The sequence below is a fragment of the Terriglobales bacterium genome, from assembly GCA_035487355.1.
In the GTDB taxonomy this organism is placed as follows: Bacteria; Acidobacteriota; Terriglobia; order Terriglobales; family Acidobacteriaceae; genus QIAW01.
Window position 1 is genome coordinate 1 of sequence record DATHMF010000025.1, and the last position, 57,671, is coordinate 57,671.

Genomic DNA, 57,671 nt, shown 5'->3' on the forward strand with positions numbered 1-57,671 from the left:
AGGCGGGTCCATGCGAACCCGCGTCCTTGTTCGCGCTAATGATGTGTGCACCGGGAAGTGGTGGAAAGCGCCGGCGGTCGTGGTGGATTTGACCCTGACGATCAACCCGGCCCAACAGCCGCTCGCCCGCATCGAGGATCGGCCCAATCGGATATACCGGCACTGACTTGCGTGATGGCGTCGAGTGCTGGTCTTTGGGAAACTGAGGCCCGGGAAACGTGAACATAGGCTGCAGAGTCCCGCCGGCGATACCCGGCGCTTTCGCAAGGTGATAGCCCCAGATTGCGCCATTGATCCCGGAGAATGACGTCGCGGTCAGTCCATTGGTCTGTCCGAGGTAAGCCCCATCTACCTCACATCGGTCGTAGGAATAGATTTCGGAATAGATCTGTTCCATATCTGCATGCAGCAGTGAAGCATCCATCTTTGCGACGGAGAGCTTCATCACATTGATGTAGCCGTGGCCACTTGCTCCTGGATTCATATAGCCCATGCAGTGTCTTGGCAACGGGCCCACAGCGCCGTTCACCACTGATTCCAGCGAAAACTCGCGGTTGCCATTCGTCGCCAACCTCTGGTTCAGAACCGGGTTTCTTGTCTTTACTGATTTCATGAACACCCCTGAGCAACAGTGTGTCTCCCAACTGGCATTACGTGGCGTTTGAGCCAGTCCAGCACAATTGAGCAAAGCTCAATCCGGCAACTGGAAAAAGAGTGGTCGGCCTCCAGCACAACATCATCAACGGAGGACGATCCAGCTTCCAGCAAAGCGGCAGCGAGCGGATGCTGGTGTTCTTCTACCGGCAACTCCCAATCGTGCGTGGCGCCCACCATCAAAACAGGACGATCACGAAGCGCGTCGATTTGAGCAAGCAGGTCAAATTGGTCCGCGTGCTCCAGCAACTCCTCCAAAAGAAACTCCGCGCTCTTGGCGCGAATCGGCCGGCCCTCCCCAACAGTGGCTTGCAGGTACTTGAGCCAGGCAACGCGCTCCTGTGTGTCGGTCTTGTAGAGTTTGGCGTCCGCGCCCATGTTCTCAAGGCCCATCGCCACCGCAGCGCACACCCCCGGCTCACTCGCTGCCACGTAAATCGAAAGCCAGGCGCCAAGGCTGTGGCCAGCAAGCACGATGCGTTCAGGGTCCACGCGGTAGCCCGCTCTTGCTGAAGACGACCTCAAAAATCGGATTGCCGCCAGCACATCTTCAACCGAATTCTTCCAGGAGAACAAACCGCCACTGCCCCATGCGCCCCGATAGTGAAAGAAGAGAACGTTCATTCCATCGCGCCGCAGAAACTGAGCGAGATCGAGGCCACGCTCGTTGCCCGGATAACCATGGAGGAGTATTACGGTCGGATGAGGCCCCTCGCCGGCGGCAAGATAAATGTGGCCATTCATCTGCGTACCTGCGACCGGGATAGCCAGCTCCACCATGGCGGCTGGATGTTGACTGTCCGTATCCGGCAAGTTTGCGATTGCCGGACCATCCGCGTTGACTGGTTCGTGGCGAATGCTTTGCATCTGTTCTTGTCTCTTGCTTCTGGTCTGTACACCTCTTGGCGCGGTATCGATATACGGCGATCAAGGGCGCACTTGTCAGAGATCTCCTGGTCGAGCATGACTTCCATTTCCATTCACGTTTCCACTCTCATCCGAAGGGACCGCAAAAACCGCGGCGACCAGCAACGGAAATGCGATGCTCGCTTCACAGTTCACCTTGACGTGTTCGGCATCTGGTTTGATCTTCGCCCAGGAGATGGCCTCTTCCGGATTTCCGCCGCTATCCGAGGCGTCGTATTCCACGGCGGTTGAGATATAGACTGCGTAATGCAGGCCATCCCTGAAAATATTGGCATTCATCACGAAGTGCTTCGCCGGACCGCCGCCCAGGATGATTGCGCCCGTCTTCTGCTGGGCGATGACGAATTTAAAAATGCGATGGCTGTCCCCCACGATATCCAGATAAAAGTCCGGATGTCGCATTCTGGCGAACATCAGCAGGTCGCCGATGGCTCCATCCGTAATGGCTGGACAGAAGACTGGAATATCGTTCTTGCTTGCCCAGTAGAGCATTGAACTGGGATGGTTTGCCTCTTTGCCCAACTCACAAATAAATTCCGATACGGAAAAGGGCGTTCCCCGGGCTTTTGATTCCTGGTAGATGCGTTCCAGGAATGGCTGCATGAAGCCTTCAAAATCCATGTAGCGGTCATAGGGTGCAAAGATGTTTCCAATTCGGCCAAAACCTTCTTCGCGCAAGGTCTTACCTAATGCGGCAAAATCACCCAGTACGAAAGGTTGCAGCGTCTTAATGACGTCTTCTTCCACCGCGCCTGCTGACATGCACAACGCATGAACATGCTTGTGCTGCACCAGATATCGAATGATGTCCCGCACCCCGGAACTGCCCATATTCGAAGTGCACGTCAGGAATATGGTGGCCTTGTCTGCCACCATATGTTTCACGATCTCAATAGCTTTGGCCAGTTTGCTGGCCTGAATGCCGGTGCTTCCCAGGCTGGCGAAGAATTCCTTGAGATCAAATCTACGGTTAAAATCGTAGCCCCTGACTTCCGGAAGGATCTTCACCTCTCGCTCGCGTTCTGTGACCTTTTTGTCAAACTTCGCGTAATCTGAGTTCTGTAGCTGAATGGGAACCTCCCTGAAACGGCAGCAATCAATCTCTTCGCCTGTTTTGGTTCATTGAGAATTCGCCGATGATCGAACGACGGCAGGCTCATCTCTCCGTGTACTAAACGCTAATTCCAATGAAATTCCTTCGTCGATGAAATGAAATTGATTGAAGCAGACCCTAGGTAGTGGGTCAGTCTGGAAGCCCAGTCCGGGATCACTTCCGGATGGCCGACGATCTGGGAGTCGATCCGTCAATGACCACAAGCCCGTTTGTGGATAGCTTCCGGCTTGCCGATAAACCGGGTGTTACCGCGTAGTGGCTTGAAATCGAATTATGATGGCGGCCACTTCTGCGGAGGGGCTTATTCGCTCGATTTTGAGAGACCTGGCGTGGGCTGGGGCCGTCGCTATTAGTGCAGCGCTCAGGAGCCCTTCCGCTCGATGCCTAAGTAGCCCAGAAATGAGCGCAGGAGCTCGCTCTTAAGCCGCTGGTCGTCTCTTGGAATCACAGCCTGCCAGTTCCGCATATCATGATCCACGAAAATCAGTTCTATCAAAGCGCTAATCAGCATCATAAGGGCAAAAGACGTTGCCATTTGCGGGTCGGGATGTTTGATCTCCTTGCGATGCAACAAAAACAAGTCGACCAGGTATTGGTGTGTGCGCATCTCCAGCCTAGTCACTTTCCTGTAAAACGAGGTGTGATCGCGGCCCTGCGCGAACTGGCGGAGGGCACGCATCAGTCCGGCGTTGGCGCGGTAGCTGACCAGCATGTTATTGATGAGCTGCTCGGCAAACACGGCCAGCGGAATCTGGCGCGCCATGGCGGGAGTGAGCATCATGCGCAGCCTCTCGTCATTACGCTCCATGATGCCGACGATCACCGTTTCGAGCAGCGCGTCCTTGTCAGGGAAACGGCGATAGATGGCCCCGGGCGTCAATCCCGCGTGCTGGGCAATACGCGGAATAGTGGCGCCCTCTAGTCCGTGCTGTCCCAGGACTTCCGCCGCTGCCTTCAACAGCTTACGCACTGATTCCCGGCTGCGGGTTTGTTGGGGAGCGAGTGTCTTGTTGGCCATGGCCGTCCTTTATATCTATATCAGCTCGGCTAAATAATACTTGACACGAATGTAAATGTAAATATACATTTACATTACGCGAAGCAAACACGTACCGCGCGCACTTTTTCGGGGCCTTGTCCCACCGGTAAACGCATTGAGGAGATTTTTATGATGCAGCACCCGCTTTTCTTGTTTCTCCTGGTCGTTGCTCCTATTTGGGATTTGTACGCCATCCCGAAGTTGAAGCGTAATCCCAGTTCCGAACATAAAATTCGCTACTATAAGATGCTTTGCGCCTGGATGTGGATTGCCACTGCGCTTGCCGTTGTTGCCATTGGCTTCCGCCCGTTGTTCACCATCAGCCCTTCGCCCGGTGAAATCTCCTGGCTATTACTGCACCCTTGGGTTCGCTACCTGGTAGAAGCGCTTATCGCGATCGCTGTTATTATTATCGTGGTGCTTCCGGTCGGCGTTGTGATCTGGAAAAAGCTCACGAAGCGGCCACTGAAGTATTCCGCTGCTGCCGCCTTAAAATCGTTCAGCTACTTCTTGCCCGCAACCTGGACCGAGCGCCACTGGTGGGTGTTCGTTAGCATCACAGCGGGAGTCTGCGAAGAAACTCTCTTCCGCGGCTTCATACTGCACTACTTACACGTTTTCCCCTGGGCGCTGAATCTTACGCCGGCGCTGCTGATTTCCTCAGTCATCTTCGGAGTTCACCACCTCTATCAGGGTGCTGGCGGAGTCGCAGGGACTGCGATCGTCGGCATTCTTTTTGGCCTATTGTTTCTGCTGACCGGAAATCTTCTGCTTCCGATTATGTTCCATGGCATGATGGATCTGCGCATGCTGGCCATATTGCGGCCTCCGGCTGATACACCATCCTAAGAATCGACGGGCAACACCGAAACAAATCCATTCACACTCATGCGACTATGCTTTTCCAAAATGACCCCACTACCAGACCCTGCCCCAGGTAGTAATTCTCAGGAGATTGTGGTATCCAACGGAGTACCGAAGGAGTTTCACCGCATCTGCATGTATGCTCCTTCAGTGCACGCAGATGTTGTGCTTGCCTGAGTTCAGTTGCCTGATGCTGCAAGCTTTGCCTGATCTCATCTTTGATTCTCCCTCTGCCGACACGTTGGCAGATGACGCTGCCTTCTGGCAGCTCTACGGTTCTTCGTTTCCTTCCTCGGAACGCGAACCTCGCAACGTAATTTTGGAAAGCCTTCGCAACGGCGTCGGACTTGCGGTTCGCGCCCGCGATGGCGCCAGCACGGTTGGTTTTGCTACCAGCCATTTACTGCGGAAACCTCCCGTTCTTTTCCTTGTTTATCTCGCGGTTGCTCCAGAGCTGCGCTCCCGTCACATGGGTAGAGACTTATTCGAAAGAATCTGGTCTACGGGCACACAGCGGTACCTGGAAAGGGGATTAAGGCCCGCAGGCATGGTCTGGGAAGTTGCAATCCCTGACCCTGCCTCAGGCCGGCAGGAGCTCGAACAACATCATCGCCGCGTTGCTTTCTTCACACGCCTTGGCGCGCATGTTCTATTGGGAACCTACGTTCAGCCCCCGGTGGATGGTGTTGCTTCGGTGCCTATGCACCTGATGTTTCGGTGCTCCCCCGGCGGATCGGTACCTGACGACTCAGCCCTTACCTCCCTTGTGCGAGCCATCTACTTTGAGAAATATCACGAGGCAAACAGGATTCCACGGCCGCTACTTGAAGAACTGCTTCTACTGAATCACTAACAGAAACATTGGCGGACTTCGCCATCGCCAAAGGTTCACGCCTTCAAAACTGGGGTAAGTCGTGTATTTTTTAGTGGTTGCCATTTCGAAACTAGTTCCATTTTGGGACGGATATTTATTAGAACCCCGCTGGATTTTTGACTTCACACTTGACCGCACGAAAAAGACGCGAAGCAATCCGATCAAAAGCCTCAACCGGCACAGCATGGCTAATCTTAGTTTTGGCGAACACAGTATTTTCGTTGTAAAATCGGCAACCGCCACTTGACCAACTACGGCAAACTTAATTCCAGTGACCTGATCGCGGAGTGCATTGCTACCAGGACCTCAGCAGCCTGGGAGGAGTTTGTGCGTCGGTTCCAGCCTCTGATTGCAGGGGTAGTAGCGCGCACCGCGAGTCGGTGGCAGCTCGTTTCCCCCGCCCTGGTTGACGACTTGGTTCAGGAAACCTACCTGAAACTCTGTACTCAGGAATTCCGGCGACTGCGCGAGTTCGAAAGCCGTCACAACGACGCCATTTATGGGTTCCTGAAGGCAGTTGCCTACAATGTTACCCTCGACTACTTTAAGGGCCACAACGCAGCCAAACGAGGCTCGAAGCTTCTGAATAATACGGATTTCGATGTTTCACTAAGAGTGGAGGGACAGGAGAGCCCCACAGAGGATACGGTGTTGCTGCGGGAGATCGAAGATCTGATTGGCGAAGTCGCTGAAAAAGAAAGGGATAAGGTCGTATTCCTACTTTACTATCGGCAAGGCTTCACGGCCAAGACAATTGCAGAAATCCCAAGCATCGAGCTCACCGAGAAGGGCGTCGAAAGCTGCCTGCACAGGTTAACCGAGCGCTTAAGAAAGCGTGTAGTCGGACGGATTTCGTAAGCGGCTTGTTTTAAAGGTAAAGATATCAAAGATATATGAAAGGGATAATGCCAGAATTGTCGTCAATAGTAGGAGGTTGGAATTGAGAGAGGCCAATGAGCATCCGGCGCCAGAAGAGATTTGGCGCGTTCTGCTCTCCAGTGCCGGTGCAGAGAAACCCGGCCTTGAGAAGGAGTTGCAGGAACACATTGACCATTGTCCCCAGTGTGCCCAGATTAAAGAAGATTACATAACAATCAGGTCCAGACTTTATGAACTTGGCAGAGCGCCCGGCCATGAAGCTCAAAATGAATGCTCGGCTTCTGCTACCTGGGTCGAGCTTGCCACTGGATTATTGCCCCGTGATGAGACTCTCGAACGTCTCAAGCATGCATCATCATGTCCAGCGTGCGCTGAAGAATTGATGTACGCGCTGCAAGCTACCGCATCCAGTGAGCCGGCGCCCCCGGATATTCTGCAACATCTTGAATCTGGAACCGAGGGGTGGCAGCATGCCCTTGCAGCGCAAATGGCTTCGCGGGCCGTTTTTCCCCCGGCCGATATGACCCCCAAGGTTAGTTCCAGCCGCAAAAAAATCTGGCTGTTCGCCCCGCGCCAATGGGCCTATGCCGGGCTGGCTGCCGCGCTTGCACTAGCCGTAGGTATAGGACTCTTCTCGTATCTGCGCCCCAGCTCTCCGCAAAAGCTGATTGCCATCGCTTACTCGCAGCAAAGAACAGTTGACCTACGCATTCCCGGCGCTGGCTATGGCCCCATTAAGGTGGAACGGGCCAACGGGCAATCGCAACTCAACAGCCCGCAAGCACTGCTGGAAGCTGAAGCCCTTATTAAACAAGGGTTGGAGAAAACTCCAGATGATCCCAACCTTCTTCGCGAGAAAGCGGAGGCGGACCTGCTCAACCGGGACTACCAGCCGGCCATTGAAACCCTGAATCATGCCTTGCGTCTCCAGCCAAATTCGTTTTACTTGCTGGTCGACCTGGCGACCGCTCAGTTTGAACGAGCGGAAGCCACTTCCAGCCCGGCTGACTATGAAGCCGGCCTGCAGTACCTCGGCGACGCGATCCGCATGGAACCGAACAATCCTGTCGGCCTTTTTAATCGCGCCATCATTTACGAGCGTCTTTATCTTTACGATCGCGCCATTGCCGATTGGGAGCAGTTTCTGAAAGTCGAAACCGATCCCGGTTGGAAGAAAGAAGGCGAGCAACGTCTGCAACAGCTTCGTCAACGGGAGCAGAAGCGCAGTTCAAGGCACGTACCCGAGCGCTTGACACTTGCCCAGTTCAAGGAAGATCTGAAGACCAGGCAGGCCACAGGGATCGAAGAATACCTGGAAGTTGCCGAGCGCCAGATACTGCCCAAGATTTCCGCAGCCACGGATCGCGACGAGAATTACCAGACGGCGCTGGCGCTGGCGAATGAACTGAAGTTCAGGCATTCGGATCAATTTCTCACAGATATGCTGCTCCAGGCCGGCCAGCCAGATTCTCAACGCGCCATGAAACTTTTAGGCCAGAGTTCTTCCGCCAACCATAGCGGCCATCACGACGAAGCCTATACGGCGGCCGCACAGGCGGCAGCGATCTTCCAGAAGTCAGGCAACGTGGCCGGCGCGCTGGCATCACGATTTGAGCAAACTTACGCGCTGCAGTTCGAGTCCAAGGCCGATTTATGCCAGGCGCTCGCGGGTGAGAACCTTGGGGCCGCCCAGCAACACAGCTATGCTGTGCTCGAAGTGCAGTTGCTTCTGGAACAGGCCATTTGTTCCAACATGAATCGCCAGGTTGGGCCGGCGAAAGAACTCACGCAGCGTGTGCTGAGAACAGCCAAGAGCCACGATTACCAAAGTTTGTATCTGCGGGGAATGATGTTGCTGGCAACCTTGGAATCCGACGCTGGGAACGAATCCAGCGCCTGGTCCGCAATTCACGAAGGTCTTGGCCTCTATTGGAATTCAAACTTGCCGGCCGTGCGCGCCTACTCTTTCTATGTAGCGCTGGATTTCATGGCGGAACGGCTGGGCCATCCCAACGTTCGCTTTGCTGCTGCCTTTGAGGCGCTGGGGTTCCGCTCTGAAAGTTCGAACCGTCTGGTTGAAGCCTCGGAGCGTATGCGTCTTGCCGATGCCGCTCTGCGACTCGGCGAGGTGCAGGTGGCGGAGTCGCAGTTCCGCGAAGCCCAGCAGATTTTTGCAAATGCGCCGCAAGCTGAATCGGTGCGCTGGCACGAATTGGAGGCGCGCATCAGCCTTGCCCAGGTAGAAGCATTGCGCGGCGCCAACACGGCTGAAATTACAGCAAACCTGTTGGCTTCATTGCCTGAGGTTGAGCAATTATCGAATCGCTACGTGGAATTTCAGTACTACGACACTCTGGCCGACCTGGAAATTCGCTCGGGGGACGCGCAATCGGGCCAACAGTTCCTTGGTCAGGCTATCCGCATTGCCGAAGGTGGTCTTCGTTCGTTGCCAACCTGGCGAGAACGCCTGGCTTGGATCGAACAGCACCGGCAGCCCTATATCATGTTGACCCAGCTTCAGCTCCGCGCGGGAAACCAGCAGTCAGCGCTGAATACCTGGGAGCATTTTCGCACCACAACCACAGGTGCCTTGCTTGATCATGCTTCCGTACCTCCGAAACTCGTTACCGCCTCCGAGGTCCAGCTAGCTTCGCAAAAACAGATATTCTCTGAAACCAGGACCCTCACCTACGCTTTCACCCCTGATGGCCTCATGATCTGGGTTCGCCGTCCCAGCGAAATCCATTCTGTTTATCTGTCCGTATCACCGAAGGATTTGCGCCGCACTGCCGAAAATTTTATCGGCGAATGCGCGCGACCCGATTCAGACATGTCCAACCTCCGGGCAGACGCTCAATACCTGTACACCTGGCTGATTCAACCGGTCAGGCAGTGGCTCCCGGCATCCGGCCATATGATCATCGAACCGGATGGGATCCTGGGAGTTGTGCCGATGGAAGCCCTCATCGATCCGGCAGGAGCTTATTTTGGAACAAGCTATACAGTCACAGTGGCCTCCTCCGTACAAGCCAGCGATTCGGCGAGCGACACCCCCAACATTCGCGCTTCCGACCACGCGCTCATCGCCTCCGCTCCCACTAGTACGGATGGCTCTCTTGACCCACCGCCGGGTGCAATGGAAGAGGCCGACCGAGTGGCCGAAAAATTCATCAAGCCCACCGTACTGGCTGGCGGCGAGGCAAAGATTTCCCGCGTAGGTGGAGAGCTGGGCCGTAGCGTGATTTTTCACTTTGCAGGTCATTCTGGCTTGAGCCACGATGGCGCAGCCATGCTCATGGCGGATGGCCCTCTTGGCCCCAACCAGGCCCGTGTATTTGACGCGCACCAATTGAGCACGCTGAAGTTAGCGGTGTTTTCGGCGTGCGGAACTGCCAAACCGAGTGAGACGTCAGAATCCGATAGCCTGGTCAGTGAGTTTCTGCAGGCTGGCGCCCATAACGTTCTCGCCAGCCGCTGGAACGTGGATTCCATGGCCACCGCGGACTTTGTGGAGCTTTTTTACAGTTCTCTCTTGTCCGGTGGCAGCGTTGCTGACGCCGTGCAGACTGCTGCCGACTCCTTCCGAAGGAAGCCGGAGAGAGCGCATCCATATTATTGGGCGGCATTCTCGGCTTTTGGCAGAGCCTGATTCAGTTGAAGGGATCTCAAGAAAGGCTTCGTTTTTTAATCTGTTTCCAAAAAACAATCGAGGGAGAACATCAATGAAACGACGTGACCTTCTCAAAGCAACAGGAGCCCTGATGCTAGGAGCCCCAGCTCTTCGCGCCTCTGCCCTGAGCTGCCCCACTCAACCACCCCTGGACCTGGTCGTCACATTTGACGGGCCGTTTTGCTTCTGGCAGGAAACCCAGGATATCAAGGTAATGGTCCCGCCCGTGGGACCTGACTGTCACGGTGCAGAGCACCAACCCTGGTTTGGCACAACCACTAATCAGATCGCCGTCAATGTTGATCCTGGAACGAACCTTACGCTGGCGATCAATGGATACGTACCTCCAACCGATGGCCCCTGTCGCTCAGGCACATCGTCATTCGACTACGAGCAGGGTGCAGGCAAGGGATCTGATCCTCTGTTTAATCTGTTCGTGCCTATTCCCGACATTATCATCGGGGTTCGCCCCACGGCGGCAAAGATGATCTGCGCCCCTGGCGTCACCGACCCTTACTGCACGCAGTTCGCTATTTATTGCAGCGGTTGGTCATTTGTCTACCAGAATGTGAACCTGAATGGCGTAGCCATCACTGGTCCTGACCCGAGCAAGCCCCCTTTCTTCACGCCCTGTTTCACGAATGACGCCAGCCTGAAAGAAGCCACACTTGGAGTCCATCTCACTCCCCTGGACCGTCATCCTGATCCAGAGCACAAGCATGCAAAAAAAGTTTGGAGCCAGATGCTCTCCATGTATCCGTGGATGCAGACTGAAATCAATGGCATTGACTTTTGTGCCAACTTTGATCCGGGTTCTTGTAATTTTGATCCCGCAAAATGCATTTCGACCCCAAAACCCGGTCACAAACATCCCTTGATGGTGGGGCCGGGAAGCGATTGTGAAGCTCCAATCATGGGTCTGAATCCGCCTGGATCAAACCCCAGGCGCAGAAAACGCTAGGGCAAAGCGATCTACTTAAGACGAGGTGTCGGGATCAGAAAACAACTGTAGCGCTAGTTCCGGTTGCGGCAAAGACGTTTGCCACCTCGAGGCTGGCAATCGAAATGAAGCATTTCACGACCACGGGATCAAACTGGGTTCCGCTGTCGCAATCCAGCCGCCGCATAGCTTCTTCGTGCCCTAAGCCCTTACGGTAGCAGCGGTTGGAGATCATGGCATCGAAGGCGTCAATCACCGAGACGATGCGCGAGCCGATAGGGATCTCTTCGCCTTTCAAGCCCCCGGGGTAGCCGCTGCCATCGTAGTTTTCGTGGTGATGCAGGGCGAACAAGCTGGCCTCTTCCAAGTCAGGGAACATCCGTAAGATGGACCAGCTATATTCGGGATGCTTATCCATCAGTGCCTTCTCTTCCGGGGTGAGGCGCCCGGGCTTTTTCAAGATGGCGTCGGGCACACCAATCTTCCCAACGTCGTGCAGGAGCGCGGCGACCTCGAATTGATAGAGATCTTTTTCCGGAATATTCAACTCCCGTGCAACGCGAACCGCCCACTCCGCCAGTCGGGTGCTGTGAACTCCGGTGTTGAGGTCCTTAAGATCAAGCAGTTGGTTGAATGCGCAAATCACCGAGTTGCGCAGAGCAATATTCCGCTCTTCAAGCTCCTTCACCCGCAGCAAAACCGGGGTGAATTGGTGGAATTGATTGGCGCAATCCGAGATCATGATGGACCTTAATGCAACGATAACGATAACGATAAGGTGTTCGATCTATAGTTAACGCTATTGACAGGGCACAAGAGGCTGCATTGGGCTACGGCCAACCACCAATTCTGTACTGCCTGGTAGGTATCCAACCGTCCATAGTGCAGTCCGGGATCATTCACGCTTTTGGCATGTGAGATCGCGGACTGAGCTATGGACGCATTGACGATCGGTGAAACACCTACCAACAGAGACGAAGTGCCACTAACAAAAGGTGTACTGAAGGATGTTCCCCACGCGGCCGCATAATGTCCGAAGGGATACACAGTCACGACCCCTTCGCCGGGCGCAGCGACCCACACCAGCGAGGATCCATAATTGGAGAAGCTGGAACGGACATCGTAGTTGTCGGTCGAAGCGATCCCCATGACATTCTTGAGACCGGCAGGATAGACCGTGGTTTGCAGGCCATCATTGCCTGCTGCGGCAACGCTAACCAATCCCCGGTTGGTTGCATAGTCAATTGCGTTCTTCAACTCAGGTGATGGCTGTGCAAAGCTGAAGCTCATGTTGATGACTTTGGCATTATGGCTGGCAGCATAGTAGATGGCGCGCAGGACGTCAGAGGCGTAACCCGTACCGTCGGCTCGGAACGCTTTGAGCGGCATGATTTGCGCCTGGGGAGCTACCAGATGGACCACGCCGGAAATCATCGTGCCATGGCCAAAAGCAGCGTACGCGGGATTGCCATCGAGCACGGCTTCGGTGGATTGATCGAGAACCGCTTCCGTGGATTGATTCACTCGGCACGGCTGGCCACTATCGCTGTCCAAAACCGCTTCCGTTGACTGATCTATGTCACCCTTTTCGTCCGCGTTGTTGGTGTTGTGAACGAAATCGTAGCCGGGGACCACTACCGGTTGCAGCACCGGGTGGGTTGTGTCTACGCCGGTATCAATCACCGCCACAATCCCGGCCCCTGCGGTCCCAAATTGGCTTTGCGTCTCCAGGGTTCGGATGATCTGATTGGCCGGCTGATACACGTACCCATGCCTGACTGTGGTGCCGTAGTAGTCCATGGGAGCGTTGTCGTAAAGCGCAGGGGGCGGAGCAGTCGCAGTGGCTCCACCTTGAACATTCACAACCTGGTCAATTTCAACAGCGGTGATTCCCGGCAGGGTCAGAAGCTGTGCGATGGAGAGGGCTGGATCCAATGGGTCTGGGAAGGTAACCAGGAATAGCTGTCCGCCGGGATCGCCAAGTCCTCGTTGCACATTGCAGCCCAGCAGGCTGCAAGCAATATTCATTGCCACTGAGCCCAAAGTATCGCGCACAATAACCCGGGTATCAGCCGCCGCTGGTTTTGCTGCTGCCGTGACGAAAATTAGAATGAACAACCACAAAAAGCGCTTCATAGCTCTACCTTATCGTCTCGTCAAACCTTTCTTTTGTCATCTAAAAAAACCGTCACTCGGGGAAGCCCGAGTGACGGCCCCTGGGAAAGGGGGATGGAAATCATCAAATCACGCTCTTCGCTCATCACAAACAAAAGTTCCAGGTTTTCTAATTGTTCAACTTCGAACTGAAATTCCCCTAAATGACTGGTTGTGGTCTGCTGCTTATAAGCCAAGAGGCGAACAGGAATGTCGCCAAGTGCGCTATTGGCTCGGCCGGAATCGAGCACCTGTCCAACGATGGCCAGGCGATCGGCCTGGGGCGCTATGCGCATGTCAATACTATAGCGTCCCTTTTGGAACACCAGTTGCCGGGCGCGGCTTAAGCTACTGCGGATGCCTGGGGCCACCGGCTGCGCGAAGCTATCGAATATCAACTCCGCATAGGAAATTTCCCGCACCTCTTTGGGATGGCTCATGGCAAACCGCGCCTTGGCTGTATGAACATAAGCGTCGAGCGGCTGGTAAGACCTTTCCCTGTCTGCACACTCGATTACGCGCTTCCAGGTCTCAAGGGGCTTACGGCAATCTGAGCACCCGTCATCCAGGTGCTTTTGCATTGCCAGGCTTTGCTCCTCCGACACCACTCCACGAACGAAATCAACCCATTCTTGCATAGCAAAGTGCTTCATCTTTCTCCTCGGCCAAAGGGAATATGCTGATAACTCCCAGACGGGTGGCGCCCGGAACACCTCTAGTTCCGGTATATGAATAAAGGGCAAGCAGGCAGCCAAAAAATATAGGGGAGTGAATATTTTTTTTGGGTACCCGAAGCTAGTTGGCAGATACCCTGCCGACCAAGGTAAATGGCGCCCAATGAAAGGGATGCGGGTACTGCTCCCGCAATTCCAGCATCGCGCCTTGCAACGCCGTCCCTTTGTTGGGGTGGGCGAGCAATCGCCGGTAGAAGAATTTCATAAACTCGGCGCTGCTTCGGTCATGTACGTCCCACAGCGTCAACAGCACAGACTGTGCTCCAGCATAGATCAATCCCCGCACCAGTCCGAGCAATTCATCCCCGCCGGCAACCACATTAAGTCCGGTCGCACACCCGCTCAGGGTCACCAATTCAGCGGGCCAGCTGAGTTGATACAAATCATAAAGACTTAAACGCGAGTCACCCAGCCTGATGCCCGAAAACATGGGATTATCCTGGCGAAAGAAACCATGGGCTGCGATGTGGATGAATCGGCTGTTCTGTCCCTTTTGCCGAAGAACTTCGGAGGTTGCTTGCGTCCCGAGAAAAACCTGTGCATCAGGAAGAATTGCAGCCACCGAACGGATCTCATCCGTGATGCAGGGTGTCGCTTCGTCAGGGATCCCCAGCAACAGGGAAGCCCCATCGGTAGAGGCGACACGGTCATGACAGAGCTTATAAATGCTGGCGCTCGGAGCATAGGAGATGGAAAACGAATCAATGAGGTATCGCTCTCCATCAAACAAGGCGCCGAAGGGCAGATGGTGCAACAAGTCATGGGGAACAAAGATCAGATGACGTCCCTGTAGCCGCTGGCGGAAAGGCGCAATCAGCTCGTTGTAGAGCGCGCGCAAATGCTCCTGGGTAGCACGGAGGAGGGCCTTTTCAAAAGTCCGGGTATACTCCGGACCCAGGCGCAGCTTCGATAGCTGAAACTGCACCAATCGCAGAAGATTGCTCACCCGAGGAACCACGGTTACCGGAAGGATTTCCAGGCTGCTGCGGGTCAGCAGCGCGACCATGATGCGGTCCCGGACGCAAAAGTATTCCAGTATGGTTTCATCCATACCCAATGTTCTACGGATTTCCTGCAAGCTCACCGCCGCCGGAGCGCGCAAGCCCGCAGGGTGGCTCTCTGCGGAGGAGACCTCACGCAGTGCCCGCAGCAATTCGTCTTCCCGCTCCCGCGCCTTCGAGAGCAATTCTGAAACCCGCTCGGAAGACCGCTCTTCGTGCCGGAGTTGCTCGATCTCGATGCGGTGGTAGTACCAGTTCAGCTCCTCGCGCAGCTCGGCGATATTTCTCACAAGCTGGCTTTGTCCGCTCACCGTGGTAGAAGTAGACCCCGGCCTGAACATTGAATCCAACAGACTGCGCGACTTGGCCTGCTCCATGTAAAGGAAGGCCTCTTCGGCGCCGCTCTCGCCGCGCGTCAGGCACAGCTCAACCAGCTCTTCATAAACCTGGAGCTTGTTCTTCATAAAGCCGATTTTCAGCTCTTCTCCGTGCAGTGCGCTGCGCAGATTTTCCAGGGCTGCGCGGGCCCGCTGGTAGGATGCATAGGCTTCAGTCGTTTTCCCGTCGGCCAGTTGCAGCTTTCCCATGAGGAACTGCGCCTGGTAGTTCAGTACCGGCATCTCCATGCTCGCCAGTATTTCAAGCGAAGTCCTGCATTCATCAATTGCTGGCGCAAAGTCACCTAGCTGCGCATGCAGCCGCGCCATCAAAAGACGGCAAAGAATTGCTTTGCCCGGAAGGATTGAGTTGCTAAAAAACTCCAGGGCGGTGGCGCACAGGCGGCGCGCTTCGAAGTAACGGCCTTCATTGAACAGAAGCAATGCTTTGTAGAGATCAATGAGCGACGGCCACACCCGGTTCTGTTCGCGGAGAAAGATGTCACGGGCCTTGGCGAAGATCTCGATCGCCCGAAACGCCTGCCCATGCTGTCCATAAGCGATGGCCAGATTTGCAAAGCACTTTGCTGTCTCATAGCCGTGACCAAGCTGTTCGAAGAGTTTAGCGCCCGCCTCCGCCATTTCCGCTGCCTCGGCCGCCAGGTTCAGTTCAAGGTAGATTTCAGAGAGATCCATGTGGCACAGCGCGAAGTGATAATGGTCTTCATTGCTTCGGCAGGTTTCCCGGGTGGCACGCAGCATATCAATCGCCTTGCCGTATTCTCCGCGCAGGTAATGAAGCCAGGCAATGTTGTAGTCAGCGTGACCCACAACCGTCGGCATGTTGTGTTGTACGGAGAAGACCCGGGCTTCCTCGTAGGTCGCCAGTGCGCGCGGGAAGTCATTCACGCTGATGAGGCAAGTCGCTTTGTTGTGCAAAGCGACGGCAACCGCCTCCGGATCTTTCTCCTTGAGCGGCAGAAAATATTGGTAGGCGCGCTCGTAACAACCCAACGCTTCGTCGAAGCGGTCCTGACGATAAAATATGTTTCCCGCGTTGAGTTCAACCCGGGCCAGCCTCCATTCGTTGCCTTCGGCCCGAAAGATTTGCCGGGCTTCCTCGGCCGCAGCCGTCGCTTGTTCGTATTCTCCCAGCAGGATATGCGATTGGATCGAAGCATTCAGGGCGCGAGCCACATCTGTGTTCTTAGCCAGGCTCCTGAAGATCTCGCGCGATTGTGCGCTGTATTCCAGCGCCTCCCGGTTTCGGCCGACGACATAGAGGCCATTGCTCTTGGCCAATAAGCTATTCGCCAGGGCCTCGCGATTGTTAAGCTTTTGCGCGACTGTGACCGAGAACTCTGCTATCGCCAGCGCCTGGCGCGGATCTACGCGGGCATATCGCCGCACAAGCTCAGTAAGTTCATGGACGGCGCTTTCACTCACCAGTTCGGGGTGTTTTCCCAGGAAGTCGTGCCGGGCTGCATCATCGGCAAGCTTAGCTAGCTCCGGCACGAGTTCTTCAGCGAAGGGCTTGCTCCCGTCGTTGGCCGGAGTTACCAAGCACCCTTTTTGGTTCACTCGAAACCCATCTTCTGCAGGCGTTGCCGCAGTTTTTCCAGGCAGCGTCCACGGATAAAGCCAATGGAGCCGGTGGCAATCCCCAACTGCTCCGCAATTTGCTGATATGGACGAGGCGGGTATTCGAAGAAAAGCATCTGGACCAACTCGCGGCAGCGCGGTGGAAGTTCCTGGATAGCTTCGCGCAGAATCTGTTCGTCTTGCACCTGCGAAAGCACATTGTCAGGAATTTCGTGCGGGGCAGCGGCGGGTTCTGAAAGTTCCGGGTCCTGGCTGGCGTAGCGCTCCGCCTGGCGCTTACGCTGAATGCATTTGTGAGAGGTGACCTGAATGAGCCATCCCGCCAGTGCTTTGGGCTTCCGTAAGTTGGGCAGCTCTGAAATCAGATCGGCACAGACCGCCTGAAAAATATCGGCGGCATCTTCTTGCGAAAAATGGTACTTGATGGGAATAGAAAAAATCAGGTTTTTGTATTTGTTGATCAAGGCGGACCATGCCTCTTCATCTCCCCGCAAACACGCCTTCACCAACTGGGTATCCGAGAGGGGCCGCTTACGATCCTCGACAGATTGGGCAATAGTCGCCTGCATTAGTGTTTCACCGGAGAATGCACGAAGAGCTGGTCCACATTCCACAACGTGTAATGGTCCAGGATCGCCGGCTGGAAGTTGCCCACCGTGGTTTTTGCCCCCACCAGAATGTTCGGACTCGCAATGCAGATCAAAGGAAGATTTTCGTACACCAGTTGCTGCACGCGTCCGTAAAGACGGTTGCGGTCCGTGAATTTCAACGTGGAAATTTGTTGCTTCATCAGGCGGTCAATCTCCGCCTCCCACGGCGTGGCTGGCTGGCTCTCGCCCAGGTCCCACATATGACTGGCGCCCGACGAGACCAGAACATTCATCTTGGTGTTGGGGTCTACATCGCCCCCGCCCAATGCCAGCACCGAAGCTTCAAAATCATGGGTTTGAAAGACGCGGTCCAGGACGGCGCGAAATTCCAGGGGCACAACCTGGACTCGCATCCCTAGTTGCTTTAAATCATCTTGAATGATGGTGGCCATTTGGGTGCGTTGTGCATTTGAGGCGCTGGTTACGATGGAAAACTCAACTGGATCGCCGCTGCCATCCACCAGCGTGCCATCACTCTTCCAGGAGAACCCTGCAGCCTTCAGCAGCTCCCGTGATTTTTCCAGCGAGCGCGCCGGATGGGGAATCGCGGGATTCACCCACAGTTTGTACGCCGGAGTTACATCTGTCCACAGAGGCGCACCGTGTCCTCGATAAACCAGGCGAACAATGCCCTCGCGATCAATGGCGTTCGAGACCGCCTGCCGAAAGCGTACATCTTTGAACCAGCCTTGCTTGCGGGCGATGGTGGAATCCTTGGGTAAATTGGTGTTCAGGTTGAAGAACAAAAAATTGTATTCCAGGCCTGGGCCCAGGTCATAGAGCCGAAAACCTCGGTTCTGCTGTTGCTGCTCGAGAACGGAATAGTTTTCTGCACTTATCCGGCTCAAAACGTCTGTGTCGCCGGCCTGGAAGCGGATGACCTGCGCATCATCACTCGGGACAAACAGGAAGACCAGTTCATCCAGATAGGGGAGGCGCTGACCCTTGTGGTCCGCTTTCCAGTAGTAGGGATTGCGCTCCAAAACCATGCGTTGTCCCGGCACATACTCCTTCAGCCGGAATGGCCCCAGCCCAACAATCTCCGCCGCCGGACTGCTAATCCCCCAAACCTGCGCGAGGCGCCCCTCTTGATACGGTTTTTCCAGAATGTGTTTTGGCAGAATGGCAAAACCATCAAAGAGCCGTTCAGCAGCGGCATAAGGTTGGCTTAGTTCAAAAACCACAGTCAGCGGATCTATTTTGCGTATCGTAATAGGCTTGCCGCCCACAATCAGCAGATCACGCTGCGTCGAGTGGGCCTTCTCGTCCAGATAAACCTGGAAACTGAAGACTACATCGTCGGCATCGCAGGGAAGTCCATCTGAAAAGCGCAGTCCTTTCCGTAGTCGCAACGTGTAGCGCAGACCATCGGACGACACCTTCCATGACTTGGCCACCGCAGGTTCAGTCTGCTGTGAGGCACGGTTGATATGAATCAGATCAGCCGTGATGCGGCCGATCACCTCCCGTGAAGGACCGTCCGTTGCTATGGCCGGATTCAGTGTCTTCGGCTCGGAGCGTAAGGCGGTAACAATCTTGCCTCCGTACTGCCCGATCTCGTTGTCAGTAACGAGAAGCTCTTCATTGGGCTGGCGCGATTGCGGAGAGATGCTCGCAGCTGCTCCCCAAGAACATACGGCCGTGAGCAGGATTATGAGGAACCGTGAAAGACACGCTTGCATGCTTTCTCCTTCAGGGCTGTTCTTTTGGGGGGTGCAACTAGACTAAACCTAATTTTATCCGTTTTTGTAAGGCATTGGCGAGAAGAAAGTAACTCAGAAATACGGGAATTAACGCCACACCCGGAATAAACATCCACCAATAGGAAACCAGAACATGATATTGCTGCAGGCTGGCCAGCATATTGCCCCAACTGGGCTCCGGCTCCCCAACCCCAAGTCCTAGGAACGACAGGGTGACCTCGGCCAGGATGTACTGTGGTATCAAGAGTGCCGCCTGGGTCAGTACAACGCCTGCCGTTTGTGGCAGTATGTGGCGCCGCAATAGATAAAGGTCAGAAGCTCCGAAGTTGCGGCCAGCCAGCACATAATTGCGTTCTTTCGCGCTGAGTACGATCCCCCGCACCAGCCGTGCCGGCCGCGCCCACCCTACTAATCCGATGACCATGACAAGCAACAGGAATGCTGCCGTGGGCGTGATATGTAAAGGCAGAAAGGCCCGCACCGCAAAAAGCAGATAAAGCCAGGGCAGCGCCAGAAAAAGTTCTGCCAGGCGCATGATCACCTCATCAACCCATTTGCCATAAAAACCGGCAACGACTCCGAATCCCGAGCCGACTACGAGGCAAAGTGAGGCTGCCAGGAGTCCGGAAAAAAGCGAAATCCGGCCGCCAAAGAGCAGCCGGGAAAACTGGTCCCGGCCGTAACCATCAGCTCCTATCAGGAATATTCGGCCCGGCTCCGAAACTCCCAATAGGTGCAGATGTGAAGTCACGCTTCCGATCAGTTTGTATTCGTCTCCGTGCACAAAGAAGCGGAGGGGATAAACGTGGTCTAGGTCTTCACTGTAAGAGCCAAAATTGCCCGGCTGGTCAACTAATCCATAAACAAAAGGCCGAAAATGCCATTCTCCATGAGTGTCAACAAAATGGATCCTGGTGGGCGGGGCAAACGGCAGCATGCGATTTTGTGAGGCGTAATCGTAAGGAGCGAGGAATCCCGCGCTCAGGACCATGAGGTGAATGAATCCCAATAGCAGCAGAGGCAACGAGATTGTGCGCGTCTTGATCATGTCATGGTGTTCTGATTATGGTGTTCTGATCCTGGGATCAGCCGCCAGCAACAGCAGATCTGAGATCAACGTGCCTCCCACCAGAAACATCGTCGAGAACAGAATCGCGCCGATGACCACGTAAAGGTCGCGCCCCAGAATGGCCTCAAACAGCAGCGGTCCCAGACCTGGCCAACTGACGACTATTTCCACCAGCAGCGATGCACTCAACAAGCCTGCAATAGAGAATCCGAACAGAGAAATCAGGGGATTCAGGGCCGCGGGTAGTGCGTGCCTGAACAGCAACCGCCGGCGCGAGATCCCATGAGCGCGTGCGGCGTTGATGAATGGCGACTGCAGCACCTCAAGCATTGTGGCTCGCACATGGCGAACCAGAATTGGCAGGCTGCCCAGCGTCAACACCGTGACGGGAATGGCCAGATGCGCGGTTACATCTTTGAATTTCCCCCACCAGCTCAATCCAGAAAAGCCAGTCGAGCTCATTCCTCCGGTAGGCAGGTAACCGGTGCGCAATGCAATCAGCAGGAAGCCCAGCGCAAGCAAGAGCTCTGGAGTTGCCAATAGGGCGGTAACACCAGCGCTCGCAATCTTGTCGTCCCATTTGCCCTGCCTTGCGGCACTTCGGACACCAATAGGTACGGCAATCAGCCAGGCAAATAGAGCGGCCGGTACGGTTAGCAGCAGAGTGTTGCCGGCGCGCGACCAAAGCAGCGGCGCCACCGGGGTGTTGTAAGCGAAAGAAAAACCAAACTCGCCTCGTGCAACCGACTGTACCCAGTGTAGGTACCGCACCGGCAGCGGCTGATCCAAACCGTACTGCTGCCGTAAGCCGGCGAGTGTCTCGGCGGAAAGCTGCGGATTCAGGCGCATCTCTGCGAAGAAGTCTCCAGGCGCCAGTTCCATTAAGACAAATGAAAGAATTGAAACTCCAACCAGGAGAAAAGCCCCGTGAACGATGCGGCGAAGAAAGTAGCGCATAACTTTCAGGCGTCCCCCGCCGTAGTGCAGTTTTCAAGCACAGGCATTGCGGCCAGGAGTGCCTGCGTGTGCGCGTGCTGAGGCTTGGAAAATAAATCCAAGGGAGCTTGTTCTTCGACAATTTTTCCCTGATGCATCACCGCCACCTGATCGGCGATTTGCGCCATCAGGCCAAGATCGTGGGAGATAAACAGATACGTCAGTGAAGCTCGTGCTTGCAGTTCCAGCAGCAGACGCACAATCTGCCTTTGAATGGAAAGGTCCAGCCCGGAAAGCGCCTCATCCAGGACTAAGCACCGCGGTTCGAGGACCAATGCGCGAGCGATCGCCAGCCGCTGCCGCTGCCCGCCGCTAAATTCCGATGCTGAACGGCCGGCGGCATCCACCGGCAACCCCGTTTGCTCCATCAATTCCAGGGCACGTTTCCTTCGTTCTTCATCGGATCCGCGTCTTTGGATGACCAGCGGTTCGGCGATAATCTCCGCCGCGGAAAACCGCGGATTAAAAGCGGTAGCGGCATCTTGAAAAATGAGCTGCAGTTGCGGCCGTATCCGTCTCCGTTCGTGCTGCTTCATGACAACAAGATTACTGCCTTCGAAATTGATCTCGCCGCTATCCGGCTCTTCCAGCATGGTGAGGCATTTCGCGAGCGTGGATTTTCCTGAACCTGACTCGCCTACCAGTGCAAAGGTACGTCCCGGCGGAATAGTCAGACTAACGTTGTTCAACGCCTTGACCTGGAACCGCTTCCCGGAAAACCACCGGCGCTGCACGTAAGTTTTGTTCAGATTCCGCACTTCCAGGAGTGACTGGGATGGCTTCATTCAATTCTCGTGGTCAACCCTCGTGTTTGAAACGATGTACATGCAATAAAGATTTGAAATTGCGCTCGTTCGATTCCAGCATAGTACATAAGGTTCTCTTCCCCGAGCAACGAGATTCGCAAGTGTCAGGGCACGGCTTCAGCCGTGCCGCCAAGTCGCTAAAAATAACAATTCCAATCTGCCGAAGGCAAGCGCGTAACGAAGTGGAGCGCTCAGAAAAACGTTTTTCCCGCAACCTGTTTAGTCGCACCGAAAATGCGTCCCACTCAGCGGCTGCGTCACGCACTCCAGCAGGTGCCGCGTGTAGGGATGCTGCGGCCGGTGCAAGACCTGAGATGCAGCTCCCTCCTCAACGATTTCACCCGCATGCACCACAAGAATGCGTTGCGCCATTTTTTGAAGGATCGCCGGGTTGTGGCTGATCAACAGAAATGCGAGCGAGAGCCGTTGCTGCAAGTCTTTGAGCAAAGCCAGAATATCGGCCTGGATGGTTGTATCCAGCGACGCCGTAGGCTCATCGGCAATCACAAGTCCAGGTTTACAAGCCAGCGCCTGGGCAATGGCTACTCGTTGGCGCTGGCCTCCGCTCAATTCGTGAGGATACGCGGAGTAAATGCGCGCGACATCGGAGAGCCGCACCTGCTCCAGCATGGACTCTGCCTCTTCGCGGCAACGCTTGCTGCTCCATGAATTATGCGCGCGTAATACCTCAACGATCTGCTGGCCGACGCGTAGGACTGGGTTGAGCGCAATCCCTGGCTCTTGAAAGATAAGTGAGATTTCCTTTCCACGGATCTTCTGTAACTCGTGCTCCTCCAATCCTACGAGCTCGCGTCCGCGCAGCCGAATCGAGCCACTCTCGATTTGTGCATTCGAAGGAAGAAGGCCAAGGACCGCGAGGGCCATACTCGTCTTTCCCGATCCGGACTCTCCTAATACCCCAACCACCTCGCCCGGAGTGATCGAGAAACGAATTGAGTTCACGACCCTGGTTTGGCGGCCGCTGGATGTGAAGCAAACCGACAAATCCTGCACGGCAAGTAGGGATTCGGTCTCTTTCTGGATCAAAGCCAACCTCTGCGCTGCGCGTCGCCAAAATGCAAAGCTCGAACTTGCATGGGCTACGAAATTTACAAGAACACCTTAATATATATGAAGGGAGTTAACTCAACAGTGTAGGCAATTATTGACTTCGGGAGTTTACCCAGCACGATGCAGCCGCTCTCCGATCACGACAAATCTAGAATCGACATTCGAGTCATAGATGAACCGACGCACGGCTCTGCGGGCGTAAACCTGACGGCCAAAGTGGCAGTCACAAATGGTTCGGCGGTCTCCCTCGCTACTACGGCCCCCGATCCTTTTCATTTGTCATACTTCTGGGTTAGCCAGGATGGCAAATCGATAGAGGGCGTGCGAACCGCGTTGCCCAGGACTGTTGCTCCCAACAACACTGATCAGATTGTTATGTCGATTCAGTCCCCGGCCACGCCTGGATGCTACACGCTCCGTGTGACAGCCGTGCAAGAGCATGTCTGTTGGTTCTTTGAACCACCACTAAGCGCGTTTCGAGACATACAAATCTCGATCGGAGAACGACGGCGGGAGTCATTGCGCGTCGCCCCGGCCAAACTTTTCCGAGAGCTAATCAGACGAAAGACGACCGAGCGATGGCGGCGATGGAACCGCAGGTACAAGACTCCCAGTAGAGTTCACTGTCCTATTTGCCTTTATTCAGGAGACGTTTTCAAAGTACATAGAGCTGAGGACGCTTTCGGAGGTGGTTGCTTGCTCCGCTTTGAATGCTCTGAATGTGGAGGGATTTTTGGAACCGAGAAGATGATTTCACTTTCAAAACGGCAACTGGCTCGTGAATACCGCGAACTTTACTGGACCTATGATGAGGGCGATACAACAGAAACTGAACTGCAAACATTTCATAAGCTGAATCCAACAAAATCAGGAATCTATCTTAATTATGGGTGCGGTAAATGGTCAAAAGCAATTCAGATTCTCCGAGAGAAGGGATTCAACATCGTCGGGTACGATCCGACGGCGGGAAGGGCAAAGGCTACATTCGTTATATCAAGCGAAACGCAACTTCGGAACATGAAGTTCGATGGCCTCATGTCTCACAATCTTTTGGAACATTTGCAAGATCCCGTTACGACCCTCCAATTCATGAAATCTCTTCTTAATGATGGTGGACTCATGGTTCACGCTACACCCTGCTATCGTTACGAGTACGAGTACAGTCGGTTTCATCTCTTTTTCTTCACCGGGAATTCAGTCAATGTAATGGCATATCGAGCCGGTCTCATCGTTCGCGACACTGAATATCCAAATATTAAGATCTTCACTTCTGCGTAGTAGTAGGTTAATTTTGTCGGATGGCCAGAACAAGGGCATATGCCTGAAAAAATTTTATCGCTTCCTCCACCACCTGCCGACCTTCGAATCCCATACGGCGCAGAAAAAAGCCAGTTCATCGACTTCCGATTTCCCATCTCCCGCGCCGCAGTCGCCCTGGTTGTCATGATTCATGGAGGTTTCTGGCGCCAGAGATACGATCTCACGCATGCGGCACATCTCTGTGCTGCGGTAACTGCATCCGGATTGACCACCGCCAACATAGAATATCGCCGTATTGGAGAGCCAGGCGGCGGCTGGCCGGGCACATTCGACGATATCCAAGCGGCCCTGCAGCGCGCTCAAAGCTACCACGGAAACAACAAGCCAACTCTCGTCGTCGGCCACTCGGCGGGAGGACATCTCGGACTTTGGCTGGCGACCAGAGACCAGGATCTAGCCGCGGTCATCGCCCTGGCGCCGGTCTCGTGTCTTCGAACGGCTTGGCGCCGGAGGCTCGGAGATGGAGCGGTGGCAGATTTCTTAGGAGGCTCTCCAGACGATGTACCAGATCGTTATCTTTTTGCGTGCCCGTCACAACAAAGTACACGTGTGCCGCGCGTCCTGATCCATGGTACAGAGGATGACATTGTGCCTATGAATTTGAGCAGAGAATATCTGACGGCGCGCACGGTAGAGTCAGACACTGTTGAGTCAGACATAGTTCGGCTCATCGAATTACCGGCAGCAGATCACTACGACTTAATCGATCCGCGCTCGGCATCATGGAAAACTGTCCTGACAGAGATCAAGAATGCGGCGAATGCAAGTTTGTAACATCCTCGCCGCGCCAGGGACTTCACGCTTTCAGGGCTTGCGGAAAAACTCTTGGGCGTGAAGACGTGTCAGGGCACGACTTTAGAGCCTGCGGAGAAACAAGCTTCTTGTCATTCCGACGCGTAGCGGAGGAATCCCTTTTGTGCCGAAACTCTCTGTTTCCGTGCTTGTCAGAGGCAGGCTTTATCAGTGCCACGATGATGTTTTGAACTATCGTGTCAGGGCACGGCTTTCAGCACTACCTGGAGGGCGCCATCCCCATGCTCGCAAGAATTTCATCCACGGCAGCAATGGCCAAGTCAATCTCTTCATCCCGGTTATAGAAATGCGGGGACAGACGCACGCCCGCATTCGGCCGCCAGTCGACCAGAATGCCGCGCTTGAGCAGCGCTTCGCAGACTTCTTTCGAGCTTGGCATCTCAATGGCCACGGTGCCCCCGCGCCGCTCAGGATCGCGCGGTGCGCTTACCTTCCACCCGCGCCGATCGGCAAGCGAAACTAGGCGCTCCGTCTGCCGTTTGGATTTTTCGCGGATGTTCTTCATACCCACCTGACCCACAATTTTTAATCCTGGGATAGCCGCATACATCCCGGCAACATTGGGCGTTCCATTGACGAAGCGGTATGGACCTTGCGTGTAGCGGGTCGGGCCAATTTCAAAGCCGAATGGATTTTCGTGTGCTAACCAACCCGTGAATTTCGGTTCCAATTTCTCAGCGAGGTCAGGACGAACATAAAGATACGCGGTGCCGGGTCCGCCGCAGAGCCATTTCAGAACACCACCGCAGGCAAAGTCAACGTTCAGCTCCTGTACGTCCACGGTCACGCCGGAACCTAGAGACTGGAACGTATCCAAAATCACATGTGCGCCAACCCGGTGTGCCCTCTCGCAAATCGCCTTGGCGTCATTAATATAGGAACTTCGGAAGATCACGTGCGACACGGGTACGAGCAGGGTTTCTTCATCAATGGCTTCCAGCAGGCGTTCGGTGGGCACGTGAATTCCGTCATCGGTTGGGACCATATGGATTCGGGCGCCCCGCGATCGTTGCGCCTCCCAAAAATACATGACCGAAGGAAAGTTGAGGTCGCTGTACACGACCTTATTGCGTTTGCTGTTGAACTCGAAACACGAAGCCACCACCGCCTGGCACTGGGTTACATTGCCGTGCAGTGAAACGCTATTTGCGGGTGCGTTCATCAGCTCGCCAATCTGGTTGCCCACTTCGAGGCCCATCATCCACCAGCGCTCTTTCCAGGCACGTACACCGCGCGTGGCCCAGATCTCCGCATAGTTGCGCAGCGATTCAAATACGCCGCGGGGCATCGCACCCAGGGAATTGCTGATGAGATAGGTGGTTTCTTCCAGGATAGGAAACTCAGCGCGATATTGAAGCAGTGGGTCGGTCATGCTGCCATTTTGTTCCTCGCCTTATTTTTCTTCATCAAAAAGTAAAACACGGTCAGAAGCAGCAAATACGGGCCTGCGCTCATGATGGTGATGCGCGACTGTGGCACCCACCAGGTTGAGATTACGACGGCTGCAATGGCAACCAGTGCGATCACGGATGCAACCGCGCCGCCGGGAGCGCGCATGGGCAGCGCTGCAATCTCCTGGGCGGAGAGCCGCTTTCGCATGGCGATGTGCGAGGCCAGTGCGATGCCCCAGGCCAGCAGTCCGCCAAACAATGAAGCGCCGATAATATAAAGGTATGCATTCTGGGGCGTCACACGCTGTACCAGCAATGCGATGAGAATCCCCGATGCGGAAACCAGCACCGCCCACCGCGGCGATCCCTTTGCTGTGAGTTCGGTGAGCTTGGCGGGTGCGAAGCCGTCTTCCGCGAGCGAGTACAGCATACGGGCAGTGACATACAGGCTGGCATTGGACCCTGAAAGTGCCGCGGTGAGAACCACGAAGTTCATGATGTGCGAGATGGCAGGTATGTGCGCGACTTCAAAAACCGTGACAAACGGACTTTGCGTTACACCCACCCGGTTCCACGGAACAACTCCAACCAGAACGGTGGAGGCAAACAGGTACACAAATGTCAGGACTGCAAAACTGATATAGGTCGCGCGCGCAATCGCGGCCACTGAACGTGCCTCCCCGGAGGAGATTGCTACCATCTCGGTGCCAAGGTAATTGAACAAGACGAAGGAGAGCGCAAACAAGGGTCCGGCACCACCGTGCGGCAGAAAACCTCCGTCCGAAGTGTAATGTGGCTGCGCCTTTCCGCCCAGAAGCAGGGCAGCGCCGATCATGATGAACGCTGCGATGACCACGACCTTAATCATGGCGAACCAGTACTCGAAGCTGCCAAAATCGCCGACCGTACGCAAATTGATGAACAACAGCATTGCAGCGTAGATGGTAATCCAGACCAGCGACGGAATCTGGGGAAACCAGAAGCGCGCATAAGTAGCCGACGCGACCAGTTCGGCGCTGATGGAGATCACAACTGCGAACCAATATCCGTAACGGGAGACAAAGCCCGCCCAGGGATTCAGATATCTGTCGGCATAAACGCCAAAAGAGCCTGCCGCCGGATGCAGGCTCGACATCTCGCCCAACGCCATCGTGACTACAAAAGCAATCAACGCGCCCAGAATGTAGGAAATAATGACTGACGGTCCCGCGATCTGTATGGCGGCTCCGGACCCTAATAGAAGTCCCGTGCCTATCGAGCCTCCGACGGCAACCATGGCCATCTGTCCTGCGCTGAGCTCACGGCGAAGCTGGTTGGGTCGTTGTGTCATTCGTTCTATGATTTAGCACTGCACTGCCATTGCGCCAACTGGGTCTACATACGTGGTCACCGACGCAGGTTGATTTTACCCGCCGGAGATCGTCAGGGGCTTTGAACTGGGAATGCCAATGTCTTCATTCCAAATATCGGGATGCGCCTGGATAAACTCCCGCATCATCGTAATGCATTCAGAATTACCCAGAACAATACATTGAACGCCGTTCGCGAGGAAGAGCTCTTCTGCGCCTATGAATGTCTTGTTTTCGCCAATGATTATTTTGGGAATCTTATAGAGCAGACTCGCTCCGGTGCACATGATGCAAGGACTAAGCGTGCTTACGAGAATGAGTTTCTGCCAGTCGGTGCGCCGTCCGGCATTTCTGATACAAACCACCTCCGCATGCGCAGTCGGATCTCCCGTTTGAACTCGCAGATTGTGCCCTCTTGAAACAATGTTCCCGCCTGGATCAACCAGCACAGCCCCAATCGGAATGCCTCCTTCGGATAGACCAGCTTTAGCTTCGGCAATAGCTTCGCGAAGCAAATCGTTGTTTGTCAGTTCCATATTATTGATTGCTTAATGTGAGTTTTGAATCCGCTTCGTATGGATTCTAACGGCAGTATAAGCCCTCGAATAGATTTCTGAATATCCGGGAAGGCTGGCGTTTATATCGTATATACGTATATATAAGGATTCGGAAGACCACTTGGACGGCAACAGGCACTCTCAGAATCCCATGTTTGGACAAGAGACGGACAAGATAAATCTCTCATCCGTCTGTGGTAAATCAGGCGCACTCAGACTCCGAAACTGGCTCAAGTTGGGAAAAGTGAAGCGGTTCCACTAACCCATGGAGATTGTTGCGCTTACGTGTTCCCGACGAAGTTTTTGCGGCTCCACACCCGTTTTGAGTCTGATCGGATGACACAAGTTACACTATAATTGGGGCATTTGAGTCCGGGCTTTGCCCAAGCCCATGCAACATCCGCAACAACCCGAAGGTGCCTCAAAGGGCATTTCAGACGCTCGCTTGGCAATTGACCGGGCGGTGTTCTCAGGTTTGGCCCGGGACGTTCCTCTCGAGAGTGCTCTGGCTATACTGTGTCAGACCGTGGAACAGCAGTGCCCTGGCTTATTCTGCTCGGTCCTCGTTCTCGGCCAGGCTGGCACTCGTCTGTTCCAAGCTGCGGCACCGAGTCTTCCCGCAAGTTTTTCGCAAGCTATCAATGGAGTTGCCGTCGGTCCGAATGAAGGATTGTTTGGGGCAGCCGCATATCGAAAAGAAGATGTGATTGTATCTGACATTGCGAGCGATCCGCGCGTCGCCAGTTGGCGAGACCTGGCGCTAAAGCACGGGTTGCGGGCCTGCATGCTGGCCCCTGTCATTTTGAGTGAAGGCAGCGTTCTAGGTACGTTCGCGGTCTACTGCCGGGAAGCCAGGCCCCCTAACAACCAGGAGCAGGAGCTTATTCAGTGGACGACTCCCTTGATTGCCATCCTGATGGAGCGAAAACGAGCTGATGATTCCTTAGGTCGAGAGCGTGAGCCGCTTCACGCCGAGGCAGCCAGCCAGATGGCGTCCGAGCGCCTCGGCATGGCTATGTGGGCGGCCGGGCTTTCCATGTGGGACTGCGACGTGCCTACTGGCAAGGTGTATCTGAGCGAAGGCTGGTCCGTCATGCTGGGAGGCGAACCGCAAGACACGCACACTACGGTCCAAGAGCTGCTCCAGATCACGCATCCGGAGGACCAGGAGAGAGTGTGGAGGCTTTCAGGAAAGAACGTGAAGGGCGAGATTCCCCGCTATCGCGAGGAGCACCGCGTCCGCAACCTCGCGGGAAAATGGATTTGGGTCGAAAGCACGGGCAAGGTCGTCTCGCGCGACCACAACGGCCGCGCGCTGCGCATGATGGGAACGAATGTTGACATCAGCGAGCGCAAGCACCGCGAAGAAGCCTTGCGGCATTCCGAGGCGAATCACCGCTCGATGATGGCTGCGGCGCCCTACGGAATCTACTGCGTCGATCTGCACGGAAAATTCCTTTTTGTGAACCCTGCGCTGGTCGAAATGCTTGGCTATGATTCGCCTGAAGAACTCATGTCCCTCAACATAAACAAAAGCGTTTATCTCAGCTCCGACGAGCCCGCCCGCCTGATTCGTGAAAACCCCGGCGGCATGAGCGGCGTCGAAGCTGAGTGGAAGCGCAAGGATGGCGCGCTCCTCACGGTACGTCTGGGAAGCCGGGCGGTACGCGACGCCGGCGGCACGATCACTCACTATGAAGTGATTGGGGAAGACGTGACCGAGAAACGCGAACTGGAACGGCAACTGCTGCAGGCACAGAAAATGGATGCCGTGGGACGGTTGGCTGGCGGGATTGCCCATGACTTTAATAATTTGCTTACCATCATCGGGGGGCATCTCGCGCTGCTCCAAGAGACGTCCACTGGCCCCAACCCGCACCTCGAAGGGATTGAGCAGGCGCAAAAGGCCGCGGACCGCGCGGTGGTCCTGACTCGACAGTTACTGACCTTCAGCCGAATGCAGTTTCTGCAACCTAAGATCATCAACTTGAATGCGGTAGTGACGGAGATCGCCAAGCTGCTGCCGCCGCTCCTGGGAGCCAATATTGAACTGGTGATCGTGCCTGGCCCAAACCTCGGATGTGTGAAAGCCGACCCGGGACAGATAGAGCAAGTCATCCTGAATCTCGCAGCCAACGCGCGCGACGCTATGCCCGCAGGCGGAAAACTGGTGCTTGAGACCGCTAATGTGGCGTTGAATGCAGAGCATGCGCGCCTCCATCCACCACTCGCCGCCGGCCAATACGTGATGCTTGCGGTGAGCGATCCAGGTGTGGGGATTGATCCGGAAACACAGGCCCGCATCTTCGAGCCATTTTTTACTACCAAAGAAAAAGGCAAAGGGACCGGATTGGGGCTCTCCACGGTGTACGGCATCGTCAAGCAAAGCAATGGTCATATCTTGGTTGACAGCACGCCCGGAAGAGGGACGAAATTCAGGATCTATTTGCCGTTAGTGAAGGAACCTGCTGACGCGATCAAGCCTGTCTCCGTAGCCCCGAGAGCTCTGGGAGGTAACGAGACCGTCCTTCTTGTCGAGGACGAAAAAGGCGTCCGCCAGGTGGCTTGGCACTACTTAAACCGCAGTGGATACACCGTCCTGGAAGCCCAAAATGGCAGAGAAGCCCTCGAGATCGCCAGGCAATATCCTCACCGTATTCATGTCCTGATCACAGATATGGTGATGCCTGGAATCGGCGGCTCGGAATTAGCCAAACAGATGGCATTGCTTCAGCCGGAAACAAGAGTCGTCTACATGTCCGGCTACAGCGAAACCGCGTTGTTCGAGCATAACGGTGTTGCTCCCGATCTGGTCTTGCTTCCCAAACCTTTCACTCAGGAATCTCTCACCAGCGCTGTGCGAGATGCCATCGATCGTGGGGCGAAGCCGAAGGACCTGACGAATCCCTGAACTCAAGCGAAGATTCCACAGGCGAAACAATGGCGGAGGGAGAGGGATTCGAACCCCCGATACCCTTCGGGTACAGCGGTTTTCACACATCCCTCCGCGTGAGTGTTTTTCAACGGTTTAACAGCACTTGAAATCACTGCTCACGGCGTCTGGGATTGAACCGTTCCCACGTTGAGGGGGGTACTTGCTGCTAGTGTCTGGAGCCTTAAAAACAGTGCTGATCGCCGCATATTTGCTGGGGAAAATTAATTTCAGGGTAGGGACTTGCTGGGGGCAGTCCTCAGTTGTCAGTCCTCAGTCCTTAGGGGCTTTTGTTCTGAGGGCTCCGCAGCCAAAACAAGGCTGCTTCGCCGTCCTCACCCCATCAAGCCAAAACCCGGTTTGCCGGGGACCCCGACTCGCAAAAAGTTCGTGCGATCCGGCGCTCACTTCTCGCTCACCCGTCCTAGGGGCTCGGCAATCCCGACCGGCAACGAATTTTCAAAGACCTTCAAGGGCTTTATTCTAAGGGCTCCGCGGTAAACCGCTTCGCCGTCCTCACCCCATCAAGCCAAAACCCGGTTTGCTGGGGACCCCGACTCGCAAAAAGTTCGCGCGATCCGGCGCTCACTTTTCGCTCACCCTATTCAAATTAAGCCCCACATTCTCAAATGCTGTTAAAACACACTTCTAGCACAATGATGACCTGCAGTTTCCAAGAAATCAATGATTTGATGCCAGAGTGATATCACGATTAAACAAACCTGGGGGCCATTCGCCAATCGCTTCGGTGGTTGGAGGATGTTGTTCTGCCTAGCGCGGCTTGGGCCGGGGCGAGGTGTTCACCGTCAGTCCCGAGGAGCTGCCATTGAAGTTGTCGTTGCCGATGTAAATCGCCTGGATCTGGTGCACGCCAGGGCGAAGCGGCGTGCTGTAGCTTGCCGCTCCGCCACCATCCAAGGTGAGCACGGGCCCAAGTTGCGTATTCCCATCCAGCAGAATCACGCTGCCTGAGGGGGTACCGCCACCCGAATTTACGGCGACTGTGAATGTCGCGCTCTGGCGGAAAAAAGTCTGGGCGGGCGCCGTGAGGGAGGCGGACGTGGAGTTCGCCCCTCCCGTCGCCGTAACCACCTGGGGCAACGGCGCAGAGGTGCTGGAAACGAAGTCAGGGTTGCCGAAATAGACCGCTGTAATGCTATGTGCGCCTACGGAGAGCCCGGCAGCGGGCAATGAGGCAACGCCACTGCTCAGTGGCACTGGCGAACCCAAATCGACGCCTCCATCCTGAAACTGCACGCTTCCTGTGAGCATGCCACCAAAGTAGGAACTCACGGCAGCGCTAAGAGTCAGAGGTGCCCCGGAGGCAGAGGGGTTGCTGCTCGAAGCGAGCGTCGTTACGCTGGCTTCCGGGCTCACCGTCTGCATGAGTTGCGAAGGGCTGGCGTCGAAGTTCACATCTCCGCTGTAGACGGCGTTGATGGCATGTTGGCCCAACGATAAGGATGAAGTCGTGAATGTGGCCGTGCCGTCAGGACTCAACGTTACGGCTGAACCCAAATTGGTGATGCCATCGCTGAATTGCACTGTGCCGGTGGGTGTGCCGCCCGATGGCGTTGTAACCACTGCGGCGAACGCCAGAGGCTGGCCGAAGGCAGACGGATTGCTTCCCGCGGCCAGAGAGAGCGCCAGGGTGGTGCCCCTGTCATTTTGGATTCCGTTTGTGGAATGGAGATCAATCGAAACTGGACCCGTCTGGGTACCACTCACCGCGGTATTGGTGATGGATACATTCTGGGCCTGGCTCACAACGACCGATCCCGAGGTACTGCCGGTTCCCAGGTAATAAGAAGGTCCGCTATTGGCGTTGATGATTTGATTTCCGTCCATGCTCACGTCACTGGCGGAGCCAATGAAAAACGCAGGGCCTGGCACATTCTGCACCGTGTTCCCGGACAAGACGATGTGCTGATTGATGCGCACATCCGTGCTTTCGCTTTCGTCATTAAAGTTGAATCCGTTGATCAACCAGCTCACGATCATGATGGCGCCGGGACTGGTTCCACCCCTCAGAATCCACGGGACTGTAGAAAAGGGCCCAGAATCAGAGATCCAATTGTTCAAAACCTGCATGTCCTGGACGCCCGGGCCGACCGCAGGCGGCACGTCGTTTAAGATCCCGGCCAAGATGGCAGCGTGGGTCTGTCCTATCATTACGTTGTTCTTTAACAGGCCATATGGCCCCTGGGGAAGGATGGCGCGCGCGTGATTGTTCAGAAACTGGTTGTTGCGCACAATCCAGCGGGCACCCATGTAATTGAGGCGTCCCAACCAACTGTCTGAGGCTACATGAGGGACCTCCTGGCTCAACTGCACATTAAATCCACCCCCTGCGTTCGGAGAGACCGCCTGGATCGAGGAGAACCCCAGCACACCGAATGCGGAATTGAAAATAATGACGGGGTCTCCCGGCTGCGGAGTGGAGTCCGACTCAGCTAACGTGAGTTGGTCTCCGCTGACTGCTTCCACGGGAAAGAAACTCGCGGCCCCGATATTGATGCCATCGTCACCGTGATAGGCAAACACACTGTTCTCCACCAGGACGTCGCCGCTACTCTGGTTCACTTGCAGGGCACCCCTGGAAGCGGAGATCAGCTTCCCACTCGACCGGTTCACTGTGCAGTTCGAGACCCGTATCCCTCGGCCGCGATCAAAGAAGAACGCAGTGTTCGGCGCCGAATGTACCGTCACGTTTTCAAGTGCGAAATCCTGCACACCTTCGACCCACATGGCAACCCCCTCGGTTGCATAATAGCGGACCAGGAGAGCGATACCAGCCGGGTAATCAACGAACGCGGGCGAAGAGTAGAGCCCATTGCCTTCATAAACCGGCGGGGGGGAACCGGAACCGTCGGTGGAGAAAAACTCCTCCGTTTCGGTTTGCCTTCCCCAAGTGTTGCCGGTCACATCCCAAGGCGTAGTAACCTCAATGGACTTGGAGCCATCGTCGGGATAGGCGGGGTCGATCTGAAGCTGGTTCGGGCCATTGTGGGGACCCGCAATGATCCTGCCCAGTGCAGCAATCCTTAGGTGCGGCCAATCGAGCACAAAGTTCTTGAACACCACTCTGGTAGCGTTATTCATGAGGATGCCGAACCCCGGGTTGCTGAAATTCAGCGTGGAGCCCTGGCCGTCGATGGTCATGTCGGTCAAACCGTCAATGAACCAATGGACGTTCGGGTCTGTACCCTGAAAGTTGTAAACGCCCTTGGGAATCATGAGCGTTCCTGCTCCGGCCGTCTGCGCACTGGCGACGGCCAGCGGGAAGTAGTCGTCCGGGAGTTCCCCTGGGTTGATTGGACGCATTGTGTAAATCGTATCTGATGCTGGCGCCGGGGCCAGGATAGTGACGGTGATGTCTTGCCCGGTGACCGAAGTGAACGTCTCCACACGATCAGCCGGCGTGGTCGTCAAGCCGGCGGATGTGGGAATAAAAGACAAGTAGGATTGATCGATCGCAAAGAGCCCGCTGCGGCCCTCACTGCGGCCAATTCGGACATAGTGTTCCAGGGCATCAGAGTAACCGGTAGCGCCAAACGCCTGTGCCAGGTCCGGATACAACGCCAGGTACTCAGCCGCGGAAAAAACATTCGATCCCTTATCGCCGCGCGACAACCCGGTCTGGAGCCAGAATGAAGTTGCTTCATCGGTGGATTGGAAATTCAGCTCAGGATGCTGCTTCATGTAATAAGCCGGATCAAAGACCAGGGGCATCAACGCGTCCAGGCCGATGCGGCCGTCGCTAGAGTACGTAAACACGTGATCATTGGCGCCCTTCAGCGCGTAGTCATTGATGCTATCGACGCCGCCAGCAGTGCCGTAAAGCAGCGCCTTGTCGTAATTCAAGAACAAGTAGTCCAAAGCATAAAACCGCGGATGGCCGTGCCGGTTTTCCGAGATGCCATGCTCAATCCAATGGGTTTCCGCATCCGTGTCGGACAGGGACGCCAAGTCGGGATTCGCCTGCTTGTAATACGTCACGTCGAAAACTGTCGACGCGAGCGCCAGCACTCCGCTGCGGCCTTCGGTGTGTCCGGTGGAAACGTAGTGCTCTAAAGCTGCAGCATAGTTCTGCGCGCCGAATGCCGCCTGCAGATCAGGATAGTAAGCCAGGTACTGCTGGGTCCAAAAGAGCGGATGCGCTCGCCGGCCCTCATCCACACCCTGGTTGATCCAGTGGGCCTGCGCGTCGGCGTCCGACAAGCCAGCCAAGTCGGGATTCACCTGCTTGTAGTAAGAAACATCGAAAACCAAAGGACTTACTGCCGCTGTGGGGTCGACTGCCGCCGCTTTAGGGGCTACTGGCGGGGCGAGCGAACCCCGGTTTGCGGCTGAAGCCGGACTGGATCTGCCCGTGAGCAAAAGCCCCCTCCCTGCCTTATCGGCGAGCTGGCCGAAGCGCGGCATCGAGTAGCTCCTGGATCGATTGATCCGCGAAACGAGGTCCTTCAGCTTGGCCGCGGTCGTGAACACCGGGGGATGCTCGGCCAGACTGTGATAGGAGCCGGGGATGCCGTCCATATTGCCTGAGACACGAGCCGGGCTACGCGACGACGGATTGAGATCCTGGGCCGATAGAATTGAAGATAAACAGAACAAACTTCCTATGAGAGCTGCGATCAACTGAGGCCATCTTGCTAGCATGCGTCCATTTTCACTTTCCTGGTAAATTAGCTACTCTGCAAATTAACCCCATTTGAGGCTGGGAGTTTCAGGACAGGCTCATAAATCCGTGCCCTGACACAAACCTATTTATGAAACATGCTCTAATTTTCGGCCGAAACGGTAAAGCCGAAGCGGCCTGGGCACATGTTGTCAGCAACTGTCTCGCAGTGGGTCTGAACCTTGATGCCGGCGAATGGTTTTGCGCTCGCCGAGCCTGGAGCCTGAGCTCGGCAGGCGGTTACCGCGATGCCTAAAAGCAAGAACGTCATAAACTTACAATTGATTGTTCTCATACTGTCCTCTTTCTGAATACAAACACTAACTGAAGATCTAAGTCTCGGGCCCAACCTGCAATGGTTTGACCAGAACGCTGTGTTGTCTTCAGAACGGAACTTCTGGAGGTTCTTGCCTACGCTTTACAAAAATGTACAAAGGCTGTGCTTAGCGTTATGTGTTCTTGTCCGCTGCTAAGGCATGGACACCTTTTTGGGAAAAACGGGAATGCTTTCTGAGCTGAACAGAGCTGGGGACGGAGCACCGTCAAGAGTAATCATGAAACAACTGTCTGGGCCGGGCCATCCGCCCAACTGTCTCTTTATGAGGTTCGTTACAGCGAAACGTCGGGTCTGTTTTCGTAGGCTGACCCGATATGGCAGAGCTGGTCCAAGGTTTCAGCGAACAATTCATAAAGCAACTTCAGCCGTTCGAGATCTTCGATGTCATCCATCACCTCGAAATAAAGCTCGTCCACGCCCTTGGGGAACGGAGCCTCGAACCAGCCTTCGTCGTCCTTGACAGTGAATAAAATGTCTGGCTGGGCGGCGATCAGATAGCGGATTCTGGCGTTGGCGAACAGCAGCCGCAACTTTGCTTCATCATTACCTTTGATCACGAAGTCATGGTCAAAGGGTTCGTAGCCTACCTTAACATCCTGCATTCCGAACCATTGGGCGATCTCGCTGAAAACGCTTCGTCGGTACACCATGAAGCGAAAGCCGTCGGGATTCACATAGGGTGCCCGCATCCGGGTAAGACTATTATTTGTCCTTCTGCCCACCGTAATCACAGGAACGTCCAAAGTAATGGTCCATTGGCCGTGCGTAGCTTCGACCTTGTCGCCTGTCCAAAAACCTCCTGCGACATAACGTCCGTTGATCTCAGCACTGAGTTGCTGCCAGATCTCTTCTTTGCTCGGACCGAATAACTCGCGCAATATGCCCATGCTATCTCCCTTAGGGAGGGTGGCCTCCCAACGTTTCACAGAACGATAGGGCTGACACCGGATAAAAGCTAAGAATTAAGAAGCTTGAGAGCTTCATCTCTTCTTTGCCAGTGGTTTTTTGTTCTTCAAGGCAAGCTGATACTTCTCGAGCTGCTTCTGGAAGGGGTTTTTCTTCTCCGGAGATGCCAATGCAATCGCTTGCTCTTCGGTTTTCACGGCATCTTCGTACTGCTCATTCACATAGAAAGCTTCAGCCAGCGTGTCCAGATGGTTTGGGTCAGGATGGTCTTTACCCATGCTCACTGCTTTGCGAGCGTATTCCAGCGCAGTCGCGGGGTTGCGAATTGCCGGATCAGAACTCGTCGCGTAGGTCCAGGCAGCAGTATTCAGCCCCTCGGCGGAACCTTGTTCGGCAAGTTTACGATACCAGTAGAGCGCCTGGTTATCGTCTTTGGGGACGCCTTTGCTTCCGTTTTCATACATCGAGGCGAGGTGGTACAGCCCAAACACCTCACCCAGATCGGCAGCTTTATGGTAGGCGGCGATGGCTTCGGGTCCGTTGCCCAGGCGCTCGTATGCGATTCCTAAATCGGACCAGCCAGCGGCCAACTTTGGCTGATACGTCACGACATCACGAAACCAGCGCACGGCCTCCTGGTCGCGGTGGGCCTTGAGGGCATCGTAGCCCCAACGGCCTTCCTCGTATCCAGCTTTTCCCGACAGGTTGACCTTGGGCCGTCCAACAGTAGCAGCCCAGAGTCCAATCAGGAGTATTGCACCGATGCCGGCGGCAATCGGCGCGCGATTTTCCGGCAGTGTGATGGCGAATCCGACGAAGATGCCGAGAATTGCGCCAGCACCGTGAGCGATGTTGCCCACCGGCGCGATGTGGGTCACGGATAAAAGAATGCACAGAAAGAACCATCCTACAAACAGCTGGATGGTCCTGCCATCAATGGCCTCACGGAAGCGTTCATCCCGTTTGGAGAGTACCCAGAGCAGCCCAAAGAGGCCATACCCGACGCCGGAAAGGCCGACTCCACCCAGGGCGAAGGCAAACTCCAGCGCGTTGGGCCCGAACGCAAACAGAAGGATCAAAGCCGCAGTTTTAGCATGACCGTAGACTTCTTCCACCAGCGTCCCAAAAACCCAAATCCAGTAAACATTGAACACCAGGTGCACAATGTTGACGTGAGGCAAGATACTGGTGACCAGCCGCCAGAGCTCGCCGCGCCGGATCATTGCGGTTTCAAAGAGCACCGAGACATCCACCTTGCCCCACCAGACAATGGTTACCCCGATCGCCAGCAGAATAGTTCCTGTAATCACCGGGTAGCGCAGAAATTCTGTCAACTTTGGAGGCTGACGCATGGTTCTCACGCTACACAAAATTACCCTGGGCGTCCAGCGCGGTTTGCGCAGCTCCTTACAGGAAACAAATCACGGTGGGCCACACGCCCAATTGCCATGTAGCAGGACCACTTTTTTACCAATTACGGTTCGGCTTATCTACTTTCGTGTATAACACCTCACTCTTCCCAAATCCGCCCCCACTGCCTTGTCCCGATTCGGCAGGACGATGTTGGGAGCAGTAGCTGCTGCCTTCGGCAGCATCAAACGTACAAGGAGTTCCGTTCTGGGAACGGTGCAAGCATTTCTTCGATGAACTAGACTTCTGTGCTTCAATGGTCATTTGATACTCCTATAAGTGTGACGAAACTATTGGTTCAATTAGAAAGAGAAGCAGGATGGCCACGACGAACATGGCTGACGCCAAAGCTATTTGAGCAATCAATAACCACCTTGCTTTGGAAGTGATCACCGGCGATTGCGCGGTGACTACCTGCTGCCAAAGCATTGCGCGATCACCCCAATATCCTTGTTCGTAAGCCTCGAGTGCTGTGGATTCAATTGTCCAAAGGTCAGTTTTGAGTTTGTTTAGTGATGAAAACAGTGGGAGTCCTGGAAGCCTGCGCACCCACATTACGGCGAGACAAAAACCTACACAGCATACGAGCAAAACGATCGCTAAAGACAACGGTATCAAGATCCGCAAGCGATTGAAGGGCCAGACAGAAAGCGTATCTACTTTCATGAAGGCGAGGGCTGCAGCGAGAAAGACACCTGCTAACCCGGCGGTTTTCTGAGCTTTGTCTTCGAGAAGGCTGTTGATTCTGACATTCTCTTTGTAGCTATCGACCCCTACTTCTACAAGTGACTTTAGCATTTCAAGTTGAAATTGGCGGGCGTCGAAAGACATTGATCCTCCAAACAACGATAAGAAGCCGAATATAATGAGTTATGCTCGAACTTATATACCGCATAAGGATGTTTGTCCACACATCTTCGCAAAACTCTGTTTTTCCTTTTCCCAAAATGAACCTAAGTTCCTATTCGGGACCAAGCGGGTCGACGGTGACAAGTGAAGTTAATTGAAATGCAGGTCACCTGTTTGTTTGAAAACGCTTCAGTCCCCTAGGCATGGTCAGAACTTTATGTGAATGCGCCGTAGATTTTCCACTGCGAAGACGAAAATCCCCACCCTTCGCAAAAAACGCGAAAGGGTGGGCCACCCGGCTCTCGGGAATACTGGTCCACGGTTTTGATTTACCTGCTGGGAAATCCTTGGATACATCTAACCTTCAGTTCCGTGTCTGAGATTATTTTCATTTGGAGTGATTCGTCCACCCCTAAATCTCTAGTCAATGTTACATCTAGAGCATCTGGCCTCGGCATCACTTTCCCTAGTGCCTGTACCTGAAAATAGTCGGCAGTGGCAACACTCTTTGCTGGCCCAGTGAGAATCACCAAGATTTTCTGGCCCATGACGAATTTGGACTTTAGGGGAGGCTTTATTCTCACCCATCGCACAAAATCCTTCGGGGTCTCCAAAGAAGTGCATGGTGTCATCTGTGAACTGAAGCGGGTGCAGGCAGATTCTAGCAAGCTGAAGGGGAGGGTGTTGTGGATAGTCAGGCGGGGTTTGCGCTCCAATCTACATAACTAATTCGTCTGGACTGACCAGCGGATCAACAACAAAATTAGGCGTCGTCTTGATATGAATGAACTGCAATACGCTATCGAGCGAAGTAAAGGCGTCAGGACGTTGTTTCCCTCCCCAATATTGTTCGCTGATTGAAAGCTGAACGTTCAACGGTATCTGGTCTTCTGGCCCGGTCTCTGGGCCGATTACTTTCCATTGGTGTGCAAGAAACAACTCTTTGAATTGATTCGCGTAATCCCAAGTTTCATCACTTACAGATGATGCGACAATGTGCAGCGTATGGTTGGGATACTGTTCCAAGATTGCGGTTATCTCGGATTTTTGCCAGTCCTTGATAGTTCTCCAATCCGAAGGACGTGTATATGGAGATGATGAAATAATAGTTGATACTTGCGGCATTGGAATAAATCGGTCAAGAGCAAGTGCCGCCACCACGATTACAAGCAGCGATCCGGCGAACCATGCATTTTTTGACTTGCGTAGGAGCCGCGTCCAAACGAAGGCAATACCGGATACTCCTAAACAGGCAAGGGCGAGGAAAATTCTGGAGCCTACCACGCTGGTAAACCCCCGAGCCTGCAAGAACTGACTGAACCCCCATACAGCCAATCCTCCCCCAAATAGAGAAAAAGAAGAAATGACAACCACAGGCTTGTATTTTTGCCATGTTGATAACGGAAGGATTGGCCCCAATTCCTTACCAGGGGACAAGATTTCTGGTTCGCTGCCCATAGGGAGATTGTCGCAAAATTTGCGACGTGGGCCACGTATATAATTGCCCTCTCATTGGTTCGATCCTATGACCCGTGAGCTTGCTTGCAAGAAGAACTGACAGATCAGCTGCCCTCATTCCACCATCCACAAATTCTCAGTGAATGGCCACTCTTCATCAATCCACTGCGCTTCACAAATGAAGTCGGCGCGCACTGCCATCTGCGACAGTTCGCTTGGCGTGAACTTGTGCGATGACCCGGGATGAAAGACGATTACCTATTTGCTCGCAGTTTACGAAAACGCTAGTCCGCGTTCCCCGGCCATCGCAAAAGAAAATTCCACCTCCCTATTGACGATCAATGGGTATACAATCCCAGAAAATTGAAATCTGGGTGAGCAATGTATGCGGAAATTCCTTGGAGCGAGCTTCACGGTGGCAGTTCTGTATTTGCTGGTCGCGGTCGCGCACGGCGACCAGAAACGGGCGACGGGCAAGCCCTTCATCCAGAACGGCGATTTTGAAGATGTCAAAATTGCGGCGCCGTTCATGTCCAAGAACCCCGCAGACGTTCCCGGATGGACCCATAGTCAAGCAGACCCTGGCGACGGCCTCATTTGGCGGATTGGGTACGCCGATGCTGGTGGCACGATCACCAAGGCCGGACATGGTTCACAGTTCGTCACGCTGGGAGGCGGGTACTATGCGGCGGGTTCCCCAAGTTGGTCGACAACTATTTCGGGATTGACTCCGGGAAAGACCTACCAGTTGAGCTTTATGCTGGCCAACGAGAACCTGGGCACTCCGCAGACGATAACGGTGGCCTTCATCTCCGGTTCGTCGACTCCCGCCCAGTCCTACACCGTCCAGCCAGGCCAGGGTTATTGGACCCTCTGGGAGAGCAAGACGCAGACCTTCACGGCCACGGCGGCCACCGCCCAGGTAAAATTTTCGGTCGCCAATATGCGTTATGACATCGGCCTGGACAACGTTAGCGTCAGCGTGGCGAGCCAGCAGTTCAGCGTGAAGGAAGAGGCCGGCAAGATCGGCATTACCTTGAACGATGCGGTACTTTTTGATTTCAATAAGTACGACCTCAAGCCCGCGGCCGAGGCGGTCCTGGCGGAGATCAAGTCGACGATCATCGACAAGCATCCGAGCGGCAAGGTGGTGGTGGAGGGTTATACCGACGATGTTGGTGGCGATGCCTACAACCTCGAACTCTCAGACCAGCGGGCGAAATCCGTAGCCGCCTGGCTGCAGCAACACGGCCTGGAAAGCTCACGCTTGAAGACCCAGGGCTACGGCAAGGCGAGGCCGAAGTTTCCCAACAATAGCAGCCGCAATCGGGCCAAAAACCGGCGGGTGGAAATCAATGTCATCGAATGATCGGAGTTTTGACGCGCATTGGACGGGCGCTATGTTGCGATTCTCGTCTGTCATCTGAGCGCCACGGAAAATGTCCGAAGTGGTTTGCGTAAGCTGGCCGCACGGCCCAAGCGAACTGGTGAAAAGGAGCCCTCATGCAAAAAGGTGTGAAAGCTGTCTCGATTGCCGCTCTGGCGGTACTGCTTCTCGTGATCGTAGCGTTTACCGTTTACCATTTCCAAAGCGGAAAAGGGGCAGCGCAGAAGTCGGAGGCAAAGCCCGCGGCGCAGAAATCAGAGGCAACGCCCGCGGCCGCCGGCGTTCCATCTGCCAGGGCATCCGACCCGGTCTGGCAAGTTATGGCGGATTTGGCGTACCTGGACCTGCACCCTCCCGACCTGTCCCCGCCCAACACCGCTGCTTACGCGCGGGCATTCGATACTGACCCTGAGCGAACCGAGCAGGGGATTGAAAAGCGAATTGCTCTGGTGCCCTACGAAGGCTCTCTGTCCACTCCCGCCGACCTCCTGACGACCGGGTTGGCCAACAGCCTCGACCGTGCCCAACTCGTGCAGGCGGTCTTGAAGTCCTCGGGAATTGAAGCCCGCATCGTCTCTACCGGTCAGGACGGTAAGATCGTGTTCGCAAAATACCCGGCCACGATGCCGGTGAATCTTCCACCAGTCAAGCCTGATGTGCTCGAGGCCCTGCGGAAAGAGGTCAGCGAGGTCTCGCCGTTGGTCCTGGCAAAACTGAAGAAGCAAAAAGGCGGTAACTGGGCCGCCAGCCTCACCGGCGCAAAAATGGAGAAGCGGCTCTATTGGGTTCAGTACCAACGGTCGGGCAACTGGGTGGACTTGGTCCCGGAAGATACAACTGTTCCGGAAAGCAAACGCTCCAGTGCGCAGGTTCTCTCTCCCGACGATCTTGCTGCCCTGCAATGGCAGGTGAAGCTGACTGTCACGAACTCCTTCTCCGCCGGCCCGCAGGAGCAGCAGGTGCTGACGTTTTCCGCTCCGGCATCCGATCTCAATGGGGCCGCTCTCACGTTTTTTAACCGGCCAGATGATTCGCAGCAGTTCACTCCTTATTTCTTCTATGGCGACAAAACACTCCCGGGGACGAAATTCCCAGTAAAGCAAGATGACCACGAGCTGGACCATCAGTTGCTCAAGATAGATGTTGCCGGACCCTCGGGGAGCCGTCACTTCGAGCGTGTCCTGGTCGGCCCCAAGGGAACGGAGAGCAATTCCGAGCGCATGCTGGAGATTGCCACACTGGCCCGCATTACCGTGGTCACGCGTTCCATTTCAGATGAAGAATTCAAACGAAGCATCAGCGGCAATCTGGCCCAGTGCGCCAGGTTGGTGTTTGGCAAGGCCGGAGAACTCCAGAGCGGACCCTCCGCCAATTTTGTTTCGCCCGCCGCCATCGGGGTGTTGGATACGTCGCACAGGGCCGCAGGCCTCGGCGCAGCCGGAGAGCAAGTGCTGGCTTTCCAGGGAAGACCGGCGCTGGCATTGGAGCATGACTTTTTGCAGGTCAACGGCGATGCGCTGGAACACCGGCATTCTTTTGACCTGATTGATCCCGGCCACTCCGAGTATGCGCCAAAGGCCGGAAAAGACACCATGGTCCAGGCAGCGATCGAGCAGTCGGTTGTGGATGCCTGGCTCGAGGACCGCGTGACTTCCGGCAAGACCGTGCTCACCTCGCGTGGCGCGGTGCATGAACTGCTGGCTTCTGCGGCGCCGCTGAACATCAGCAAGCCACCCGCCATGCTGGGGGCCGACAAGTACGGGACCATCCGGCCGGCTTACCTGCTGGGTGCAGCCACCCAGGGCAAAGCGGCCGGCTGGCGCTTCGATCCCGGACCTCAGTTGGTTCCCGTCCTGTGGAATTACAGCGGCGGCACGGAGAGTGCGGATACTCCCGTCGCCCGCGTGCAGAAACTGTGCGATGCGATCCCCAAGGGCTTGTGGTTTGTCCCGGCGGAAGTCTTCCCGCAAAAGTTTCTCGTCGGCGGGCTGGTGAAATACGATTGCGCGCTGCAGAAGGCTTACCTCGCTGCCGCCAGTCGTATAGAAGATATCGGGAGGCTGATCGGTGGCGAGGCGCCGGCCAGCCCGGGCGTGAGCGACGACGATCTGAAAAAGATGATCGATGAGCTGGGTCCCGATCTGGTCAAGAACATACTGCTGGGAGCACTGGGGCAAGCGGGCAGCGGGCTGGGCGTGCATGGTGTGCTCGGCGAAGAACCGGAGCATTCTTCTGCTACCGACCAAATCATCCGCTACCTCACGGGCGTGGGTGCGGATGCTCTCTCGGATAATGCCGCGGAAAAACTGAAAGAATACCTGGGCGAAATTCAAAAGTCATCACAGGAAGGAAAATCTCCGGACCAGATCGAGCGTGATATCGCCAAAGACTTCTCGCCGCGCTAAGGAGGCTATGAAGGACACTTGTGGTGCGTAAGAACGCTGTCGGTACCAAAAGTCCATTCGGCCGGGGATGCACGGGCAGAAAACAGGAAGAGTTGTAAATCACGTCCCTTGAAAAGATTGGCCGGGGAGAGAGGATTTGAATCTCCGACCCCCTGGTCCCGAACCAGATTCCAGCCCTTATTGAAAATCTGTTGAAATTTGCTGTTTCTAAGTAATTGTTATTGAAACGTTTGCCTGTCGGTGTTTGAAAGCTGTTGAAGTTTGTTGAATCTGGATGCTTTGACAGCCTCAAAATTGCCTACAGTCCACCTTTTCAACTGAAGTTCCGGTCGACTTTTTTTGACCAAACGGCCCAGACCAAGGTAAGGACACCGGAGCGAGTGGAGTGGTTTCTTCCGGTGTCCTCGCCGATTCGAAATCAGCTATTTCTTTGCGCCTGGTCTGTGGACCAAACCTTGCACGCAAGAGCTGGAGGCCGGAATCTGATTCTCGACCGCCCACGGAGTCCCCAGCGTAATCACGTGGCTTACAGCAATCACGTTCTTGGGGAGCTTGTTGTATCCACAGGCCGGGTAGTTGTTGGCACCCGGATAGTGGCATGAGAAGCAGTTGTTGGTCGGCTTCGTACCTGGGTTGGCCGCGAGCTGCTGGAATGTCTCCGCCGTCGTATTGGCCAGATTCACCGATCCTACGGAGTTGGTTACGGTGCTGTTACTGTTGTACGTGTTCGGCTGCATCCATACAGTCCCGACGAGGTGGTAATTGGGGAAGGGCGATGGCAGCGCGCCCTGAGCCTGCGCATTCACGTTTTGAATGTCAGCCGGTCCGTTGGGGAGCGTGTCTCCGCCGGTCGCGTTTTCCTGCACCGAGTAAGTGATCGGCGAGACCGCTTGGCTGTTCAGTGAAAGGCCTCCCGTGCAGCCCGAGCCTGCATTGCCGGGCACGGCGCAAATATTCACCTTCGAATACAGCGTGCCGGCTGGACAGAACGTGAAACCGGTGGAACAGGTGATGCTCGGGCTTGGCTGGAACATAAAATCCGGAGTCGCCGGTGTGTTGAGATTGTGCTCAAACGTTCCCCACACGAATTCCTTATGGTTAATCGTATAACCAACCACGTGCAGACCCACCAGCGCTACTGTGACCGTGGAGTAGGTGCCATTGGGCATAATCGTGCCACTGTTAGGCGGCACCTGGGTAAGATTCGGCACTTGGGCTTGCGTCGTGTAGGCGCCAGCCGGCGGATTCCCTACGACCCGAATCCAAGTCGCTTTGAATACTGCGGCGCCGACCGAGAAATAGGGCGCACTGGGATATTGATACTGGCCTCCGCTGGAGGTGATCAAATTCGCCTTCGCAGAGGCAAAATACGACGGGTTCATGTGCACAGAGGCGTAGACCGGATATCCTCCGGGTCCAACCATCATATTGCCATCCGCCTCGACGATGGCTCCAGGGCCTTGTGCGCCTCCGGCCGCTCCCGCTTTGCGCAAGGTTCGGGCGGCCAGCTTCAACGTACGGAGATGAAGCGTCTTGGCATCCGCAGACGTGCTGGTGAGATCGTCTTCGCTCGGCAAGGTCAAAAATCTCGGTGCTCCACTTGGGCCCACGGGCGCCATTGCCCAGGTGAAAGCTTCCCACGACCATTGCTGAAAATTGCAGTCCTTCGCGCTCAGGGGCGTATCCTGCGTCGGGAATTTGGCGCCAAGCTTCAGATAGTTGGACAGTCCCTCCGACCAGCCCTGCAGGGGACATGTCCCTCCTGTCTGACTGGCCTTGGACTTGGCTGTTCGATTGGGTTTGCTCTTCTGCGCCGGTCCGGCCCAGGCGTTGCGAGCGTAAGGCAGCATCAGCCCGACCGTCGCCAAAACCAACACGAAATAGTAGACTCGTTTCGAAAACTCGCGATTGTTCCTGACTTGCCGAGTAGTGTGATCCATAGAGATAGCCTCCTGTCGAACTTTTAAGTTTGGGTGCGATAACCAAGTCCCACATTTGCCCAACCCACAGCAAAAACTTGCTTCTTTTGCCAGAACGATGGGCCCAAGCGAGCTTATGGTACTGACTGGAAACGACAAACCAGATAATCCCCCTTTTTATATCCTCGGTTTCAATTTGGGACTTGTTCGTCGAAAATTCAAACTGCACGGGTCTGGAGTTACCTCAACAGCATAGTGCTTCCCTTGCAGCACTGCCTCAGCGTTACCTCTCTTAAAAGCTTCGACTTTGCGGTTGCGCAGTCTAGCTAATACCCCATCTCGGCCCAATAAAAACATGACGTGGAGACGGAAAAAACTGTTTAGGAATTGCCCGGCACAATACTCCCATTCTCCAATCTAAAGCAAACAAATTCCAGATTATTTCTCCTCCTTCGTTTCAAAATGAAACGGCAGTTCAATCTGGTACTGCTGCGATTTTCATACGTGAAGTGTCGACATCGTTGCCAAGAAGCCTGGAGAGGCAACGCGACCACGCACCACAGCTACTTTCTTTAGCTATTAAGTGTCACAACGAAAATTGTCGCAGGAGCGGGGGTCATCCCGAGCGCCGCAATTCGATCAAGTAGTGATCCGCAAACGACGGCAATGGAGGTACTGCTTCCAAGCGGCGCTCGCAACGGTCGAGGAAGTGAATCAGCTTGCGATGCCGCAACGCCCAGGCCTCGGCATAGCTGGGCGGAACGAACACGCCGATGGCACTAACGCGGAGAATCGTGAAATGAGGCATTGACCATCGACGCATGGTCCGCAACGAAGGATACGACACATGGATTCCATGCCATTCCACGGAGGATCGGAAACGGCGAAACGCGCGAGCAGGATCGCCGTGAAGCAGATACCAAATCCATTCCCAAGGACACCATGGACCCATCACACACAGCAGGACGTGAGTGCCCGGATGCAGGCACCGCGCAAGTGCGCCCAGGGCCACATCGACATGTTCCACGCAGTTCAGTCCGCCAAAATTCGAAAACGCGCCATCGAACTCCGACGTCGGCAGATTGTCGAGGTTATCCCAGCCCATGCATTCATAGCGGATCATGTCTTCAAGCCCATGTTGCTTGGCCTTGGCTGCGGCGATTTCGATCATGGCGCGAGAGACGTCGGTTGCAAACACTGAGACACCTTGACGCGCGAGATATACGGCGTCCTCGCCGGTGCCGCAGTTCAATTCAAGGATGCGCTGGCCAGGAGCGAAATGGAATGGAAATCGATTCCACACTGCCCGCCGCATTGTGGAGCCAATCAGAGAATTCGTGAATTCCCGGTCGTAACTAGCCGCCAGTTCTCCAAATGGATCGGCGGCGCCTTCGGACTGGCTCATTGACGCCCTATCAAGATTACGAAGCGGCTTGGTTCGCGCTTCCCCTTCCATCGTGCTACCCAAGGACGCATGGCCCACTTCCAGCCGTACCACGGCTCGACCTTTTCCCAGTTAAGGCAAAGTTCGTGTTCAAGTTGTGTTAGACGATCTCGAGTCATGTATTGCAGGCTCGGGATGGACTCGGATCGCGTGCCATACCGCTTCTCAAAAAACGCGTGACGTTCAGCGATCATCAGTTTACCGCTTTCTTCCTTTTGGTATACCGGTGTTTCGAGAACGACAATACTTCCACCGGGTCGCAACACTCGAAGAGCTTCACGCAAGGTTGCGCCGTAGTCGGTGCTGTAGTGCAGGCTAGCGTTGTAGATCACGGCGTCCGCAACACCGGAAGCGAGCGGCAGATGCTCAAATTCCGCCTGGAAACGAGGCCACGCGGGAGTGTAATGCCGCGCGGCTCCCAATCCATCCTGGTCGTCGACACTCACGTCGATGGCGCAAGGAGTGCAGCCGTGTTCCGCCAGACGCCGACTCAACCAAGCCACTCCGGCCCCGAGATCCAGGATCGAAGGGTTGCGGCCGAGCTTGGGAAGAACACGCCGGACAAAGCAGTCGAATGTATTCTTATGGATTGCCCATTGCCACGCAATCGGATGCCCAGGGTCGCATGATGGCAGCTTCAAATAGAAATCTGGTGATTTCGAGCCACGCCCTTCCGCCAACCGGATAGCCGTATAGTCACGCAGAAAAGGCTCCAGCACGGCCAATCGATCGGGTGGCAGGAACCGCCATATGCCGTCAATACAGGAATAGTGGTTCCCGCAACGTTCGCACGCCGCGGCTTGCATCTGTGCTGAAAGGGTGCCGAGATCCGATTGGCATTTGGGACAGGCCAGTCGCCAGTCGAAGGTCAAGCCTCGACCTCATGGGCTACAGCCAACATAGCCTCCTTCGCCGCCCGGGCTTCGGCGTTGAGCGTGACGGCCGCGGCTTGGTCCGCCGAAAACGCGCGGTGTGCGGCGACTTCCTTGCGGAGCCAGCGATCGGCGTGCTGGTAATAAGTGCGCGAATGCCGGTTGCGAATGGCGTAGTCACGATCGGTGCTATCGTCCCAACTCTTGTTGAGAACCACACGGTCGGCGATCCTGCGAAAGTAACCAGTATTCATGATCGGGTAGGAAACCGTAGTCAGAAATTGTTCGGGATCGCACTTCTTCACCAAATCAATGGTTGCTTGCATATCCTCGATTGTTTCGTCCTCGTAGCCCCACATAAGGAACATACCCACTTCGATTCCGAATCGCTTGGCCATCTTGCTGGCCCATTCCACTTGCTCCACTTTGACTCCGCGCTCCATTGCGTCGAGAATTCGCTGGCTGCCGCTCTCCGAACCGATCCAGATACGGTAGCATCCCATCTCAACCAGCGTGCGGATTACGTTCTCGTTCATCATCCGGTCGGCGCGCGAGATTGTTTCAAACGGCAGAAAAAGCTTCCGGCGTTTCAGTTCGGCGGCATAATTGTGCAGCCAGCCATGATGGATAGTAAACACGTCGTCGGCGTACCACACCTGATCGGGATGGTAAGACGTCTGGATGTGTTCCAATTCATTGGCGCAATCTACATAGCTCCGGCGGCGGTGCGAAAAACCGAAGACCGCATGCGAGCACCAATTGCACTTGTATGGACAACCACGCGCGGTGATCAGATTCACGCTGCCGCGACCGTGATGCGCCCGCCAAACGTCCACGTAGCGCGCCTGATCGATTTGTCCACGGTCGGGCCAGGGCAGGCTATCCAGATTTTCGATCTGCGGCCGGGCAGGATTCATGATCACTGCGCCGCTCTCGTTCTGAAACGCCGTCCCACGGACACCATACAGCCGGTGCGGACCCTTCTTGTCGATCTCGGGCAGGAGCTCGGCCAGCGTCTCTTCACCTTCGCCGATCACAACCACGTGAGCTCCACGCTGAATGTACTCTTGTGGATAGTTGGCGGCTTCTGGCCCGCCCAAGACCACAATCCAGCCATGGGCGTGAGCCCGCGCCGTTATCTCCAAGATCGCGCCGCGTGTGGTGAGATTTGTGTAGATGCCGAGTACGCTCTTCGGTCCGTTCTGCAATCTCTCAAACAAAGCGTCGCGTGAAGAAAAGGTGCTATCAAAGACTTCCACCGCGAATCCCGCCCGGCGGAGATACGCGGAGATGTACAGGAGTCCCAGCGTAGGATACGGCTTCATGATCCTTACTTCCTTTTCGTCCTCGAAGAGGAAGTAACCGTGAGTGAGAAGGATGTTAGTCATGGTGGTTTCCGGCGTCAGTTCCACGATCCGCTGAGATTGGGCGGCAAGACCGGCAGGTAATGTTTATGAACGGACGTGGGATGTTCGGCCTGATAGTTTGCTTCTACCTTTTGAATCTCCTTCCACTCGGCATTTACGCTATCGAGTTCGGCGAGCGCCTCGGTCGTGTTCTTCGGGGCCGATTGCAGTTTCAGGCGGACGTCCAATTCGCGATGGACCACTTTGTACAGACGGCGGTAGAACTCCGTCCGATACGATCCCTGGAACATCATGGCGAGATCGTCGCTATTGTCCCAATGGTCTTTGGTGCCCAACTCGTTTTTCACCATATCGTAGAAACGCGTTCCCGGTAAAGGGTTACTGACGCTAATCCCGATGCTTTCGGGCAAAGTCGTTCGCACCATTTCGGCGGTCGCAAGGATGTCTTCGAAAGTTTCCCCTGGATAACCGAATTGCAGGAAGAAACCTGTGGCGATGCCCGCGTCCTTAAGCCGCTGCCTCACGACGGGGATTTGCTCAACGCAAATTCCTTTGTCCATGGCGTCGAGAATCTTCTGGCTGCCGCTCTCCGCGCCGATCCAGACTTCCCGGCAACCCGCATGCGCCAGCGCCTCTACAGCGTCAGGCGTCATCAGGTCGACACGTGATTGAATCATGAAAGGAATCGAAGCATCTCGAGCCCGCACCTCCTCGGCGAATTGCACCGACCATTTCGGCTGAAGTCCGAAGATATCGTCGACGAACCAGATATGGTCGGGTCGGATGGTTTGTTTCAACAATGCCATCTCCTCGGCAACGTTTGCCGGAGAGCGCATGGCATAGCGCTGTCCCCAGATCGGTTTCGCGCACCAATTGCAGTGAAACGGACATCCTCGCGTACTCACCATGTTGACGCTAAAGAACCCGTGTGCCTGCATCCACGCGGCGCGATACGGCTCGGCTTCCAGCAAATCCCAGGCAGGCATGGGAAATACGTCGGGATGCCGCTCGGGAATGCGCGCCTCATTGCGCCGGACTCCTCGCGGTTGGCTGGAATCCGCGCGCGCCAGGCCGGGAATCTCGTCCAATTTCGCATTGCACAAGGATCCCGTGGAACGCAGCGTCCCTAACAATTCACCCAGGCTGTGCTCAGCCTCCCCTAAGATTGCGTAATGGACGCCGTGCAAAAGATACGCCTCGGGATGGTCGGTTACGTCCGATCCACAAGCGATCACGGTTGCGCCGCGTCCGGCGGCGAAGCTTGCCATTGCCTGCGCCGCTTGCCGGCTGTGGTTAAGACACATTTTGTTCAGAAAATGAAACTCATCCTCAAAGAGCACCACCATTCGGCAATCCGAAGCGCGGAGCAGCGCCTCAAATTCATGGACGCCGTCGGAGAGCAGGGCGTCGAAGAGACCAACGGTGTATCCAAGTGAACGCAGGTAACTGGCGGCGTAGAGGGTCCCCAGCGGCGGATAGGGACGCATCTTTTCTACCTGCTTGGCATCGTTCTTTAAAAAGAAGGAGTGTGCGAGGAGTACATCCATATGGTTCTCCACTGGTAATCTTCGCCAGACCTTAGTGGTGCTGGAGATAACTTACCGCAGGAATGATTCTCACTAACTGCATCATGCCACGGTCCTCATGGCCCAGCAAGTGGCAGTGGAGCACGAAATCGCCAGTGAAATCGACGTAACGGCTACGGATCCGCACATGGCCAGGTTGGGTCGCCTTACCGTCGTTGCCGATGACAAGGTTCCCAGAACTGTCGGTTTTAGCAGGGGGAATCAGAATAACGTCATGCCAGATGCCGCCCTCTTCTGCCTTGTAATTGTTTGACGCATCGTTCGGATCGTACACCTCCACCAACTGGAAGGGATTCACGTGGATGTGGTATGGGTGCCGGATGGAAGTAGTGTTGATGATCAACCACTCTTCCGGCTCGTCCAGGACCAATGTTTGGCCGTAGTTCTTTTCGCTAAATTGAACGCCGTCCAAGGTGAAGTAAGGGGCCCGGTTTACATTGATCACGAATTCGTTGTTGCCATCGACTTTGACGGTGATCGGCAACGCCGCTTTCTTGGTAATGTCTTTCGGATCGGCGTGGGTGGATCCCGAAGCGGCCGGTGCGCTAACCAACCGGTAGGGCTCCCATCCGAAGTCCAGGTTCCGTGATTTCCGGCAGGGGCCGATGTCGTGAAGAAAATCGGGGAAGACGGGATACTTTCCGGCATTCCTGCCTTCGTTCGGAAAATCCATGTCAACGGGATCGCCGCACACGATGACATTGACGTAGTTGGCGAATGGAAATTGGCCTGGATCGATAAATGAGAACGTTCCTGAGGCAGGGGCCTTGACGAGAATGTCGGCTCTTCCGCCGGCCGCTACCCACAGGCGGGTCGCGTTCTTCGTTGTGTGGTCCTGCAGCGTGAGCGGCTGCTTCTGGTAGTTAGCCAACTTGAACTGAACACCGTCCTGAGCGATCTGCCGGAACATCGGGACGACGGCACCCGAGGAGTCCTTGAAGGACGCACGAATGCTGTTTTCGACCATTGCGTTGACGATTCGCCACAACTGAATCTCGCCCGGGCGCATCTGGATGGTCACCGCCGGGTTTTTGAGATCGGCGCCCGCCAAGCCGCCGTTCACCATGACCGGAATCGTATTGTTGTTGGCAGCCCGCTCCAGATCGTTCATGTCGGTGAAGCGTTGAACCAGGAGGACCTTCTGCGTCTGGTCTAAATCCGGATAGATCGCTCGGAGATCCCTGTCATAGTCGCCCTCGATGATAAAAGCGCCGGCGAGTCCGTTGTACAAATGGATGGCCGTCGAGCCGTGCTTGTGGGCGTGATACCAATGCGTGCCTGGCGCCTGACCCATCTCGTGTCCGGCTGCTTCGGTGATCTGGAAACAATTAGGATAGCCGCCGACAAAGAACTCCGGCCATTTCCCTTCGGCGCGCAATTGAGCGTTCTTGGTTGCCAGCCGGTTATTGAACGGTAGCGCTGGATTCCCCGGCGTTCCGCGCTTGCCCTGCCAGATTGCAGTCTCGTCGTAGTTTTTGATCCGGTTCGCTTGATCGGTGCGCCACGCCTCAGGCGCCTTGTCCCACTCGATGTGATGGGCCGACTCGGCGTACGCGAATACCTGTTTGAAGAGCGGCGCGGCTACCTGTTCCGTGAAGGTTGTGTCGGGGCGCACTTGTACGAGTACGTTGTCGGCGAAATCGTCCGGCGACACGTGCGTCCCATGGAAATGGAGGTTAGCGGTGCTCGAAGCGTGGAAGCAGTTCGGGAATACATCGCCGCGAGTCTCGGGATACCACTTGTTATCCGGTGCAGGGGCGCCTGTGTTGGGATCCTTGAGCGCCGCATTTGTGTACATGTCGCAGCCCGTGCCCTTGCCTTGCTCCGCGTTATCGATTGACAAACCACTGTTGGAAAACGCGCCGGGGGTCACGTGGTTTAAGAAGGTAATTTCCACTTTTTCACCGACCTTGGCGCGCAGCGTGGGACCGGGCAAGCAAGCTTGTACTTGGTCTGTCGGCGGCCAAACCGTCCCATCGGTTTGATCGCGGCCTTCGAAATAACGCATAACTGGAAGCTGGCTGCCAGTATAGCCAGGAAGCCGTTTCTGGGTATTCTTGATCGTCAGGACCGCTTTCAGTTTTCCGCCCTTGCTGATGATTTCTCTGATCTTCGGAAATGTGTCTGCCGGACAACTGCCCTGCATCGCCATAGGGTCCGCAAACGACGACAGCAGAGGCATTAACGCTAAGCCCGATGTTGCGGCCAGCATCTGGTTGACGAATTCGCGCCGCGTAACGGCTTGGACATTCCTTTTCTTGCGATCTTTGCCCAGATTCTTTTTCTTCGTCATGCCGATCCCTTTCGCCTGCATTTGTCATCTAGCGTTGATAATAATCCGGCCCGTCTCGCTTGTGTGCCCCGCCACGGCACACACGTATTCAATTACCTGGTCTTGGCCTTTGATCGCATCCCCAAACGAAATGCCCGGAGACGTAAATGGATCTTGGCCTAGGACCGCAGGTCCAAGAACATTCGCCATCCACGCAGTGGTGGCCAGGCCTTTTTGAGTTATCTGGTGCGAAGCCTGCGTATCGTTGTTAACGAACACGACCACATCGGTGCGCCCGATTCGGATTGGATTTGGATTGAAAACGACGTTACCAGCTTGCCGCTCGATTGAGACCGTTGCCATAATTTCCCCGCTTCCGTTTTGAAAGATCTGCCTGCGAGCCAACAATCGGCATAGATTACCATAGTGACGTAATAAAAATTCACGAAATTCCAGACAACGGTAGTTCCAATTTGAAATGTAGTTCCAATTTGAAATTAGGACACTACCCGGATCATTGCGCGTGGTCTAAGTATCTGTCAAGCAAGTCAATCACTTGATCCAGATTGCAGCCAAGGCAAAGCCGGTACGCGCCCTCTCCAAGAACATTTTCTATACGTTCGCGATATGCCGGCGCCAGAGCTTCGCGGCCTGACTCTCCAGCCGGCCACAGCGCGAACGACTCCTCTGCCGCGAGTGTTTCTAACCGACTGTCGCCCTGGAGATTCTGCTCAAGGAAGAGAACAATTCCCGCCGGAGCATGGGTGACGCCGCTGCCGAGGCGAATTTGGTCCACAGAAATCTCCAGCTTAGCTTCGCCATCGTCTTCCTCGGCGACAAAGGCCGCAGAGTCGAAGGCTAGTTTCGGAAATAACGAGGCAGCTGAACGCCGCAAGCGCAACCACCACGGGATTCCCCACCAGTCGCCGTTAGGACCGATCCACACGGTGCTATCGGCTAGGATGCGCCAGCCGCGTTCGACCGCCGCGCATGCTAAAACGCTTTTGCCGGAGCCGCGCACCCCCCGAACCAGGACCGTCCGGCCGTTCCTCTCCAGCCCGGCTGCATGGATACCGACAAATCCGCGAGCTGTCAATAGCACAGCCAAGGCAAATTGCAAATAATGGTGCCGCAGCACGGCTTCATCGCTGAGTAATTCTTGCGGAAAACATCCCTGGGCTGCACCCGTTGTCAGATTGGCTCGGATAACTTGCTCATTTCCAGCCCAGGCACACGCCCATTCGTCTTCAAACTGAAAGACTGGGTGGGCGGTAATGTCCCCCAATTGTGAAACTAGAAGATTGAAATGAAGGTCAGCGGCGCGTTGGGGATCTCCGGGACCAAAGCCGCCAAACAGATCTGCGCAGATCCTGAGAAGCGTCTCATTTTCGGTTTCGACGCGCAGGTTCAATCCCATTGGACGAAACCAGCTAACTGTAACGCGCTTCACGGGGCGGTCCAACCGTTCCAGTGCGGTCCAATCCAGCCCCGTTCCGTGATCTCCCGCATACTTTCAGGATCGAGTCTGTTCAACTCGCGCCAATTCACTTTGCCTTGGCCGTAGACGTTGAGGTAGGGAACCGGTGCCTGGTCTTGGGGAGCGGAACCGAGGATCAACTTGCCGTCGTTCAGATGCTCGTGCATTCCGAGCCGTTCGAAATCCCATGGACTCCGGCCCGGCTTGAGCATCGTGTCCAGATATTCGCTGCGCCAGATCGCCGCCTGCAGGGAGGATCGGTACAGGGCATCTTGCGCGCTTACAACGATGTTGAATTGATCGCACTCCGCATAAGGCGAATGCGCAAAATATGCGCGGTCCAGCGTAAGATCGACCTTCATCACGTTGTCGGTGTGGATCTGCTGCTCGAGGACCCGGACCTGCTGGCGGTTTACCGGGCGATAGATGAAGTAGTCGATTTGAAGCAGAGCGAAGTACGAATCGGAGATGCGCGCCAGCCAGCGTTTCAGACTATCGCTCCAGCGTGGCGTGGGATACAACTCGCCGAAGTGCCTTCCGCGACGTTGTTCCGACCACTCGGCGACTTCGTTGCCGAACTCGCTGGCTGCGCCCAGCGATTCAAAGGAGAAATTTGCCGGCATTTCTAAGCCAGGAGCAGTGTAGCCAAGGATGGTCACGGGCTGGTCAGGAGACCAAAACCTGTTGAAGAGATGCGCGAAGGCTGGAATCAACGGGTTGTACCAGTCGGATGTAGTGACGTAGACGTTCATCGACGCCGGCCCATCACAACGAATCCCGCTGGGGCTGCCGAAGGGGAATGAATCTGCGCGCCAACTCTAGTTCCCAGGCGTTGGCATAGCGTCCGCTCTGGTAGCGCCAACCTGCCAAGGTCTTCAATAGGGTCTTGCCCCACGCCGGAGTCGCATAGTCTTGCACAGTGGGAAACCGGCAGGCGAGCACGCGAGCGAAGTCCCGCACGCGGCGTCGCATCTTCGGCGAGAGCCAGGGCGCGTCCTGATGGCAGACGTAGTTTAGCCACTGCGGCTGCGTCCATTCCTCCGGAGTCGTAGGCAGTTCCGGACCACCCGGACCATAGGAATCCAGCAAAGGACGCGCGTCTTTCTTCGAACCCGAAGCACGCTGCGGAGTCGGGCTGTAAAAATACAAGATGATTTCGCACTCCGGATTGATTCCCTTCAGCTTCTTGATGAATTGGAGCGTGTTCTCGATCTCATCTTCAGGATCCTCAGGACCGCCTAAGACAAAGGAGAACTCGGGAATCACGCCATATTCACGGCAGAGGCGCGCGACCTCGATCGTGTGTTCAGCGCGCGATCCCTTTTTCATGCGACGAAGCACCGCGTTGCTGGCAGCTTCGGCGCCGATATAGGCCATTCTCAGGTGCGAGGTGCGCAGACGATCCCATGTGCGCGGTGAGAAGTTGGCCAGCGTATCTGCGCGCGCATAACACCACCAAGGCAGATTGAAGCGTGAAAGCACCTCCAGAGGCGCTTGACTGCTCTCCTCGTTGTCGAAAAAGTTGTGATCGTAGAATTGCATCGCGTTTGCGCTGTAGTTTCGGGAAAGAGTGGTAAGTGCCAGTTCCAGCCTTGCACTCGATCCCATACGCGTATAGCCATCGAACATCGAAACCACACCGCAAAAAGTGCAATGATAACGGCATCCAAGTGCCGCTTGATGCACGGCGGTTCGCGATCCCATGAAACTTGGACGCAGATAGCGCCCAACGTCGCCAACGCGCTCATAGGGCAGGGGCGGATGCTCGTCGGGCGGAACAAATCCGCGATTGGGATTGTGGACCACCTGTCCATC

The 57,671-nt window shown here is 55.2% G+C and carries 42 protein-coding genes and 1 tRNA gene (1 of these 43 running past the window's edge); 10 read left to right on the top strand and 33 right to left on the bottom strand.

From position 1 onward, the window contains the following. The 4 genes from VK738_05205 to VK738_05220 form a co-directional block, all read right to left on the bottom strand. The coding region (locus VK738_05205; protein ID HTD22028.1) for a histidine decarboxylase, pyruvoyl type at positions 1-613 on the bottom strand (613 nt) is incomplete at its 3' end. Then, entirely contained in the window at positions 610-1,521 is a 912-nt protein-coding gene (locus tag VK738_05210) for an alpha/beta fold hydrolase (protein ID HTD22029.1), read from the bottom strand. The genes VK738_05205 and VK738_05210, both read right to left, overlap by 4 nt. Positions 1,522-1,596: 75 nt before the next feature. Further along, complete coding sequence (locus tag VK738_05215; GenBank protein HTD22030.1) at positions 1,597-2,589, bottom strand: deoxyhypusine synthase; 993 nt, start codon at positions 2,587-2,589, stop codon at positions 1,597-1,599. Between the two features lie 467 nt (positions 2,590-3,056). Continuing rightward, positions 3,057-3,713 carry a TetR/AcrR family transcriptional regulator gene (locus tag VK738_05220; protein ID HTD22031.1) on the bottom strand — a complete coding sequence of 219 codons (657 nt, stop codon included), beginning with the start codon at positions 3,711-3,713 and terminating at the stop codon, positions 3,057-3,059. 150 nt (positions 3,714-3,863) lie between these two features. Between VK738_05220 and VK738_05225 the strand changes: the two genes are divergently transcribed. From VK738_05225 to VK738_05245, 5 genes are all read left to right on the top strand, one after another. After that, positions 3,864-4,583 carry a CPBP family intramembrane glutamic endopeptidase gene (locus VK738_05225; GenBank protein ID HTD22032.1) on the top strand — a complete coding sequence of 240 codons (720 nt, stop codon included), beginning with the start codon at positions 3,864-3,866 and terminating at the stop codon, positions 4,581-4,583. 184 nt (positions 4,584-4,767) lie between these two features. Continuing rightward, positions 4,768-5,451: a hypothetical protein gene (locus tag VK738_05230; GenBank protein HTD22033.1), complete on the top strand. Its 684-nt coding sequence runs from the start codon at positions 4,768-4,770 to the stop codon at positions 5,449-5,451. A gap of 264 nt (positions 5,452-5,715) precedes the next feature. Beyond that, positions 5,716-6,330 (top strand): sigma-70 family RNA polymerase sigma factor, encoded by a 615-nt coding sequence (locus VK738_05235; protein HTD22034.1) that lies wholly within the window; start codon positions 5,716-5,718, stop codon positions 6,328-6,330. Positions 6,331-6,412: 82 nt separating this feature from the next. Continuing rightward, the gene (locus VK738_05240; GenBank protein HTD22035.1) at positions 6,413-10,000 is read left to right on the top strand and encodes a CHAT domain-containing tetratricopeptide repeat protein; all 3,588 of its coding nucleotides are present in this window, start codon (positions 6,413-6,415) and stop codon (positions 9,998-10,000) included. Positions 10,001-10,073: 73 nt separating this feature from the next. Then, positions 10,074-10,982 (top strand): hypothetical protein, encoded by a 909-nt coding sequence (locus VK738_05245; protein ID HTD22036.1) that lies wholly within the window; start codon positions 10,074-10,076, stop codon positions 10,980-10,982. A 34-nt stretch (positions 10,983-11,016) separates the two neighbouring features. Here the strand turns inward: VK738_05245 and VK738_05250 are convergent, their stop codons facing one another. The 10 genes from VK738_05250 to VK738_05295 form a co-directional block, all read right to left on the bottom strand. Beyond that, the gene (locus tag VK738_05250) at positions 11,017-11,703 is read right to left on the bottom strand and encodes an HD-GYP domain-containing protein (GenBank protein ID HTD22037.1); all 687 of its coding nucleotides are present in this window, start codon (positions 11,701-11,703) and stop codon (positions 11,017-11,019) included. Between the two features lie 8 nt (positions 11,704-11,711). Next, on the bottom strand, positions 11,712-13,097 hold the full coding sequence (locus VK738_05255) for a S8 family serine peptidase (GenBank protein ID HTD22038.1): 1,386 nt from the start codon (positions 13,095-13,097) through the stop codon (positions 11,712-11,714). Between the two features lie 20 nt (positions 13,098-13,117). After that, a complete protein-coding gene (locus VK738_05260) occupies positions 13,118-13,768 on the bottom strand; it encodes a hypothetical protein (GenBank protein ID HTD22039.1) in 651 nt (216 codons plus the stop codon). Between the two features lie 142 nt (positions 13,769-13,910). After that, the gene (locus VK738_05265; protein ID HTD22040.1) at positions 13,911-16,808 is read right to left on the bottom strand and encodes a CHAT domain-containing protein; all 2,898 of its coding nucleotides are present in this window, start codon (positions 16,806-16,808) and stop codon (positions 13,911-13,913) included. Further along, a complete protein-coding gene (locus tag VK738_05270) occupies positions 16,805-17,398 on the bottom strand; it encodes a sigma-70 family RNA polymerase sigma factor (GenBank protein HTD22041.1) in 594 nt (197 codons plus the stop codon). Before VK738_05270 ends, VK738_05265 begins: the two co-directional genes overlap by 4 nt. Next, positions 17,398-19,161, bottom strand: coding sequence for an ABC transporter substrate-binding protein (locus VK738_05275; GenBank protein ID HTD22042.1), 1,764 nt, complete (start codon positions 19,159-19,161; stop codon positions 17,398-17,400). The genes VK738_05270 and VK738_05275 overlap by 1 nt, the downstream gene beginning before the upstream one ends. Positions 19,162-19,198: 37 nt before the next feature. After that, entirely contained in the window at positions 19,199-20,230 is a 1,032-nt protein-coding gene (locus VK738_05280; protein HTD22043.1) for an ABC transporter permease, read from the bottom strand. 15 nt (positions 20,231-20,245) lie between these two features. Continuing rightward, positions 20,246-21,208: an ABC transporter permease gene (locus tag VK738_05285; protein HTD22044.1), complete on the bottom strand. Its 963-nt coding sequence runs from the start codon at positions 21,206-21,208 to the stop codon at positions 20,246-20,248. A 5-nt stretch (positions 21,209-21,213) separates the two neighbouring features. Then, positions 21,214-22,032, bottom strand: coding sequence for an ATP-binding cassette domain-containing protein (locus VK738_05290; GenBank protein ID HTD22045.1), 819 nt, complete (start codon positions 22,030-22,032; stop codon positions 21,214-21,216). Positions 22,033-22,272: 240 nt separating this feature from the next. After that, the gene (locus VK738_05295; protein HTD22046.1) at positions 22,273-23,100 is read right to left on the bottom strand and encodes an ABC transporter ATP-binding protein; all 828 of its coding nucleotides are present in this window, start codon (positions 23,098-23,100) and stop codon (positions 22,273-22,275) included. A gap of 720 nt (positions 23,101-23,820) precedes the next feature. Here VK738_05295 and VK738_05300 point away from each other — a divergent pair. Both VK738_05300 and VK738_05305 read left to right on the top strand, forming a co-directional pair. Continuing rightward, positions 23,821-24,402, top strand: a complete 582-nt coding sequence (locus VK738_05300; protein HTD22047.1) for a class I SAM-dependent methyltransferase — start codon at positions 23,821-23,823, stop codon at positions 24,400-24,402. A gap of 39 nt (positions 24,403-24,441) precedes the next feature. Continuing rightward, positions 24,442-25,218 carry an alpha/beta hydrolase gene (locus VK738_05305; protein HTD22048.1) on the top strand — a complete coding sequence of 259 codons (777 nt, stop codon included), beginning with the start codon at positions 24,442-24,444 and terminating at the stop codon, positions 25,216-25,218. 238 nt (positions 25,219-25,456) lie between these two features. Here VK738_05305 and VK738_05310 read toward each other — a convergent pair whose 3' ends face one another. From VK738_05310 to VK738_05320, 3 genes are all read right to left on the bottom strand, one after another. After that, a complete protein-coding gene (locus VK738_05310; protein ID HTD22049.1) occupies positions 25,457-26,629 on the bottom strand; it encodes an aminotransferase class V-fold PLP-dependent enzyme in 1,173 nt (390 codons plus the stop codon). Further along, positions 26,626-27,978, bottom strand: coding sequence for an amino acid permease (locus tag VK738_05315; GenBank protein HTD22050.1), 1,353 nt, complete (start codon positions 27,976-27,978; stop codon positions 26,626-26,628). The genes VK738_05310 and VK738_05315 overlap by 4 nt, the downstream gene beginning before the upstream one ends. Before the next feature lie 75 nt (positions 27,979-28,053). Further along, positions 28,054-28,533 carry a nucleoside deaminase gene (locus VK738_05320; protein HTD22051.1) on the bottom strand — a complete coding sequence of 160 codons (480 nt, stop codon included), beginning with the start codon at positions 28,531-28,533 and terminating at the stop codon, positions 28,054-28,056. Positions 28,534-28,945: 412 nt separating this feature from the next. Between VK738_05320 and VK738_05325 the strand changes: the two genes are divergently transcribed. Next, on the top strand, positions 28,946-31,465 hold the full coding sequence (locus tag VK738_05325) for a PAS domain S-box protein (protein HTD22052.1): 2,520 nt from the start codon (positions 28,946-28,948) through the stop codon (positions 31,463-31,465). 30 nt (positions 31,466-31,495) lie between these two features. Here the strand turns inward: VK738_05325 and VK738_05330 are convergent. The 6 genes from VK738_05330 to VK738_05355 form a co-directional block, all read right to left on the bottom strand. Next, positions 31,496-31,561: transfer RNA gene (locus tag VK738_05330), tRNA-OTHER, on the bottom strand. Positions 31,562-32,257: 696 nt separating this feature from the next. Next, positions 32,258-36,148, bottom strand: a complete 3,891-nt coding sequence (locus VK738_05335) for an Ig-like domain-containing protein (GenBank protein ID HTD22053.1) — start codon at positions 36,146-36,148, stop codon at positions 32,258-32,260. A 628-nt stretch (positions 36,149-36,776) separates the two neighbouring features. Beyond that, positions 36,777-37,391: a hypothetical protein gene (locus VK738_05340; protein ID HTD22054.1), complete on the bottom strand. Its 615-nt coding sequence runs from the start codon at positions 37,389-37,391 to the stop codon at positions 36,777-36,779. A gap of 93 nt (positions 37,392-37,484) precedes the next feature. Further along, positions 37,485-38,762: a rhomboid family intramembrane serine protease gene (locus VK738_05345; GenBank protein ID HTD22055.1), complete on the bottom strand. Its 1,278-nt coding sequence runs from the start codon at positions 38,760-38,762 to the stop codon at positions 37,485-37,487. A gap of 331 nt (positions 38,763-39,093) precedes the next feature. Beyond that, positions 39,094-39,651, bottom strand: a complete 558-nt coding sequence (locus tag VK738_05350) for a hypothetical protein (protein ID HTD22056.1) — start codon at positions 39,649-39,651, stop codon at positions 39,094-39,096. Between the two features lie 735 nt (positions 39,652-40,386). Continuing rightward, positions 40,387-41,127, bottom strand: a complete 741-nt coding sequence (locus VK738_05355; protein HTD22057.1) for a hypothetical protein — start codon at positions 41,125-41,127, stop codon at positions 40,387-40,389. Between the two features lie 385 nt (positions 41,128-41,512). Between VK738_05355 and VK738_05360 the strand changes: the two genes are divergently transcribed. Then, the gene (locus VK738_05360) at positions 41,513-42,496 is read left to right on the top strand and encodes an OmpA family protein (GenBank protein HTD22058.1); all 984 of its coding nucleotides are present in this window, start codon (positions 41,513-41,515) and stop codon (positions 42,494-42,496) included. A gap of 134 nt (positions 42,497-42,630) precedes the next feature. Next, positions 42,631-44,919: a hypothetical protein gene (locus VK738_05365; GenBank protein ID HTD22059.1), complete on the top strand. Its 2,289-nt coding sequence runs from the start codon at positions 42,631-42,633 to the stop codon at positions 44,917-44,919. A gap of 422 nt (positions 44,920-45,341) precedes the next feature. On the opposite strand, the gene VK738_05370 is transcribed toward VK738_05365, so the two are convergent. The 10 genes from VK738_05370 to VK738_05415 form a co-directional block, all read right to left on the bottom strand. Next, positions 45,342-46,859 carry a hypothetical protein gene (locus VK738_05370; GenBank protein ID HTD22060.1) on the bottom strand — a complete coding sequence of 506 codons (1,518 nt, stop codon included), beginning with the start codon at positions 46,857-46,859 and terminating at the stop codon, positions 45,342-45,344. Between the two features lie 595 nt (positions 46,860-47,454). Beyond that, positions 47,455-48,243, bottom strand: coding sequence for a class I SAM-dependent methyltransferase (locus tag VK738_05375; GenBank protein ID HTD22061.1), 789 nt, complete (start codon positions 48,241-48,243; stop codon positions 47,455-47,457). Further along, on the bottom strand, positions 48,240-49,154 hold the full coding sequence (locus VK738_05380) for a methyltransferase domain-containing protein (GenBank protein HTD22062.1): 915 nt from the start codon (positions 49,152-49,154) through the stop codon (positions 48,240-48,242). The genes VK738_05375 and VK738_05380 overlap by 4 nt, the downstream gene beginning before the upstream one ends. Beyond that, positions 49,151-50,542: a radical SAM protein gene (locus tag VK738_05385; protein ID HTD22063.1), complete on the bottom strand. Its 1,392-nt coding sequence runs from the start codon at positions 50,540-50,542 to the stop codon at positions 49,151-49,153. Before VK738_05385 ends, VK738_05380 begins: the two co-directional genes overlap by 4 nt. A 14-nt stretch (positions 50,543-50,556) precedes the next feature. Continuing rightward, positions 50,557-52,068, bottom strand: a complete 1,512-nt coding sequence (locus VK738_05390; GenBank protein ID HTD22064.1) for a radical SAM protein — start codon at positions 52,066-52,068, stop codon at positions 50,557-50,559. Between the two features lie 31 nt (positions 52,069-52,099). Next, positions 52,100-54,421, bottom strand: coding sequence for a multicopper oxidase domain-containing protein (locus VK738_05395; protein ID HTD22065.1), 2,322 nt, complete (start codon positions 54,419-54,421; stop codon positions 52,100-52,102). A 3-nt stretch (positions 54,422-54,424) separates the two neighbouring features. Further along, positions 54,425-54,742 (bottom strand): hypothetical protein, encoded by a 318-nt coding sequence (locus VK738_05400; protein HTD22066.1) that lies wholly within the window; start codon positions 54,740-54,742, stop codon positions 54,425-54,427. 151 nt (positions 54,743-54,893) lie between these two features. After that, positions 54,894-55,829: a hypothetical protein gene (locus VK738_05405; GenBank protein ID HTD22067.1), complete on the bottom strand. Its 936-nt coding sequence runs from the start codon at positions 55,827-55,829 to the stop codon at positions 54,894-54,896. Next, on the bottom strand, positions 55,826-56,608 hold the full coding sequence (locus tag VK738_05410) for a hypothetical protein (GenBank protein HTD22068.1): 783 nt from the start codon (positions 56,606-56,608) through the stop codon (positions 55,826-55,828). Before VK738_05410 ends, VK738_05405 begins: the two co-directional genes overlap by 4 nt. Positions 56,609-56,621: 13 nt before the next feature. Continuing rightward, positions 56,622-57,671: the 3' portion of a radical SAM protein gene (locus VK738_05415; protein HTD22069.1), read on the bottom strand. Its footprint extends 489 nt past the window's final position; only the last 1,050 of its 1,539 coding nucleotides appear in the window; the start codon falls outside the window, past its right edge; it ends in the stop codon at positions 56,622-56,624.

Bases quoted from the DNA above. Each gene is read 5' to 3' on its own strand.
- VK738_05210 (HTD22029.1), bottom strand. From the start codon at position 1,521: ATGCAAAGCATTCGCCACGAACCAGTCAACGCGGATGGTCCGGCAATC.
- VK738_05220 (HTD22031.1), bottom strand. From the start codon at position 3,713: ATGGCCAACAAGACACTCGCTCCCCAACAAACCCGCAGCCGGGAATCA.
- VK738_05225 (HTD22032.1), top strand. From the start codon at position 3,864: ATGATGCAGCACCCGCTTTTCTTGTTTCTCCTGGTCGTTGCTCCTATT.
- VK738_05245 (HTD22036.1), top strand. From the start codon at position 10,074: ATGAAACGACGTGACCTTCTCAAAGCAACAGGAGCCCTGATGCTAGGA.
- VK738_05250 (HTD22037.1), bottom strand. From the start codon at position 11,703: ATGATCTCGGATTGCGCCAATCAATTCCACCAATTCACCCCGGTTTTG.
- VK738_05255 (HTD22038.1), bottom strand. From the start codon at position 13,097: ATGAAGCGCTTTTTGTGGTTGTTCATTCTAATTTTCGTCACGGCAGCA.
- VK738_05260 (HTD22039.1), bottom strand. From the start codon at position 13,768: ATGAAGCACTTTGCTATGCAAGAATGGGTTGATTTCGTTCGTGGAGTG.
- VK738_05270 (HTD22041.1), bottom strand. From the start codon at position 17,398: ATGCAGGCGACTATTGCCCAATCTGTCGAGGATCGTAAGCGGCCCCTC.
- VK738_05275 (HTD22042.1), bottom strand. From the start codon at position 19,161: ATGCAAGCGTGTCTTTCACGGTTCCTCATAATCCTGCTCACGGCCGTA.
- VK738_05280 (HTD22043.1), bottom strand. From the start codon at position 20,230: ATGATCAAGACGCGCACAATCTCGTTGCCTCTGCTGCTATTGGGATTC.
- VK738_05285 (HTD22044.1), bottom strand. From the start codon at position 21,208: ATGCGCTACTTTCTTCGCCGCATCGTTCACGGGGCTTTTCTCCTGGTT.
- VK738_05290 (HTD22045.1), bottom strand. From the start codon at position 22,032: ATGAAGCCATCCCAGTCACTCCTGGAAGTGCGGAATCTGAACAAAACT.
- VK738_05305 (HTD22048.1), top strand. From the start codon at position 24,442: ATGCCTGAAAAAATTTTATCGCTTCCTCCACCACCTGCCGACCTTCGA.
- VK738_05310 (HTD22049.1), bottom strand. From the start codon at position 26,629: ATGACCGACCCACTGCTTCAATATCGCGCTGAGTTTCCTATCCTGGAA.
- VK738_05315 (HTD22050.1), bottom strand. From the start codon at position 27,978: ATGACACAACGACCCAACCAGCTTCGCCGTGAGCTCAGCGCAGGACAG.
- VK738_05320 (HTD22051.1), bottom strand. From the start codon at position 28,533: ATGGAACTGACAAACAACGATTTGCTTCGCGAAGCTATTGCCGAAGCT.
- VK738_05325 (HTD22052.1), top strand. From the start codon at position 28,946: ATGCAACATCCGCAACAACCCGAAGGTGCCTCAAAGGGCATTTCAGAC.
- VK738_05335 (HTD22053.1), bottom strand. From the start codon at position 36,148: ATGCTAGCAAGATGGCCTCAGTTGATCGCAGCTCTCATAGGAAGTTTG.
- VK738_05340 (HTD22054.1), bottom strand. From the start codon at position 37,391: ATGGGCATATTGCGCGAGTTATTCGGTCCGAGCAAAGAAGAGATCTGG.
- VK738_05345 (HTD22055.1), bottom strand. From the start codon at position 38,762: ATGCGTCAGCCTCCAAAGTTGACAGAATTTCTGCGCTACCCGGTGATT.
- VK738_05350 (HTD22056.1), bottom strand. From the start codon at position 39,651: ATGTCTTTCGACGCCCGCCAATTTCAACTTGAAATGCTAAAGTCACTT.
- VK738_05355 (HTD22057.1), bottom strand. From the start codon at position 41,127: ATGGGCAGCGAACCAGAAATCTTGTCCCCTGGTAAGGAATTGGGGCCA.
- VK738_05360 (HTD22058.1), top strand. From the start codon at position 41,513: ATGCGGAAATTCCTTGGAGCGAGCTTCACGGTGGCAGTTCTGTATTTG.
- VK738_05365 (HTD22059.1), top strand. From the start codon at position 42,631: ATGCAAAAAGGTGTGAAAGCTGTCTCGATTGCCGCTCTGGCGGTACTG.
- VK738_05370 (HTD22060.1), bottom strand. From the start codon at position 46,859: ATGGATCACACTACTCGGCAAGTCAGGAACAATCGCGAGTTTTCGAAA.
- VK738_05375 (HTD22061.1), bottom strand. From the start codon at position 48,243: ATGAGCCAGTCCGAAGGCGCCGCCGATCCATTTGGAGAACTGGCGGCT.
- VK738_05385 (HTD22063.1), bottom strand. From the start codon at position 50,542: ATGACTAACATCCTTCTCACTCACGGTTACTTCCTCTTCGAGGACGAA.
- VK738_05390 (HTD22064.1), bottom strand. From the start codon at position 52,068: ATGGATGTACTCCTCGCACACTCCTTCTTTTTAAAGAACGATGCCAAG.
- VK738_05395 (HTD22065.1), bottom strand. From the start codon at position 54,421: ATGCAGGCGAAAGGGATCGGCATGACGAAGAAAAAGAATCTGGGCAAA.
- VK738_05400 (HTD22066.1), bottom strand. From the start codon at position 54,742: ATGGCAACGGTCTCAATCGAGCGGCAAGCTGGTAACGTCGTTTTCAAT.
- VK738_05410 (HTD22068.1), bottom strand. From the start codon at position 56,608: ATGAACGTCTACGTCACTACATCCGACTGGTACAACCCGTTGATTCCA.